At 63.6% G+C, this 57,671-nt stretch carries 51 protein-coding genes (2 of these 51 only partly in view); 31 read left to right on the forward strand and 20 right to left on the reverse strand.

Features of this window, described 5'->3' with window-relative positions:
• Positions 1–819 carry the 3' portion of a sensor domain-containing diguanylate cyclase gene (locus NFH97_RS13480; protein WP_083970241.1) on the forward strand. It extends 258 nt beyond the left edge of the window, so only the last 819 of its 1,077 coding nucleotides appear in the window; its start codon lies off the left edge, out of view; its stop codon occupies positions 817–819.
• A gap of 16 nt (positions 820–835) precedes the next feature.
• On the opposite strand, the gene NFH97_RS13485 is transcribed toward NFH97_RS13480, so the two are convergent.
• From NFH97_RS13485 to glcD, 10 genes are all read right to left on the reverse strand, one after another.
• A complete protein-coding gene (locus NFH97_RS13485; RefSeq protein ID WP_108132413.1) occupies positions 836–1,543 on the reverse strand; it encodes a TVP38/TMEM64 family protein in 708 nt (235 codons plus the stop codon).
• A complete protein-coding gene (locus tag NFH97_RS13490) occupies positions 1,540–2,385 on the reverse strand; it encodes a M90 family metallopeptidase (protein ID WP_349622931.1) in 846 nt (281 codons plus the stop codon). Before NFH97_RS13490 ends, NFH97_RS13485 begins: the two co-directional genes overlap by 4 nt.
• 3 nt (positions 2,386–2,388) lie before the next feature.
• A complete protein-coding gene (locus NFH97_RS13495) occupies positions 2,389–3,963 on the reverse strand; it encodes a bifunctional GNAT family N-acetyltransferase/carbon-nitrogen hydrolase family protein (protein ID WP_045991713.1) in 1,575 nt (524 codons plus the stop codon).
• 275 nt (positions 3,964–4,238) lie between these two features.
• Entirely contained in the window at positions 4,239–4,589 is a 351-nt protein-coding gene (locus tag NFH97_RS13500) for a hypothetical protein (protein WP_108132416.1), read from the reverse strand.
• A gap of 533 nt (positions 4,590–5,122) precedes the next feature.
• Positions 5,123–5,437 (reverse strand): hypothetical protein, encoded by a 315-nt coding sequence (locus tag NFH97_RS13505; protein WP_045991716.1) that lies wholly within the window; start codon positions 5,435–5,437, stop codon positions 5,123–5,125.
• Positions 5,438–5,619: 182 nt separating this feature from the next.
• Positions 5,620–6,516: a DMT family transporter gene (locus tag NFH97_RS13510; RefSeq protein WP_045991717.1), complete on the reverse strand. Its 897-nt coding sequence runs from the start codon at positions 6,514–6,516 to the stop codon at positions 5,620–5,622.
• 141 nt (positions 6,517–6,657) lie between these two features.
• Positions 6,658–7,059 (reverse strand): GlcG/HbpS family heme-binding protein, encoded by a 402-nt coding sequence (locus NFH97_RS13515; RefSeq protein WP_045991718.1) that lies wholly within the window; start codon positions 7,057–7,059, stop codon positions 6,658–6,660.
• Between the two features lie 57 nt (positions 7,060–7,116).
• On the reverse strand, positions 7,117–8,367 hold the full coding sequence (gene glcF, locus NFH97_RS13520; protein ID WP_349622930.1) for a glycolate oxidase subunit GlcF: 1,251 nt from the start codon (positions 8,365–8,367) through the stop codon (positions 7,117–7,119).
• Positions 8,368–8,495: 128 nt separating this feature from the next.
• A complete protein-coding gene (gene glcE / locus NFH97_RS13525) occupies positions 8,496–9,581 on the reverse strand; it encodes a glycolate oxidase subunit GlcE (protein WP_213229109.1) in 1,086 nt (361 codons plus the stop codon).
• Between the two features lie 281 nt (positions 9,582–9,862).
• Positions 9,863–11,362 (reverse strand): glycolate oxidase subunit GlcD, encoded by a 1,500-nt coding sequence (gene glcD / locus NFH97_RS13530; RefSeq protein WP_108448248.1) that lies wholly within the window; start codon positions 11,360–11,362, stop codon positions 9,863–9,865.
• 186 nt (positions 11,363–11,548) lie between these two features.
• On the opposite strand from glcD, the gene glcC reads away from it, so the two are divergent.
• The gene (gene glcC / locus NFH97_RS13535; RefSeq protein ID WP_045991722.1) at positions 11,549–12,322 is read left to right on the forward strand and encodes a transcriptional regulator GlcC; all 774 of its coding nucleotides are present in this window, start codon (positions 11,549–11,551) and stop codon (positions 12,320–12,322) included.
• A 46-nt stretch (positions 12,323–12,368) separates the two neighbouring features.
• Here glcC and NFH97_RS13540 read toward each other — a convergent pair whose 3' ends face one another.
• Positions 12,369–13,028 (reverse strand): GntR family transcriptional regulator, encoded by a 660-nt coding sequence (locus NFH97_RS13540; protein ID WP_349622928.1) that lies wholly within the window; start codon positions 13,026–13,028, stop codon positions 12,369–12,371.
• Between the two features lie 234 nt (positions 13,029–13,262).
• Between NFH97_RS13540 and NFH97_RS13545 the strand changes: the two genes are divergently transcribed.
• The 10 genes from NFH97_RS13545 to NFH97_RS13590 all read left to right on the forward strand — a co-directional run bounded on the left by NFH97_RS13545 (position 13,263) and on the right by NFH97_RS13590 (position 25,334).
• Positions 13,263–13,739 (forward strand): GlcG/HbpS family heme-binding protein, encoded by a 477-nt coding sequence (locus NFH97_RS13545; protein WP_045991724.1) that lies wholly within the window; start codon positions 13,263–13,265, stop codon positions 13,737–13,739.
• Between the two features lie 436 nt (positions 13,740–14,175).
• The gene (locus tag NFH97_RS13550; RefSeq protein ID WP_045991725.1) at positions 14,176–15,150 is read left to right on the forward strand and encodes a TRAP transporter substrate-binding protein; all 975 of its coding nucleotides are present in this window, start codon (positions 14,176–14,178) and stop codon (positions 15,148–15,150) included.
• A 62-nt stretch (positions 15,151–15,212) separates the two neighbouring features.
• Positions 15,213–15,779, forward strand: coding sequence for a TRAP transporter small permease (locus NFH97_RS13555; RefSeq protein ID WP_071211091.1), 567 nt, complete (start codon positions 15,213–15,215; stop codon positions 15,777–15,779).
• Between the two features lie 13 nt (positions 15,780–15,792).
• The gene (locus NFH97_RS13560) at positions 15,793–17,079 is read left to right on the forward strand and encodes a TRAP transporter large permease (RefSeq protein ID WP_045991726.1); all 1,287 of its coding nucleotides are present in this window, start codon (positions 15,793–15,795) and stop codon (positions 17,077–17,079) included.
• Positions 17,080–17,107: 28 nt separating this feature from the next.
• Positions 17,108–17,902: an enoyl-CoA hydratase gene (locus tag NFH97_RS13565; protein WP_108132423.1), complete on the forward strand. Its 795-nt coding sequence runs from the start codon at positions 17,108–17,110 to the stop codon at positions 17,900–17,902.
• 25 nt (positions 17,903–17,927) lie between these two features.
• Positions 17,928–19,115 (forward strand): CaiB/BaiF CoA transferase family protein, encoded by a 1,188-nt coding sequence (locus NFH97_RS13570; protein WP_108132424.1) that lies wholly within the window; start codon positions 17,928–17,930, stop codon positions 19,113–19,115.
• Positions 19,116–19,293: 178 nt separating this feature from the next.
• Positions 19,294–20,517, forward strand: coding sequence for a pyridoxal-phosphate-dependent aminotransferase family protein (locus NFH97_RS13575; protein ID WP_213229115.1), 1,224 nt, complete (start codon positions 19,294–19,296; stop codon positions 20,515–20,517).
• 65 nt (positions 20,518–20,582) lie between these two features.
• Entirely contained in the window at positions 20,583–23,591 is a 3,009-nt protein-coding gene (locus tag NFH97_RS13580) for an FAD-binding and (Fe-S)-binding domain-containing protein (protein ID WP_349622927.1), read from the forward strand.
• 101 nt (positions 23,592–23,692) lie between these two features.
• A complete protein-coding gene (gene ltaE, locus NFH97_RS13585) occupies positions 23,693–24,721 on the forward strand; it encodes a low-specificity L-threonine aldolase (RefSeq protein WP_045991731.1) in 1,029 nt (342 codons plus the stop codon).
• Between the two features lie 88 nt (positions 24,722–24,809).
• Positions 24,810–25,334, forward strand: coding sequence for a gamma carbonic anhydrase family protein (locus NFH97_RS13590; protein ID WP_045991732.1), 525 nt, complete (start codon positions 24,810–24,812; stop codon positions 25,332–25,334).
• 617 nt (positions 25,335–25,951) lie between these two features.
• Here NFH97_RS13590 and NFH97_RS13595 read toward each other — a convergent pair.
• The gene (locus NFH97_RS13595; protein ID WP_108132428.1) at positions 25,952–27,655 is read right to left on the reverse strand and encodes an L-lactate permease; all 1,704 of its coding nucleotides are present in this window, start codon (positions 27,653–27,655) and stop codon (positions 25,952–25,954) included.
• Between the two features lie 357 nt (positions 27,656–28,012).
• Between NFH97_RS13595 and NFH97_RS13600 the strand changes: the two genes are divergently transcribed.
• The 3 genes from NFH97_RS13600 to NFH97_RS13610 all read left to right on the forward strand — a co-directional run bounded on the left by NFH97_RS13600 (position 28,013) and on the right by NFH97_RS13610 (position 29,874).
• Entirely contained in the window at positions 28,013–28,726 is a 714-nt protein-coding gene (locus tag NFH97_RS13600; protein WP_108132429.1) for a glutathione S-transferase N-terminal domain-containing protein, read from the forward strand.
• 357 nt (positions 28,727–29,083) lie between these two features.
• Complete coding sequence (locus NFH97_RS13605; protein WP_348826990.1) at positions 29,084–29,290, forward strand: hypothetical protein; 207 nt, start codon at positions 29,084–29,086, stop codon at positions 29,288–29,290.
• Positions 29,291–29,517: 227 nt separating this feature from the next.
• Positions 29,518–29,874, forward strand: a complete 357-nt coding sequence (locus tag NFH97_RS13610) for a hypothetical protein (protein ID WP_045991735.1) — start codon at positions 29,518–29,520, stop codon at positions 29,872–29,874.
• Positions 29,875–30,584: 710 nt separating this feature from the next.
• Here NFH97_RS13610 and uraD read toward each other — a convergent pair.
• Positions 30,585–31,103 (reverse strand): 2-oxo-4-hydroxy-4-carboxy-5-ureidoimidazoline decarboxylase, encoded by a 519-nt coding sequence (gene uraD / locus NFH97_RS13615; RefSeq protein ID WP_253553131.1) that lies wholly within the window; start codon positions 31,101–31,103, stop codon positions 30,585–30,587.
• A 438-nt stretch (positions 31,104–31,541) separates the two neighbouring features.
• On the opposite strand from uraD, the gene uraH reads away from it, so the two are divergent.
• The 3 genes from uraH to NFH97_RS13630 all read left to right on the forward strand — a co-directional run bounded on the left by uraH (position 31,542) and on the right by NFH97_RS13630 (position 34,050).
• Positions 31,542–31,895, forward strand: a complete 354-nt coding sequence (gene uraH / locus NFH97_RS13620) for a hydroxyisourate hydrolase (RefSeq protein ID WP_349624949.1) — start codon at positions 31,542–31,544, stop codon at positions 31,893–31,895.
• 77 nt (positions 31,896–31,972) lie between these two features.
• Positions 31,973–33,205 (forward strand): urate hydroxylase PuuD, encoded by a 1,233-nt coding sequence (locus NFH97_RS13625; protein ID WP_045991738.1) that lies wholly within the window; start codon positions 31,973–31,975, stop codon positions 33,203–33,205.
• A 110-nt stretch (positions 33,206–33,315) separates the two neighbouring features.
• Entirely contained in the window at positions 33,316–34,050 is a 735-nt protein-coding gene (locus NFH97_RS13630) for a GntR family transcriptional regulator (protein WP_349624950.1), read from the forward strand.
• A 125-nt stretch (positions 34,051–34,175) separates the two neighbouring features.
• Here the strand turns inward: NFH97_RS13630 and NFH97_RS13635 are convergent, their stop codons facing one another.
• From NFH97_RS13635 to NFH97_RS13650, 4 genes are all read right to left on the reverse strand, one after another.
• Positions 34,176–35,630 (reverse strand): NCS1 family nucleobase:cation symporter-1, encoded by a 1,455-nt coding sequence (locus NFH97_RS13635; RefSeq protein WP_349624951.1) that lies wholly within the window; start codon positions 35,628–35,630, stop codon positions 34,176–34,178.
• Between the two features lie 66 nt (positions 35,631–35,696).
• Positions 35,697–36,470, reverse strand: a complete 774-nt coding sequence (locus tag NFH97_RS13640; protein WP_349624952.1) for an aspartate/glutamate racemase family protein — start codon at positions 36,468–36,470, stop codon at positions 35,697–35,699.
• 66 nt (positions 36,471–36,536) lie between these two features.
• Entirely contained in the window at positions 36,537–37,898 is a 1,362-nt protein-coding gene (locus tag NFH97_RS13645; RefSeq protein ID WP_108132433.1) for an NCS1 family transporter, read from the reverse strand.
• 70 nt (positions 37,899–37,968) lie between these two features.
• Positions 37,969–38,727: an aspartate/glutamate racemase family protein gene (locus NFH97_RS13650; RefSeq protein ID WP_108132434.1), complete on the reverse strand. Its 759-nt coding sequence runs from the start codon at positions 38,725–38,727 to the stop codon at positions 37,969–37,971.
• 770 nt (positions 38,728–39,497) lie between these two features.
• Here NFH97_RS13650 and puuE point away from each other — a divergent pair.
• A complete protein-coding gene (gene puuE / locus NFH97_RS13655) occupies positions 39,498–40,439 on the forward strand; it encodes an allantoinase PuuE (protein WP_045995184.1) in 942 nt (313 codons plus the stop codon).
• 52 nt (positions 40,440–40,491) lie between these two features.
• Here the strand turns inward: puuE and NFH97_RS13660 are convergent, their stop codons facing one another.
• Positions 40,492–41,928: a YfcC family protein gene (locus NFH97_RS13660; RefSeq protein ID WP_349624953.1), complete on the reverse strand. Its 1,437-nt coding sequence runs from the start codon at positions 41,926–41,928 to the stop codon at positions 40,492–40,494.
• A gap of 203 nt (positions 41,929–42,131) precedes the next feature.
• On the opposite strand from NFH97_RS13660, the gene NFH97_RS13665 reads away from it, so the two are divergent.
• Together NFH97_RS13665 and NFH97_RS13670 are read left to right on the forward strand one after the other, a co-directional pair.
• Positions 42,132–42,623 carry an ureidoglycolate lyase gene (locus NFH97_RS13665; protein ID WP_349624954.1) on the forward strand — a complete coding sequence of 164 codons (492 nt, stop codon included), beginning with the start codon at positions 42,132–42,134 and terminating at the stop codon, positions 42,621–42,623.
• Positions 42,624–42,702: 79 nt separating this feature from the next.
• Entirely contained in the window at positions 42,703–43,545 is an 843-nt protein-coding gene (locus NFH97_RS13670; RefSeq protein ID WP_213229131.1) for a bifunctional allantoicase/(S)-ureidoglycine aminohydrolase, read from the forward strand.
• A 67-nt stretch (positions 43,546–43,612) separates the two neighbouring features.
• On the opposite strand, the gene NFH97_RS13675 is transcribed toward NFH97_RS13670, so the two are convergent.
• The gene (locus tag NFH97_RS13675; RefSeq protein ID WP_349624955.1) at positions 43,613–45,667 is read right to left on the reverse strand and encodes an EAL domain-containing protein; all 2,055 of its coding nucleotides are present in this window, start codon (positions 45,665–45,667) and stop codon (positions 43,613–43,615) included.
• Between the two features lie 574 nt (positions 45,668–46,241).
• On the opposite strand from NFH97_RS13675, the gene gcl reads away from it, so the two are divergent.
• The 9 genes from gcl (at position 46,242) to NFH97_RS13720 (ending at position 55,976) form a co-directional block, all read left to right on the forward strand.
• A complete protein-coding gene (gene gcl, locus NFH97_RS13680; RefSeq protein WP_349624956.1) occupies positions 46,242–48,017 on the forward strand; it encodes a glyoxylate carboligase in 1,776 nt (591 codons plus the stop codon).
• A gap of 98 nt (positions 48,018–48,115) precedes the next feature.
• Entirely contained in the window at positions 48,116–48,895 is a 780-nt protein-coding gene (gene hyi, locus NFH97_RS13685) for a hydroxypyruvate isomerase (RefSeq protein WP_349624957.1), read from the forward strand.
• Between the two features lie 46 nt (positions 48,896–48,941).
• On the forward strand, positions 48,942–49,826 hold the full coding sequence (locus tag NFH97_RS13690) for a 2-hydroxy-3-oxopropionate reductase (RefSeq protein WP_349624958.1): 885 nt from the start codon (positions 48,942–48,944) through the stop codon (positions 49,824–49,826).
• Positions 49,827–50,407: 581 nt separating this feature from the next.
• Entirely contained in the window at positions 50,408–51,883 is a 1,476-nt protein-coding gene (pyk, locus tag NFH97_RS13695) for a pyruvate kinase (protein WP_045994096.1), read from the forward strand.
• A gap of 162 nt (positions 51,884–52,045) precedes the next feature.
• The gene (locus tag NFH97_RS13700) at positions 52,046–52,768 is read left to right on the forward strand and encodes a GntR family transcriptional regulator (protein ID WP_045994095.1); all 723 of its coding nucleotides are present in this window, start codon (positions 52,046–52,048) and stop codon (positions 52,766–52,768) included.
• A gap of 46 nt (positions 52,769–52,814) precedes the next feature.
• A complete protein-coding gene (gene modA, locus NFH97_RS13705; RefSeq protein ID WP_348814740.1) occupies positions 52,815–53,630 on the forward strand; it encodes a molybdate ABC transporter substrate-binding protein in 816 nt (271 codons plus the stop codon).
• A gap of 7 nt (positions 53,631–53,637) precedes the next feature.
• A complete protein-coding gene (gene modB, locus NFH97_RS13710) occupies positions 53,638–54,306 on the forward strand; it encodes a molybdate ABC transporter permease subunit (RefSeq protein ID WP_045994094.1) in 669 nt (222 codons plus the stop codon).
• 2 nt (positions 54,307–54,308) lie between these two features.
• Positions 54,309–55,457 (forward strand): ABC transporter ATP-binding protein, encoded by a 1,149-nt coding sequence (locus tag NFH97_RS13715; RefSeq protein WP_108448254.1) that lies wholly within the window; start codon positions 54,309–54,311, stop codon positions 55,455–55,457.
• Positions 55,458–55,466: 9 nt separating this feature from the next.
• Positions 55,467–55,976, forward strand: coding sequence for a DUF192 domain-containing protein (locus NFH97_RS13720; RefSeq protein WP_045994092.1), 510 nt, complete (start codon positions 55,467–55,469; stop codon positions 55,974–55,976).
• Here NFH97_RS13720 and NFH97_RS13725 read toward each other — a convergent pair.
• Positions 55,973–56,869: a DMT family transporter gene (locus NFH97_RS13725; protein ID WP_348814739.1), complete on the reverse strand. Its 897-nt coding sequence runs from the start codon at positions 56,867–56,869 to the stop codon at positions 55,973–55,975. The two genes, NFH97_RS13720 and NFH97_RS13725, sit on opposite strands and share 4 nt — an antisense overlap.
• A 414-nt stretch (positions 56,870–57,283) precedes the next feature.
• Between NFH97_RS13725 and NFH97_RS13730 the strand changes: the two genes are divergently transcribed.
• Positions 57,284–57,671 carry the start of a DctP family TRAP transporter solute-binding subunit gene (locus NFH97_RS13730; protein WP_375037969.1) on the forward strand. It continues 644 nt past the right edge of the window, so only the first 388 of its 1,032 coding nucleotides appear in the window; its start codon is at positions 57,284–57,286; its stop codon lies beyond the right edge, outside the window.

The following is a 57,671-nucleotide window of genomic DNA, read 5'->3' on the forward strand; positions in this document are numbered from 1 at the left end:
AACGCCATCCCGATGGATCAGCCTGTGCCGATCTACGGCACCATGGTCGGACGTGTCTATCGCACTCGCCAGGCGGAGTACGCCGAGCGTTTTGACGGGAGTCCCGATCTCGACTGCCAGATGCTCAGTGCCAAGGGGCTAGGGTGCTGTCTCGATGTCCCGATGATCAGCGGCAGTCGCTGCGTGGGCACCATGAACATCGCCCACGAAAGCCCGAATGCCTTCACCGATGAAGATCGTGAGCGCCTGCAGGCCATGGCCCACTGGGTCGCCGCCAGCATACGCATCCATCATCAGATCGAAGAGATGGAAGTGCTGTCCGAGACCGACCCCCTGACCGGGGTGTGCAATCGTCGCGCCTTTGCTACCCGTTTTGCCACCCTGGCCAAGCGCTGGCAGCGCGGCAAGGGAGCGCTGGGTGTCGCGCTGGTCGATCTCGATCACTTCAAGTCGATCAACGATACCTACGGCCATGAATCCGGGGACAGGGTGCTGGTCGCCGTGGCCAAGGCGCTCGACGCAAGCTTTCGCAAGTCGGACCTTATCGCCCGCATGGGGGGAGAGGAGTTCTGCGTGGTCATGGCGGACGTCGACAAGCCTGCCTTGATGTCCGCCCTCGAGCGTTTCAACCTTGCCCTGTCCGAGCTGGAGATACCCGTCGCCGATAGCGTGATACGCGTCACCGCCAGTATCGGTGCGTTGCTGATCGACAGTGACAGCGCTGACCTCGACAGCCTGGTCAATCAGGCCGATCAGGCGATGTACAAGGCCAAGACCAATGGTCGAAACCGAGTCGAGTTCGTGCACGTGACGCAGTAGGTCAGCCGTGGCGGTGCTACTTGCTTTCCACTTGTCTGGATGATCCCCGATCGGCCTTTCTCCCGTCGGCCCAGCGCTTGAGTCCGACCAGCAGGCCGACACCCAGCGCCAGGCCACCCAGCGCATAGAAGATCTCGCTGCGACTGTCGGCGGTGATCAACTCGCCCAACTGGCTGCCGAGCAGGGTGACCCCGGCCAGGCCCGGGGCGATGCCCAGGGTGGAACCGATCAGGTAGTCGCGAAAGCGCAGATGGAAGGCTCCGGCCATCATGTTGGTCAGGGTAAAGGGGGCCAGCGGCAGCAGGTTGACCAGCGTCATGGTGCGGATGCCGCGTCCCGACAGGTAGCGTGACAGGCCGTTCAAGCGCTTTCCCCCGTAGCGCAACAGCGCATCGCGGCCAAGCTTGCGACCGACCCACCAGGTCAGGCAGGAGGCCGACAGGGTACCGATCAGGGCGTAGCCGAAGCCCCACCAGGGGCCAAATACCAGCCCGGTCGCTGCCACCAGCAGACTCAGCGGAAACATCACAAGCGATAGCCCTGCATAGACAGCAGCCACCACGACGATGGCCCAGGGGCTGTCGCGCCACGCCGTGCCACCCTGGGAAAGCTTCATCAGGGTGTCGACGGTAAGCAGGTCATGCATGGCCAGCCACTGCCAGGTCAGTCCCAGCGCTGCCAGCACGGTGATGGCCAGGGTCGGCAGTAGCCAGCGCCGCGTCATCGGGGGGATTCCTGAGTGGCGGGTGAGGGTGCGGGATGGTCGTTATCGGCAGTCAGCGGCCATTTGAGGGGCTGCTGCTGAAAGTAGCGACAGAGCAGATCGTAGAGTCCCGGGTAGGCCTCCATCAGACGGTCGGGGGCGCTGAAGAAGGTCTCGCAGCAGACGGCAAAGCACTCGCCGGGATGGCTCGCGGCGTAGTCGTCGATCGGCGTGGGGTCGCCTGCTTCGAGGCGCTTTTGCAGGTCCTGCCAGACCGCCGTGAACTCGCGATGCCACTCCCTGGAGGCGATGGCGACCGGCAGTGGTGGAAACCCGTCGACGTCCTGGGAATTGCCCATATCGAGCTTGTGGGCGAATTCATGGATGACCACGTTGAAGCCATCCAGGCCACCGCTCTCGACCAGATCGGGAAAGGCGATCACCACCGGCCCCTGGTAGAAGGTCTCGCCGGCGCGCTCGTCCTCGTAGACGTGCATCACCCCGGCCTCGTCCATCTCTTCGACCTGGCGACGAAAGGCGTCGGGCAACACCAGTACTTCGTGCACGTTGGCAAAGGCTTCCTGGTGCTCGTGCTCGCTCCAGCCGAGCGTCAGCAGACAGGCCTGGGCCGCCAGGGCCAGGCGTTCCTCGCTATCCAGTGCCGCAGGGTCCAGGTCCGGGTGCAGACTCAGACGCTTGTCATGAAGAAACCGCCAGGCGCGCTGACCCAGGCGCTGGGCCGAAGCCTCGGGCACCCGGGCCAGCAAGGGCAGCCGCGCCCGCGCGCCTGCCCAGGTGTCGGCGGGGAAGGGATGGCGGGCATCGAAGCGGGCTGCCCGCCAGCGCTTGAGTCGTGACAACACAGCCTAGCTGTCGTCCTGGTCCCTGGCGCCGGACTTCCACGACCAGTCGCGCAGGCGCAGGTCGAACAGGTCCTTGCGGCGGTCCTTGAGGTTGGTCACCGAGCCCTCGGCACGCACCACGGTCAACCGCGACAGATCCAGGTCAGAGAACATGATCATCTCGGTGTTGGGGGTGGTCTCTGCCATCACTGCGTCGTGGGGGAAGGCGAAGTCGGAAGGCGAGAACACCGATGACTGGGCGTACTGGATGTCCAGGTTCTCGATGGACGGCACATTGCCGACGCTACCGCACAGCACCACGTAGCATTCGTTCTCGATGGCTCGGGCCTGGGCGCAGTGACGAACCCGCAGATAGCCGTTCTTGGTGTCGGTCCAGAAGGGCACGAACAGCAGGTCCATGTCCTGATCGGCGAGCAGTCGGCCCAGCTCCGGGAACTCCACGTCATAGCAGATCAGGATGCCGATGCGTCCGGCATCCGTCTGGAATACGCACAGATCCTCGCCGCCCTCGATCACCCAGTCGCGGCGCTCCTGGGGGGTGATATGCAGCTTGGCCTGGCGCTCGATGGAGCCGTCGCGGTGGCACAGGTAGGCCACGTTGTAGAGGCGTCCGTCGTCACCTTCCTCGATCATCGATCCGGCGATGATGTTGATGTTGTAGGCCACCGCCATGCGTGACATTTCGGTCTTGAAGCGCTCGGTGAAGCCAGCCAGAAAGCGGATGGCCGCCATCTGGTCCTGCTGGGCGGCGCGGTCCTGAAGGCCCATCAGCGGTGCATTGAACAACTCCGGGAAGACCGCAAAGTCGCTCTGGTAGTCGGACAAGGCATCGACGAAGTACTCGACCTGCTGCAGCACCGCCTCCACCGAGGCGAACTCGCGCATCTGCCACTGCACTGCGCCGACCCGAACCTGGGTCGGACGACTTTCCAGCATGCGTTCGGCCGGCTCGAACAGGATGTTGTTCCACTCGAGCAGGGTCGCGTAGCCCTGGGACTTCTCGTCTTCCGGCAGATACTTGCGCAGCAGGCGCTTGACCTGGAAGTCGTTGGACAACTGGAACGACAGGATCGGGTCATGCAGCTCCTTGCGCGAGACCTTGTCGATGTACTCGCTCGCCGACATGCTGTCGGCCACCCGGTGATACTCGGGGATGCGTCCGCCGGCCAGGATGGCCTTGAGGTTGAGCTGGCGACAGACCTCCTTGCGCGCCTCGTAGAGGCGACGGCCAAGGCGATAGCCGCGGTAGTCGGGGTCGATCAGCACGTCGATGCCGTACATGGCATCGCCGTCCTTGGCGTTCTGGATCGTCTCGCGCTTGCCGATCAGGTCGTCGTACTTGTGCGGGTTGGAGAACTCCTCGTAGTCGACCAGGGCGGTAAGCGCCACGCCGATGACCCGGCCGTCGTCCTCGATGACGATCTGGCCGTCAGGAAACTCCGCCACCAGCCTGTCGATGGTGATCCTGGGCCAGGCTCCGCCGATGTCGTGGTAGACCTTGTCCATCAGCCCCTTGAGCTGAGGGTAGTCGTCACAGGTGAGGTTACGGAGATTGAGCTGAAGATCATCGAGGGACATGAAGCGTTCCTCCGGAAATGGACCGCATAGTCTAACATGCCGCCCAGGGCAAGGCGGAACGAGGTGTGCAGCATAGCGCAAAAGCATAAGCGTTATGCATCTAAAGCTCGGGGGGCAGTAGTGCACATCAAGGGAAGCATGAAGCGCTGGAGAGAGCGCTGGAAAGAACGCGTCCAACAAACAGCGGGCCTTGCCACGACAAAGGCCCCGCCGTAGCGGAGCCTTGGGATGCTGCGTGCAAGCTCTGCAGCGCAGGTGTCCTGCAATCTGGAGGCTTAGACGTCGTTTTCCGGCTCGTTGGCCGAATCGACACCGCTGTCTTCCACCAGGTCGCCCTCGTCCAGCGCCGACTGGCTGTCGCTGGCGGAAGCGTCGTCGCTGGGCGCGTGGTTGGAGTCGACACCGCCATCCTTGACGATCTCGCCTCCGGGAATGGCGCCATCTTCGCCCTCGGCCTTCGCTGAATCGTTGGAGGAGTCGACGCCGCTATCTTCAGGCATGACTTGCTCCTGCTTCATCTCTTCGTCTCCCTCGGCGTGGTGATCGGCCAGGGCGGCGCTGGAGAACAGGCCGATCAAGCCGGCCAGGGCGAGGCGCTTCAGCAGTGTGGTCTGGTAGGTGTTCATCGTAGTACCTCCGGGTTGTAGCTGTTGATGATGCTCTGATGACGGCCCAACGGCATTCCCGTCGTCGACCTTTCATTGTCCGTCGCTTCATGCGGGGACTGAAGGGTGGGGGGCGGGATGTGGGGCGGGTCGTGAGCAGGCCTGCTCGCGACATATTGCGTCACCTTCCTGGTGACGCCATCGAGTGGGTGGCCTGAGCCCTTCCGTGGGCCCTGTGTTCTTCCCTGTCGGTGTCGGGCACTGAGCCTGTCCGCTGGCTCTGTTGGGCTTCCTGCCCAGCGGTTCCTTCCTGGAACCTCTTGCGGCCATCCTGGCCGCTATCACGCGGCGATGACTGCCACGCGGCTGTTCGGGTCAAGGCCTGGGCCCTTCCGTGGGCCCCGAGATCGTCCATGGGGATATCGGGCGCGAGCCTGTCCATCGCTCAGTCGTGGGCGTCCTGCCCTGCGGTTCCTTCCTGGAACCACCAGCGGCCATCCTGGCCGCCATGCCGTGGCGAGTCCCTGCCACTGTGACCATCCGTGGCCTGGCGATTATTCGGTGTCGTTGGCGGAGTCGACGCCGCTATCCTCTGCCAGCTCACCCTTCGGCTGGGTCTCGGACATGCTGTCGTCGGCTTGCTCGGCGCTGTTGGAAGAGTCGACGCCACCGTCTTCGACGAGGGGCTTGTCGGCATTCATGGCGCTGTCATCGGCCATGCTGGAAGAGTCTTGCTGTTCGGTCACATTGTTTGAGGTATCGACGCCGCTTTCCTGGGCTTCGTTTTCCTCATGGTGAGCGGCCATGGCCATGCTGGAGAACAGTGCCATCGTGCTCATGAGTGCTGCGGCCTTGACGATGTGTTTCATGCGGAACCTCTCGTCGCTGGATTTGCAGAGGCCGTTGGCGTCCTGTGCTCAACGGTTGTACTAAACCTATACAACGCATGGTGGTTTTGCAAATACGGACGTTATTCTTGTCTAATTATGGTTAGCCGTTTCAGCGACATCTTGACGTCCTCGGCCCTTGTGACGGGGCCGCGGGACGAAAGTCAGCGGGCCTCGCCGTGACGGCGGATCGGCTGCCGGAAGGTCTGGGCCGTCAGCACGCCGGCAAGCACCAGAGCGCCGCCGCTGAGGTGGTACCAGCCAAGCCGTTCGCCGAGCCAGAGCATGGCGATCAGGGCGCTGAACAGCGGCATCAGGTTGATGAAGATGCTGGCGCGGCTGGCGCCGATGTGGCGAATCGCGAACATCCACAGATAGGTGGTGATGATAGAGGCGGGGATGCCGGCGTACAGGATCAGGCCGGCGTTGCTTGTGTCGATCGGTGTCATTGGGCCCAGCAGGTAGGCCGGCAGCAACAGCAGGACGGCGAACACCGCTTGAACGTAGAGCATGACCCAGGGCGATATGGCAAGCGGCCAACGCTTGAGCATGACCCCGTAAAGGGCGTAGCAGGTCGCGGCCACCACCATCAGCGCATCGCCAGGGGCCACTTCCAGATTGGCCAGGACGGCGATGTCACCTCGGCCGAGTAGCCACAGCACGCCAGCGAGAGCCATCACGCCGCCCAGGCAGCCGCCCCAGCTAGGTGGCTCACGCAGCACCAGGGCGCTGAGCAGAATCGTCAACAGCGGCACCATGGCTGCCAGAATGCCCATGTTGGTGGCGCTGGTAGAGGCCGCCGCGACGTAGGCCAATCCTTGCCACAGGGCCATGCCCAGCAGTCCCAGAAGCGCAAGCTTGGGCCAATGCGTGGCGATGGCGTGTCGCTCGCGCCAGCTCTGGCGCCAGACGAAGGGCGTCAACACGGCCACCGCCAGTAACCAGCGCAGGAAGGCGATGCTGCTGGGGGCGATGGTGCCGACGGTCAGCTGGTTGATGGTCATGTTGCCGGACCAGATCAAGACGGCGCCCAGGGGGGCCAGAAAGGGCAGGAGGGGCATCGGGACGGGTCCATGTCATCGAGAAGGTCTGGCGGAAAAGGCACCGCCGCCTATCAAGGCGGCGGTCGATAACGCAATACCAGTTGTACAGCAGGCTTGTACAGGATTCGAGTGACGTATCACTGTGTCCTGCCCAGGCGTTTAGCCGATAGCGGCGGCTCCGGCCTTGGCGACCTGGATGTCCTGGTCCGGCTTGACGCCGGAGATGCCAACGGCACCGGCCACCTGGCCGTCGATGATCACCGGTACGCCACCGGACATCAGGCCCTCCATGGGCGCCGACAGGAAGGCGTTGCGGCCGCCGTTGATCATGTCTTCGAAGACCTGGGTCTCCTTGCGACCGATGGCGGCGGAGCGGGCCTTGGCCATCGCGACGTCGGCACTGAACGGTGCAGCGCCGTCGAGGCGGCGCAGGCCCAGCGGGTAGCCGCCATCATCGCTGACGACGATGGTCACGGCGAAGCCATTGGCCTCGGCTTCCTTCTGGGCAGCGTCGAGGATGGCGTTGACCTGGGACTGGTCGAGGTAAGGCTTGGTCGGCATGGGGAGTCCTTGTGATTGAGGGTTGTGGTTAATATGGAAAATATTTTCGTTTTTAGTCTAGGCGCTCTGGGCCTGTCTGACCAGAGCCTCGTCGACGATCTCGATCCAGTGGCGCACCGGGGTGCGGTTGGTGGCGGCGAGATGGGTCTGGCAGCCAATGTTCGCGGTGACAACCACCTCCGGCTTGCCTTCCTCCAGCGCGTCCATCTTGTTGTCACGCAACTGGCGTGACAGTTCGGGCTGGGTGATCGAGTAGGTGCCGGCGGAGCCACAACAAAGGTGACCATCTCGCACCGGCGTCAGGGTGAAGCCCATCCTGGTCAGTACCGTTTCCACCGCGCCGTTGAGCTTCTGAGCGTGCTGCAGGGTGCAGGGGCAATGGAAGGCCAGGCGCTGGTCGGCGCGCACGTCGAGGGTTGTCAGGTCTTCCTGCCCCAGCACCTCGACCAGGTCCTTGGCGGCCTCGCTGACCCGGCGCGCCTTCTCGGCATAGTCGGGGTCGCCGGCCAGCACTTCGACATACTCCTTGACGAAGGCGCCGCAGCCGCTGGCGGTCTGGATGATGGCCTCGCAACCGGCGTCCAGGTGAGGCAGCCAGGCGTCGATGTTGCGTCTGGCTCGCTCGCGTCCGGCTTCCTGGGCGTTCAGGTGGAAGTCGATGGCGCCGCAGCAGCCGACCTCGGGGGCGGGCGTCAGGCCGATCCCCAGGCGGTCCAGCACGCGAGCAGTGGCGGCATTGGTGTTGGGCGACAGGCCGGGCTGCACGCAGCCTTCGAGAATCAGCATCTGGCGCGGATGACGCTTGCCGTCGGGGCGCTTGCCAGCGTCGACCGGGGCCGGGGGCATCTTGCTCTTGAGCGCCCCGGGGACCAGCGGCTTGAAGGTCTGGCCCAGCGCCAGCAGGGCCTTGAACCGGCCGGGCTCGACCAGTGCCTTGCGCAGGCCGAAGCGAAGCGCCTTGTCGGAGGTGCTGCGCGGCACACGCCGCTCGATCTCGGCGCGGCCGATATCCAGAAGCTTGTGGTACTCGACGCCTGAGGGGCAGGTCGTCTCGCAGTTGCGACAAGTAAGGCAGCGGTCGAGGTGAAGACGGGTTTCCTCGGTGATCTGGTCATCGTCTTCAGGGCTTTCGAGCATCTCCTTCATCAGGTAGATGCGGCCGCGCGGACCGTCGCGCTCATCGCCAAGCAACTGGTACGTCGGGCAGGTGGCATTGCAGAAGCCGCAGTGAACGCAGCTTCTCAGGACTCTGTCGGCCTCGCGAATGTGCGGCTTCTCGAGGTCTTTTTCGCTGAAATGGGTCTGCATGTTGTTATCCGCTAGTCATGGTCGAGGCCCGGACCGTCGCCGGGGCCAAACGGGGGATCAGGTCGTCTGTCGATGGCTGTCCGATCATGCCGCCTTCGCCGGGCGGCTGTGATCGTTCAGCGCCCGGTCTACCAGTCCGGATACAGTCGGCGCGGATTGAAGATGCCGTCGGGATCGAGCTTGCGTTTCACCCGCTCGTGGTACTTGGCGACCACCGGCTGCAGTGGCGTGAAGGGCTCGGCGGCGCCCGGTGTGAAGCAGGTGGCGTGGCCACCGGCCTGGGCGACGGCGTCGCGCAGCGACTCGGCGTCGACCTGCCCCTTGAGCCAGCGCTGATTACCGGCCCAGTCGAGCAGCAGTTGATGTGGCTCGACGCCGGCGATGTCCAGGCTCGGGGTGTTGGTCGGCAGGCTGATCCGCCACAGCGGCGTGCTGGTGTCGCTGAAGAAGGGCAGCGACAGCTCTCGGAGCTCGCGCCAGAAGTCGGCCTCGAGGGTGTCCCCGCCGATCGCCTCGCGGGTGGCGGCCACCGAGCTTGCACCGCCTTCGAGACGCAGATGCAGGGCGCCACTGTGCCAGGCCGCTGCGCTCAAGGGGAGCGGCTTGCGTCCCCATTCGGCCAGACGACTCAGAGCCTCTGACTGGGACATTTCCAGACGCAGGCTGGCGCTGGCGGTAGGTAGCGGCAGCACCTTGAGGGTGACTTCGGTGATCAGTCCCAGGGTGCCCTGGGCGCCGACCATCAAGCGTGACAGGTCGTAACCTGCCACGTTCTTCATGACTTCGCCGCCGAAGCGCTGTTCACGCCCCTGGTGATCGAGTACCCGCAGGCCCAGCACGAAGTCTCGCACCGAGCCGGCCCAGGGGCGGCGGGGCCCGGACAGTCCGGCGGCGATGGTGCCGCCGACGGTGGCCTCGGCACCAAAGTGTGGGGGTTCGAAGGGCAGCATCTGGCCCTGGTCGGCCAGCGCCTCCTCGAGTTCGGAGAGAAGGGTGCCGGCACGCACCGAGACGATAAGCTCGACTGGATCGTAGCTGGTGATACCGCGGTGTTCGCGGGTGGATACCGGCGTACCTTCCACCGGGCGGCCATAGAAGGCCTTGGTGTTGCCGCCGACGATGCGAAGCGGACGTTCGGCACTTGCCGACTGGATCGCTTCGGACAGAGCCGCCAGGCCGTCGAAGGCGGAAGGGGAAACGTCATTGTTGGACATGGTGGTACCTGAATTCCGACAAAGAGGGACAAACGTCGACAAGGCGCGACACACGGAGCACGGCAGCGCTGCAAGGGCGTCACGGTCGATGGCAGGAGACGAGGCTTGCCGCCTTCCTGTCTGAACCGTGCCCCTTTCCTGCGGCGCCTGGAAGCGTGGCGGCTCCGGCTAGAACCTTGGCAGTTCCGGGTGCGGCAGCTCGTTGTTGTGCACCATGCATGGCACTGAACCTTGATCGCGCGCAGCGCGCCAGCGTCGGGACGCTCTCGTGGCTGTCATGGCTAGAACCTTGGCAGTTCCGGGTGCGGCAGCTCGTTGTTGTGCACGTGCATCGCGCCGAACTCGGCGCACCGGGCCAACGTCGGGATGTTCTTGCCTGGGTTGAGCAGTCCCTCCGGGTCGAAGGCGGCCTTGACCGCGTGGAAGGCGGTGATCTCCAGGCTGTCGAACTGGGCACACATCTGGTTGATCTTCTCGCGGCCGACGCCGTGTTCACCGGTGATCGAACCGCCGGCTTCCACGCATAGCTCGAGAATCTTGCCGCCCAGTGCCTCGGCGGTTTCGAGTTCCCCTTCGCGGTTGGCATCGAACAGGATCAAGGGGTGCATGTTGCCGTCGCCGGCGTGGAAGACGTTGGCCACCTTGAGCCCGTACTGCTCTGACAGATCGCTGATGCCCTTGAGCACCCTCGGCAGCTCGCGGCGAGGAATGGTGCCGTCCATGCAGTAGTAGTCCGGCGACATGCGGCCGACCGCAGGGAAGGCGTTCTTGCGACCGGCCCAGAACTTGGCGCGTTCGGCCTCGTCGCGGGCGAGCTGAACGTCGCTGGCGCCAGCCTTGGCCAGCACCTCACGCACGGTCTCGATATCGTCGTCCACGTCGGCCTCGACGCCGTCGAGCTCGCACAGCAGGATCGCCTCGGCGTCCACCGGGTAGCCGGCTCGGATGAAGTCTTCGGCGGCGCGGATGGCCAGGTTGTCCATCATCTCGAGGCCACCTGGGATGATACCGGCGGCGATGATGTCACCGACCGCGGCGCCGGCCTTTTCCACGTCATCGAAACTGGCCATCAGCACCTTGGCGGTCTCGGGCTTGGGCAGCAGCTTGACGGTGATCTCGGTGACCACGCCGAGCATGCCCTCGGAGCCCATCATCAGCGCCAGCAGGTCGAAACCGGGGCTGTCGAGCGCCTCGGAACCGATGGTCATGCGCTCGCCCTCGATGGTCATCACCTCGAGCCTCAGTACGTTGTGTACGGTGAGGCCGTACTTGAGGCAGTGCACGCCGCCGGCGTTCTCGGCCACGTTGCCGCCGATCGAGCAGGCGATCTGGGAGGAGGGGTCCGGCGCATAGTAGAGCCCGTAGGGCGACGCCGCCTCGGAAATGGCCAGGTTGCGCACCCCTGGCTGGACCCGGGCGATGCGGGCGTCGGCGTCGATGTCGAGAATCCGATTGAAGCGCGACATGACCAGCAGCACGCCTTGTTCCAGCGGCAGGGCACCGCCGGAAAGGCCGGTGCCAGCGCCGCGGGTGACCACCGGCACGCCGAGTTCACGACACTGCTTGAGCAGCGCCTCGACCTGGTCCAGGCGCTCTGGCAGGGCCACCAGCATGGGCAGTACGCGGTAGGCCGACAGGCCGTCGCATTCGAAGGGGCGCAGGTCTTCCTCGCGGTGCAGCAGGGTGAGGTCGGGGACCACGCGGGTGAGTTCGGCGAGCACCTCGTTCTTGTCGCGCCGTGGCAAGGCGCCGTCCAGGCGTTCGTCATAGAGGATGTTCATGACGCTTCCTCGGTTGAGCTAGCACGGTCGTGCGGCTAATGATGGTTATTGTCTGCACTACAATCTGCGTTGTCTTGACCTCGGTGTCCAGATTTTGGTTTGCTGGTCTGACCAGTTATTGGCAGATGTGCTCGGTTCAGGGCATCAATACGGACGATGAACCACGCACGCTGCGGGAGGCAGGACATGTGGGACAACGAAGAACGACTGGCACCGAGCAGCACCTCCCAGGCCATCGCCTCGAAGCTGGAGACGCTGATCCTTGACGGTGTCTTTCGCCCGGGGCAGCTGTTGCCCTCGGAACGGCGGCTGTGCGAGCGGCTGGGGGTGGGGCGTTCCTCGCTGCGCGAGGCGCTTGGCAGCCTGCGAAGCAAAGGGGTGATCGTGACTCGCCAGGGGCGTGGCTCCGAGGTGGCGCCGCTGGTGGAGGCGCCCCATGCCACGCCCTTGATGCATCTGTTTCGCGAGCACCCACGCACCCTGTATGACCTGCTCGAGGTGCGTGCGCTGCTGGAAGGGGAGTCGGCGAGCCTGGCCGCGAGCCGCGGCACCGCCTCGGACAGGGTGTTGATCACCCGTCGCTACCGCGAGATGGCGGACTACGTGGACAAGGCGGACCCCCTCGAGGTGGAGCGTCTGGCGCGACTCGACCACGCCTTCCACCTGGCGATCTGTCAGGCGTCGCATAACCCGGTGCTGGCGCATACGCTGCAGAGCCTCACCGACCTGCTGCTGAGTTCGGTGTTCGCCTCGGTCAAGCACCTCTATCATCGCCCTGACGCCAGGGACATGATCAACCGCCAGCACGCCCGCCTGCACCGAGCGGTGGTAGAGGGCAAACCACAACTGGCGCGGCGGGTGGCGCTGGAGCACCTGTCCACCATCGGTGACATGCTGCGCGAGATCGAGGCCGAGGATCAGCGTCTGGAGCGCTCGGCCATGCGCCTGGAAGAGTGGTAAGTGCCGGGACGACGGCAGAGACTTCTGCGCGCCGTCCCGGGGCCTGCTATTCCTCGTCGATGATGCCGCTGACGGCGGCTACCTCGAGCTTGTGGCCGAGGTGCGCGCGCAGGATGTCGCCCAGGCGCTTGCCATCGCGGGCCTCGATCGCCTCCAGCATGGCCTCGTGGTCGGCGACGGCCTTGGCCCAGTTGGCCGAGCCCATCTCGACGCTGTAGCGAATGCGCTTCACCCTTTGGCTCAGGTTGTTGTACATCTCGATCAGCACGTCGTTGTTCGACGCGGCCAGGATGCACTCGTGGATCTGCTGGTTGACCTCGAAGTAGGGGGCCAGTTCCTGGCGCTGGTAATGGCCCACCATCAGCTGATGCAGACGACGGATCTCCTCGATGTCGGCGTCTGTCAGGTGCTGACAGGCCAGCTCACCGGACAGGCCTTCCAGGGCGCCCATGACGTCGTAGGTGTTCTTGACCCCACGCCGGGTCAATCGCACCACGCGGGAACCTCGATTGGGCAGGTTCTCGACCAGCCCTTCGGACGTCAGCACCTTGAGGGCTTCTCGCAGTGGGGTGCGTGACACACCAAAGGTTTCACACAGGGCCTTTTCGGCGATCTTCTCGCCGGGCAGCAGGCTGCCTTGCTCGATCAGGTCGCGGATCCTGTCGGCCACTTCCAGGTACAGGCTACGCGGCTGAATCTTTTCCATAGCGGATTTCCCGGGCTCATCATCGTTTGACGGTCGAACGCTTGACGGTTCAACTTTTCCGTATTATGAATTCATTATTCAAATTATGCGAGTGTTGGCGAGCGTATTTGGCCAGGCACTCGGGTAACCCTGTGAGGCAGCGGAGGGTGGGGCCGAATGGCATCGATCGGATTCCGGCCGTTGTCTTGCTGCCTGCCTTTTCTGTCTTCTCTCATATCTTGCGCTGGAGTTGCTATGGCCGGAAACGTATTTCTTGCACAGGTACAATTGTCGCGTCAGTCGGCGCGGCAATTGCTCGACGCCGCCTTCGCCTTTGCCCGCAAGGGCGAACTGCCTCCTCTGACCGCGGTGGTGCTGGACGCCGGCGGCAATCCGGTGGCGGCCGAGCGTGAAGACGGCTGCAGCCCGCTGCGCTGGCCGGTGGCCAACGGCAAGGCCTACGCCGCGCTGGGTATCGGGGTATCCAGTGGTACCACCGGCGAGCGTAACCGCGAGCGTCCCGCCTTCCTGGCGGCGGTGGCCGAGGCCTCCGGGGGCCGCTTCGTGCCGGTGGCGGGGGGGGTGCTGATCCTGGATGACGACCAGCGCATTCTGGGCGCGGTCGGTATCAGTGGTGCTTCCTCGGCCGATGATCAGGCCGCCGCCATCGCTGGCATCGAGGCGGCAGGCTGGCAAGCCGGGCTGGAGCCCGAGACGGTCTCAGATCCCTGATTCCGGTCTGGCAACTGTCTGGCGACAGGGACGGATGCCAAACCCGTCAGCAAGCGACAGAGCGAGCCTTCGAGCTCGCTTTTTTTGTGTATGTCTGCAGGGATGCAGCAAGGGAGCGAGTGGCTTGGATGACTCGTTGTTTCGAAATAAGACATTGAAATTTAATCAATAAATATTCTCTAAGGCGAGTTTGCGAAAGACAAAAGTATAATACCTAATTTTGAATTATGTATCCATATTGACCCTGACCCAGCGGGAAGCGACTCCTGTCCCCAGGCCCTGAACGCCCTGGAAACGGAAAGCTCAAGTGACGGAATCCGCGACTGACGGAACCGTTACGTGAAGAGCACGCCAGCTCCCGTTGAGGCTTCCTCCAGGGTGCCAGTCGGCGCCCACCGCCAGACCACGATGGACAACAACAATCGGAGTGAGGGTTATGAAACTGCTGAAGACCGTACTGGCCGCATCCGTACTGGCGCTTGGCGTCGGTGCCGCTCAGGCCGACGAGGTGCAGATCAAGTTCGGCCACGTCGGTGGCCCGGGATCGCTGTTCGAGAAGACCGCCAACGAGTTCGCCCGTCTGGCCAACGAGCGCCTGGAAGGCGAGGCCGAGGTGGTGACCTATGGCTCCAGCCAGCTGGGTTCCGACGAGCAGATGCTCAACAAGCTCAAGCTCGGCACCATCGATCTGTCGCTGCCGTCGTCGATCATGAGCAGCGTGGCGCCGGAATTCTCGCTGTTCGAGATGCCCTACCTGATCGAGGACCGGGAGCACCTCGCCCGAGTCCGCGACGAGGTACTGCGCGATGTCCTGTATCCGGTCGCCGAAGACAAGCGCTACCGCATCATCGGCATCTGGGAGAACGGCTTCCGCCAGATCACCAACAACGTCCGCCCGATCGTGGTCCCTGAGGATCTGGACGGCATCAAGCTGCGTACCCCCAACGGTGTGTGGCGGGTCGAGATGTTCAAGAGCTACGGCGCATCGCCGGCGCCCATGGCGCTGTCCGAGGCGTTCGTCGCGCTGCAGACCGGCGCCATGGACGGTCAGGAAAACCCGCTGGTACAGATCTATTCCCAGCGCTTCCAGGAGGTTCAGGACTACCTGTCGCTGTCCAATCACGTCTATTCCCCGGCCTATGTGCTGGCAGGTGCCAGTTGGACCCGCCTGCCCGAGCACGTCCGCGAGGTGCTGATCGAGACCGCCGAAGAGGTCGAGGCCTTCGCACTGGAGCAGGGCGCCTCGCTTGACGAAAGCCTGGTCAGCACCATGGAAGAGGAAGGCATGGAGGTGAACGAGGTCGACACCGACGCCTTCGTCGAGGGTTCCCGCGGGATCTACGAGAAGTTCGCCGCCGAGGTGGAAGGTGGTGAGGAACTGTTGTCGCGGGTGGAAGCACTGCGCGAATAACGCCTGTCCACTGCGGCCTCTCCACTTTCGGTGAGGCCGCATCCACCTTCGGAGGATGCTCTGTGCTTACCACCATTTCCGCGGCCTACCAGAAGATTCTGGAGGTCATCGTCTTTCTCAATGTGCTGGCGCTGACCCTGGTGGTGACCATCGGGTTCGCGTCACGCCTGTTGGGCTCTCCTTTCAGCTGGTACGACGAGGTCGCCTCGATCGGACTGGCCTGGCTGACCTACTATGGCGCCGCCCTGGCCGCCCTCAAGGGCGCCCATATCGCCTGTCCCAGCGTGATCAACATGGTTTCGCCGTCCATTCGCCTGCCCATCGCGCTGCTCGCCGAGGCGATCACCATCGGCTTCTTCGTGCTGCTCGGCGTCACTGGTTTTCAGGTGGTGCAGATTCTTGAAGGCTCCACCCTGGTGAGCCTGCCCAGCATCTCGGTGCAGTTCACCCAGTCGGTGATTCCGATCGGTGCCGCGATGTTCATTCTCGCCCAGCTGCTCAGGCTCCCCGAGGTCATCCGGGCGGCCAAGGGAGCCGGCTTCGTCGATCACGAGCTCGAAGAGGCCGGTGTGCTGGCCGACGACGTGCGTACCGACGATTCACCCACCGGTCCGCAGCGCGCCAGCTGACGAGGAGAACCCCATGATCATTGCTTCCATGTTCTTCGGCCTGATCGGGCTGATACTGATCAACGTGCCGGTGGCCATCGCCCTCGGCCTCGTCGGCGCCCTGGCCACCGTGGCCAGCTACGGCACCCTGGCCCTGCCCAATGTCGGCATGGTGATGTTCGACGGTGCTACCAAGTTCCCGCTGATCGCGATACCGCTGTTCATCCTGGCCGGCGCCATCATGAACGCCTCGAGCATCTCGCGCCGTCTGATCGATCTGGCCTCGGCCATGGTCGGCTTCATCAAGGGCGGTCTCGCCATGGTGACCATCGGCGCCTCGATCTTCTTTGCCGAGATCTCTGGCTCCGCCGTCGCCGGTGTCTCGGCGATCGGCTCGATCCTGATTCCGGCCATGCGCAAGAAGGGCTACTCCAAGGAGTTCGCCGCAGCCATCTCGTCCTCGGCGGCGAGCCTGGCGATCATCCTGCCGCCGTCGATCCCGATGATCCTCTACGCGGTCATGTCCGGCGAATCGGTGGTCAAGATGTTCGTCGCCGGCATCTTCCCAGGGCTGCTCGGCGCCCTGGGGCTGGCGGCCATGTGCTACTTCCTGGCGCGTCGTCACAACCTGCCGGCGGAGCAGAGCTTCCAGGCCTCGCGTCTGTGGGAGGCCTTCAAGGGCGCCATCTGGGCGCTGCTGATTCCGGTGATCATCCTCGGCGGCATCTTCGGCGGCATCGTCACCGCCACCGAGGGCGCGGCGCTGGCGGTGGTCGTGGCGATCTTCATCAGCGCGGTGATCTATCGCGAGTTCAGCCTCAAGATCTTCTACAAGGCCTGTCTCGATGCTGGCGTGCAGACGGCGGTGGTGATGCTGCTGGTGGCTTCCTCTGCAGTGGTCGGTCTGTATCTGACCGAGACCCAGATTCCCCAGCAGCTGGCCAACTCGATCGCCGAGATGACCGACAACAAGTACGTGGTACTGGCGCTTCTGAACGTCATCTTCCTGGTGCTGGGCATCTTCCTGCACTCGGCGGCGGCGATCATCCTGGTGGTGCCCATCGTGCTGCCGCTGGTGACCGCGGTGGGCATCGATCCGCTGCACTTCGGTCTGATCGTGACGCTGAACCTGGCCATCGGCCAGCAGACCCCGCCGGTGGCCAGCGTACTGATCGCTTCCTGCTCCATCGCCAAGGCCGACATCTGGGCCACCACGCGCACCAATCTTTGGTTCCTGGCGGTGCTGTTCGTGATCCTGCTGATCAACACCTACGTGCCCGCCGTGGCCCTGGCGCTGGTCAACCTGATCTACGGCGTGTGATCGCGACCACCACAAGGAGAACAACGACATGAGCGACAACGATCAGGGCCAGGTGCACTACCACAGCGAAGATGGCGTCGCCTGGCTGACCTTCGATCGCACCGCCAGCCGCAACGCCATGACCTGGCAGATGTACGACCAGCTCGAGGCCCACTGCGAGACCATCGAGAACGACCCGGAGCTGGTCGCGGTAGTCATGCGTGGCGCCGGCGGAGAAGCCTTCGTCGCCGGCACTGACATCAAGCAGTTCGCTGCCTTCGACAAGGGCGAAGACGCCATCGCCTACGAGCGTCGCATCGACCGGGTGGTCGGGCGGGTGGAGACCCTGCCGCTGCCGACGCTGGCGCTGCTGGAAGGCTTCTGTGTCGGCGGTGGCGCGGCCATCGCTCTGGCCTGCGACTTCCGCCTGGCGACACCGAGTCTCAAGTTCGGTATCCCCATCGCCAGGACGCTGGGCAACTGCCTGTCGATCACCAACGTCTCGCGGCTGGTCGAGCACGCCGGTATCGCCCGGGCCAAGCAGGTACTGATGGCGGGCGAACTGGTACGTGCCGAGGAGGCCCTGGCCCTGGGGCTGGTCGGCGAGATCGTCGACGCCGAGGCCATCGAGGCGACGGTGGCCGAGCGGGCGCAGGCGTTCAAGGAGCGTGCCCCCTTGACCGTGCGGGCGGCCAAGGAGGTGATCCAGCGGGTCATCGAACAGCGCCGCCCGGCCTTCGACGCCAGCGACGACTGGATCGCCACCTGCTACACCAGCCGCGACTTCAAGGCCGCGGTGGACAAGTTCGTCAACAAGACACCCTTCCGCTGGCAGGGCCGATAAAGGCCCTGAGGCAAGGAGAACCACAATGCTGCCACTCGATGGGATCAAGGTACTCGACGTTTCGCAGATCATGGCCGGCCCCTACTGCACCATGGTGCTGGGAGATATGGGCGCCGAGGTGATCAAGGTCGAGAAGGCCAACGGCGGCGACGACAGCCGCCAGATGGGCCCCTACGTCGAGGATGAATCGACCTGTTTCGCCCAGATCAACCGCAACAAGAAGAGCATTTCGCTCAACCTGAAAGAAGAGAAGGGCCGCGAGGTGTTCTATCGCCTCGCCAGGGAAGCCGACGTGGTGGTCGAGAACTATCGACCCGGCGTCACCCAGTCGCTGAAGATCGACTACGACAGCCTCAAGGCGATCAACCCGGGGCTGATCTACTGCTCGATCTCGGGCTACGGCCAGACCGGTCCGTCGCGTCACAAGGGCGGCTTCGACCTGGTGGCCCAGGGCATGAGCGGGCTGATGTCGATGACCGGCGAGCCGGGCCGGCGTCCGCTCAAGACCGGGGTCGCCGTCTACGATATCGGCGCCGGCCTGACCGCCATCTACTCGATCCTGGCGGCCTATATCCACCGTCAGCGCAGTGGCGAAGGCCAGCACCTGGACATCGCCATCGCCGAGTGTGGCCTGCCCTGGTTCACCTGGGAGGCGGGCGCCTACTTCTCCGAAGGCCGAGTGCCCGAGGCCACCGGCTGGCGCCATCGGGTGTCCGCGCCCTACCAGGCGATGCGGGTACGCGATGGTTACATGATGCTCGGCTGCGCCAACCAGCGTACCTGGGAGCGCTTCTGCGAGGACGTCATCGAGCGCCCCGAGCTGATGGTCGACGAGCGCTTCAAGACCAACCTCGACCGCGGGGCCAACGTCGAGGCGCTGGAAGCCATCCTCGAGGACATCCTCGGGCAACAGGATCGCGCCTACTGGCTCGATCGCTGTGACGCCGCCGGGGTGCCGGCAGGGCCGATCAACGACTTCGACCAGGCCATGCATGACGAACACTACCTGGCCCGCGAGATGGTGCTGGAGGTCGATCATCCGACCATGGGGCGGATGAAGACCCTGGGCTTTCCCAGCAAGTTCTCGGCGACCCCGTTGGCGATTCGCCAGCCGGCGCCGCTGTTCGCCCAGCACACCGACGAGGTGCTTGGGGAGATCGGGCTGGCAGCGGACGAGATCGACGCGCTGCGTCAGCAGGGTGCCGTGCGCTGACACCGGCACCACCGTGATCGGCAGCTAGCGTCTGGCATGTCGCCGAATCGCTGGGGCGGTGCCACCATAAAAATTGCATTCATTATTACAGATTATTACAAGAGGGGCGCGGCAGCGCTTGGCGCCCGAACAGCTATCCAGGCGTCGCCCAGTGCGACGCCTGGCCAGGAGGCCTTACATGCTGAATCTCGACTTTCATCCCACCGGACGTCACTTCCTCCAGATCCCCGGCCCCTCGCCGGTGCCGGATCGTATCCTGCGGGCCATGAGCCTGCCGACCATCGATCACCGTGGCCCGGAGTTCGGCGCCCTCGGACGTGAATTGCTCGGCAAGGTCGGCAAGATCTTCAAGACCGACAAGCCGGTGATCATCTATCCGGCTTCCGGTACCGGGGCCTGGGAGGCCGCCCTGGCCAATACCCTGTCGCCGGGGGATCAGGTGCTGATGTTCGAGACCGGCCACTTCGCCTCGCTGTGGCATCGTCTGGCCCTGCGTCTTGGACTCGAGCCCGAGTTTCTGGGCCTGCCGGGGGCCGAGGGCTGGCGCCACGGTGTCCAGGCCGACATGATCGAGGCACGCCTCAAGCAAGACACCGAACAGCGGATCAAGGCGGTGTGCGTGGTCCACAACGAGACCTCCACCGGTGTTACCAGCGACATCGCCGCGGTGCGCCGCGCGATCGACGCCGCCGGTCATCCGGCGCTGTTGCTGGTCGATACCATCTCGGGGCTTGCCAGCGCCGACTATCGCCACGACGAGTGGGGTGTCGACGTCACTATTTCCGGCTCCCAGAAGGGACTGATGCTGCCGCCGGGGATCAGCTTCAACGCGATCTCCGACAAGGCCCTGGCCGCCAGTCGCGAGTCGCGGCTGCCCAAGAGCTTCTGGGCCTGGGACGAGATCCTCGAGGCCAACCAGGGCGGCTACTGGCCCTATACCCCCAATACCAATCTGCTCTACGGCCTCAACGAGGCCATCGACATGCTGCTGGACGAGGGGATGGATAACGTCCTGGCCCGTCATCAGCGCTGGGCGGCGGGCGTGCGCGCGGCGGTGAACGCCTGGGGACTCGAGATCCAGTGCCAGGACCCCGAGGTCTACTCGCCGGTGCTGACCGGCGTGGTGATGCCGGAGGGCGTCGACGCCGATGCCGTGCGCAAGCTGATCTACGAGCGCTTCGACCTGTCGCTCGGCACCGGGCTTGGCAAGGCCAAGGGACGCATGTTCCGTATCGGCCACCTGGGCGACTGCAACGACCTGACGCTGATGGCGACCCTGGCCGGCTGCGAGATGGGGCTGAAGCTTTCCGGGGTGAGCCTTGCCGGCAGCGGCGTCGAGGCTGCCATGGCGTACTTCTCCGAGAACCCGGCGCCCCACGTGGCCCGCCTTGCTCGCGATTGAACCACCGCCCGCCCGTCGGCGGCGCTGTCGCCGACGGTCTACCCAGGGTTATCAAGGAGAGGGTGATGAACTCGTTGACGTCTGCCGCCAAGGGGCGGGATGCACGGATCCAGCCGCTGCCGGACTTTGCCGCGCGCCTGGCCAGGGAAATCCAGGGCGAGGTGCTGTTCGACGCCGCCAGTCGCGGCCGTTATTCCACCGACGCCTCGATCTATCAGATCACCCCGGTGGGCGTGGTGATCCCGCGCCATCAGGATGATCTGGCCACGGCCCTGGAGATCGCTCGTGGGGAAGGCATTCCGGTGCTGCCTCGGGGTGGCGGCACCAGCCAGTGCGGCCAGACGGTGGGAGAGGCGCTGGTGATCGACGCCAGCCGCCATCTGAACGGTGTGGTGTCCTTCGACAAGGAGGCGCGCACGGTGGTGGTCGAGCCCGGCATCGTGCTCGATCACCTCAACGCCTGGCTCAAGCCCCATGGCCTGTGGTTCCCGGTGGATGTTTCCACCAGCGCCCAGTGCACCCTGGGCGGCATGGCCGGCAACAACTCCTGCGGCTCGCGCTCGATCCACTACGGCAACATGGTGCATAACGTCCAGGCACTGGACGTCCTGCTGGCCGACGGCGAGAAGGTGCACCTCGGTCTGGTCGGCGAGCTGGCCGCCGGTTCCCGGGCGGCGCGGCTGGCCGAGCAGGTCGAGGCCATCGCCCGGCGTGAAGGCGAGCGCATCCGCGAGCACTATCCCAAGGTGCTCAGGCGGGTGGCGGGCTACAACCTCGATCTGTTCGACTGTCAGAACCCGCTGCCCTATGAGGCCGACGGTCGCGCCAACCTGGCCCATCTGCTGGTGGGGTCCGAGGGCACCCTGGCGCTGACCCGCCAGTTGACCCTGAAGCTGTCACCTCTGCCGCAGCACAAGGTGCTGGGGGTGGTGAACTTCCCCACCTTCTATCAGGCCATGGACCTGACCCAGCACATCGTGACCCTGTCACCGACGGCGGTGGAGCTGGTCGATCAGACCATGATCGCGCTGTCGCTGGAGAATCCGTCCTTCCGTCCGGTGATCGAGAAGGCCCTGATCGGCAAGCCCGAGGCGGTGCTGCTGGTGGAATTCGCCGGCGAGAATCGCGACGAGCTGCTGGCGAGCCTGGCCCGGTTGAACGAGCTGATGGCCGACCTGGGGTTGCCGGACTGTGTCGTCGACATGCCCGAACCCAAGGCCCAGAAGGCGCTGTGGGACGTGCGCAAGGCGGGACTCAACATCATGATGAGCATGAAGGGCGACGGCAAGCCGGTGTCCTTCATCGAGGACTGTGCGGTGCCGCTCGAGCATCTGGCCGAGTACACCGACAAGCTTACCGAGGTGTTCCATCGTCACGGCACCGAGGGCACCTGGTACGCCCACGCCAGCGTCGGCACCCTGCACGTGCGCCCGATTCTCGACATGCGCCGGGACGGCGCCGAGAAGATGCGCGCCATCGCCGAGGAGGCCTCGGCACTGGTCAAGGCCTACAAGGGCGCCTACTCCGGTGAGCACGGCGACGGCATCTGTCGCGGCGAGTGGGTGGCCTGGCAGTTTGGCGAGACACTCAACGACGCCTTCCGCGAGGTCAAGGGGCTGTTCGATCCGGACAACCTGCTCAACCCCGGCAAGATCGTCGATACCCCGAAGATGGACGACTCGCGGCTTTTCCGCTTTCCCGGGGAGTACCAGCGCATCGAACTGACGCCGGTGCTGGACTGGTCGCCCTGGAACGTCGAGCGAGATCCCTTGAACGGCGAGCAGACCCCACCGGGTAGCGGCCGCGATGTCACCGGCGGCCTCGCCAGCGCAGTGGAGATGTGCAACAACAACGGCCACTGCCGCAAGTTCGACGCCGGCACCATGTGTCCTAGCTATCGCATCACCCGCGACGAGAAGCACCTGACCCGCGGCCGCGCCAATACCCTGCGTCTGGTGTTGTCCGGCCAGCTCGGTCGCGACGGCCTGGCCAGCGACGAGGTCAAGGAGGCGCTCGACCTGTGCGTTTCCTGCAAGGGCTGCAAACGTGACTGTCCCACCGGCGTCGATATGGCGCGGATCAAGATCGAGGCCCGGGCGGCACGGGTCGCCAAGGAAGGTGTGTCGCTGCGCGAGCGACTGATCGGTGACCTGCCCAGGCGCGCACCGGTGCTGCGACGCCTGTCACCCTTGGTGAAGGCCATCGACGGCACGCCCTGGTTGGCCTCACCGTTGAAGCGGGCGCTGGGGCTGGCCGAGGAGCGCGCGCTGCCACGCGTCACCGACGACTACCTGGGGCGGGCCCGACAGGGCGAGCGACCGGCCGTTGCCGACCAGGCGATGAAGGAGGTGGTGCTGTTCGTCGACACCTTCAACAACTATATGGAAGCCGACAACGCCGAGGCCGCCATGCGCGTGCTTCAAGCCGCGGGTTACCGGGTGATCCTGGCGAGCGCTGCGGATCGTCGTCCGCTGTGCTGTGGGCGTACCTACCTGGCCAGCGGTCAGGTCGATCGGGCCCGGGCGGAGGCCGAGCGGACCCTGGCGGCGCTGACCCCCCACGTGGAGAAAGGGCTTGCCGTGGTCGGGCTCGAGCCATCCTGCCTGCTGACCCTGCGCGACGAGTTCCTGGGCTTCGGCCTGGGCGAGCCCGCCAAGCGACTGGCCGAGGCGAGCCTGTTGTTCGAGGAATTTCTGGTGCGCGAGAAAGATGCCGGCAGGCTGGAGCTTTCGCTCGAGGCGCTACCGGTGTCGCGGGCGCTGCTCCACGGCCACTGTCACCAGAAGGCGTTCGATGCCCTGACGCCGGTGCAGCAGGTGCTGTCCTGGATTCCCGAGCTCGAGGTGGAGACCATCCAGTCGTCGTGCTGCGGCATGGCCGGTAGTTTCGGCTACGAGCGTGAGCACTATGAGGCCTCCATGCAGATGGCGGAACTCTCGTTGCTGCCGGCGGTGCGCGACGCCGAGGATGCGCTGATCGTGGCCGACGGCACCAGCTGTCGTCACCAGATTCGTGACGGTGCCGCACGTGAGGCGCGTCATGTCGCCAGGGTGCTGGCCGAGGCGCTGGCCTGAGTCGTCGGGAGGGCAGGGGGCCAATGCGCGTGAGGGCAGTCCTCAGGTGAAGGCCGAACTGGCATACTCGGGGAAAGGGCAGCGCGAACAAGGAGAGCGCCATGATCGACCTACGCAGCGATACCGTGACCCAACCGACCGAGGCCATGCGTGATGCCATGGCCATCGCTCCGGTGGGCGATGACGTCTGGGGTGATGACCCCAGCGTCGCCGCCTTCGAGGCTGAGGTGGCCGATCGCGCGGGCTTCGCCGCGGCGGCCTTCTTTCCCTCCGGCACCCAGAGCAATCTGACCGCCATGCTGGTCCACTGCGCGCGTGGCGACGAAGTGATCGCCGGGCAACGCTCGCACATCTATCGCGATGAAGGCGGCGGTGCCGCTGTCCTTGGCGGCATCCAGCCCCAGCCCCTGGCCCAGCAGGCAGATGGACGCATGGCGCTGGAGGATATCGCCGAGGCCATCAAGGGAGACGATATCCATCATGCGCGAACCCGACTGATCGCACTGGAAAATACCTTTCAGGGCCGGGTATTGCCCCAGGACTATGTGCAGGAGGTGACCGGCCTTGCCGCCGAGAGAGGCCTGGCCTGTCACCTCGATGGCGCCCGCCTGTTCAACGCCAGCGTCGCCACCGGCAAGTCGCTGGCGGAGCTGTGTGCCGGTTTCGATTCTGTATCGCTGTGCTTTTCCAAGGGGCTGGGCGCGCCGGTGGGCTCGTTGCTGGTCGGCGGCGAGCGCTTTATCGCCGCGGCCCGTCGCTGGCGCAAGACGCTGGGAGGCGGCATGCGCCAGTCGGGGCTGCTGGCGGCGGCCTGCCGGCATGCCTTGCATCACCATGTGGAGCGACTGGCCGACGACCACCGTCATGCCCGCCAGCTCGCCGAGTGGCTGGGTGGTATTGAAGGCATCGGGGTGGCAGGTCAGGCCACCAACATGGTCTTTCTCGACGTGCCGGCTCCTCACTGCGCCGCACTGGAGGGCTTTCTTGCCGAGCGTGGCATCTTGATCGCGGTGAGGCCGCGCACCCGCCTGGTGACCCATCTGGGGGTCAGCGAGTCGGATGTACGCCGAGTGGCGACGGAGATCGCAGCGTACTTTGCCTCTCTCGCACAGGAACCGATAACGGAGTAGGCAGAGTTTGGAAACAGCGTCCACTATATAGGCAGGGTGGGCGCCCAGCGCCCCCCATCCACAAGGATAACCTCGTCAGGAGCGGGCCATGGCCATCTATCGTCTGGGTAACCATTCCCCCCATATTCATCGCACCGTCTTCGTCGCCGAGAGCGCCGAGGTCATCGGCCAGGTGAAAATCCATGAAGACGCCAGCATCTGGTACCAGGCGGTACTCAGGGGCGACACCGAATCACTTGAAGTGCGTGAAGGCAGTAATATCCAGGATGGCGCCGTGCTGCATGCCGACCCCGGCTACCCGCTGTCGGTGGGACCGGGCGTCACGGTGGGGCACCAGGCGATGTTGCATGGCTGCACCGTGGGCGAGGGCTCGTTGATCGGCATCCAGGCGGTGGTGCTCAACGGCGCGGTGATCGGCAAGAACTGCCTGATCGGGGCAGGGGCGCTGGTCAAGGAAGGCGCCGAGATCCCCGACAACAGCCTTGTCGTCGGCTCGCCGGGCAAGGTGATCCGGCAACTGGACGACAAGGCCATCGCCGCACTCAAGACCAATGCCGAGGGCTACGTGACCAAGGCGCGGCTACATCGTACCCGGCTGGCTCGCATCGGCTAGGTCATCAGAGCCTGCGCTCTTCGACGTTTCGGACAGCGCCTGGCCCCCCTTCGCAAGAGGCCACGGACACTTCGCCGCGCTGTCTGTGGTCTGTGGGCAACTCGTCATCACCCTGGAGGGAGCAGCGTCCCCGGCCTAGAGATGTCGTCGGGTCGGCCTTCTGTGCCGCTTGACCCTGTGTGGACCGGGAGCCTTGTGCCTCAGCAACAGCATGGATTCCGAGGATCTCGCGCCGTTGGTAATCACCACGACGGCGATCACGGTGATCATGGCAAGCAGCAGATAGGACATCTGAATTTCCCCTGGTCGAGAGTCGTGGCCCTTGTCGAGGCCATGCGTGCGTGGGCGCTCACGAAGAGCCATCCCCTGGTCAGTACGCAGACAACGCGCCTTGCCTGTGAACCTGAAAGCAAGAATGCTGCACGTGCGTACTGCACTGAATTAACTCTAGGCGCAGGGTATAAGGGTCGCCATATCGGCACAGAGGTAGTCGAACTGTGCTTAGAGTGGCGCAGTTCTCGAGCAAAGGTGGCGCCTGTCGCCAACAAGAAGGGGGTGTCATCGTCGATGACACCCCCTTGTCGGTCAGCCAGGTGGCGCCTGGCTTGGCGTAGTGCCTACTGCAACAGCCCCATCAGCGGGTCGGAGATACCGACGACCTGCATCGCCACCAGCCCGATCAGCCCCGCCGCGAGCACATAGTAGATGGTCGGCAGGATAGTCTTGCGAATGGTGATGCCCTCGCGTCCCAGCAGGCCCACGGTGGCCGAGGCGGCTACCACGTTGTGGATGGCGATCATGTTGCCGGCGGCGGCGCCGACGGCCTGAAGCGCCACCATCAGCGCGGTGGACACACCGAGTTGCTGGGCCACGTTGAACTGGAAGTCTGCCAGCATCAGGTTGGACACGGTGTTGGAGCCGGCGATGAAGGCACCCAGCGCGCCGACGGCAGGAGCGAACAGCGGATAGATGTCGCCGACACCGTTGGCCACCGCGGTGGCCATGGCCACCGGCATGGAGGCCAGATCCGCGCCGTTGACGCCGGAGTTGATCAGAATGCGCACCATGGGGATGGTGAACACCAGCACGAAGCCGGCGCCCAGCAGGGTACGGCTGGATTCACTGAAGGCCGCCTTGAGCTGATTGCCGTTCATGCGATGCATCAGAGCGGTGATCAGCACCACCATCAGCAGGATTCCGCCGGGCAGGTAGAGTGGCTGCAGGCTGCCGGAGATACCGGCCTCACCCAGGATGTCGCTGAAGCCCAGGCTTACCGAGGTCAGTGCCTGCTTGAACGGCTCGATGGTACGTGACGCCACCAGCAGTACCGCCAGCAGCACGTAGGGCAGCCAGCCCATGAAGGTGCTCATCGGTGCGCGGCCCACGACCTCGTCGGCCTTGATGCTGAGCTTGCCGATCCAGTGGGCAGGCCAGCTGTCACTTTCCGGGAAGTCCCAGCTCTTTTCGGGAATCAGGAAACCGCGACGGGCGGCCGGGACCACGATGGCAAGGCCTACCATGGCGCCGATCATCGACGGGAATTCGGGGCCCAGGAAGACTCCAGCCAGGGCGTAGGGCACCACGAAGGCGACGCCTGCGAAGATCGCGAAGGGAGCAATCGCCAGGCCTTCCTTCCAGGAGCGGTTGGCACCGAAGAAGCGCACCATGACGCTGACCATGATCAGCGGCATCAGCACACCGACCACGGCATGCACCAGCGCGACTTCTCCGGCAATCAGGCGGAAGTACTCCATCCAGGTGGAGCCACCGGCTTCCAGCGTCTCGGTGATGCCGACCCTGTCCAGGCCACCGGCGACACCGACCACGATGGGGGTGCCGACAGCGCCGAAGGACACCGGAGTGGACTGGATCATCATGCCCACCACCACAGCGGCAAGTGCCGGGAAGCCCAGCGCGACCATCAGCGGGGCGGCCACCGCCGCCGGCGTGCCGAAGCCCGAGGCGCCCTCGATGAAGCAGCCGAACAGCCAGGCCACGATGATCGCCTGGACGCGGCGGTCCGGGCTGATGCCGGAGAAGCCATTGCGAATGGCGGCGATACCGCCGGAGTGCTTCAGGGTGTTGAGCAGCAGGATGGCGCCGAAGATGATCCACAGGATCGCCACGGTCAGGATCAATCCTTGCAGGGTCGAGGCCAGGACCCGTGTGAAGGTCATGTCCCAGGCCACCAGGGCAATCAGCGCGGTGACCAGAAAGACGATGGGCATGGCGACCTTGGCGGCCATGCGCATGCCGATCAGCAGGATGCCGGCCAGTATGAGCGGCACAAAGGCTATCAAGGCTAGAGTGGTGTCGGTCATGGTGTTGGGGTCTCTTGTCGTGTCCTTGTTTGTAATATCCGTTGTGTCGAAGTTGGCGGTCTCACGCCGGGGTAAGGCTCGGACAAGGCGGCACGATAAGCCGACTAGCGAAATCGTTCTAGACTGGGATATTGGTCAGACCAATACAGCGCTGATGACTCCTCGTCCGATCATTCTTCAAATTTATTGTTTAACAGTAGGTTAGAGTCGACAAAGACGCTGGAGGCGGGTGCGAACGAGGCTAGTTTCTTAGACTAATGGACAGGTTTGTCTCCATCCCTCAGGAAATCATGGCGTTGGCGAGGTGGGCGGTTGATGGCACTATCGGCAGACATTCCCCTTCTAGAGGTATCTGGCATGGCCCTGGTGATGTACGACCTGTGTGGCATCGATGAGTCACTGCGTTTTTCTCCCTTCTGCTGGCGAGCCAAGCTGGCCATCGCCCACAAGGGGCTCGAGGTGGAGGCGCGGCCCTGGTGCTTTACCGAAAAGGAAAAGCTCGAATTCACGGACCATGACAAGGTCCCGGTGCTGATCGATGGCGACGAAGTGATCACCGACAGTTTCGAGATCCTGCGTTACCTGGATCGTGCCTACCCTGAGGCCCCGACGCTGCTTGGCGGTCCCTTGGCCGAATCCCGCGCCCGCTTTTTCAAGCACTACAGCGAGCGCGCCCTGCAGTTGCCGATCCTGCGCACCATCGTGATGGACCTGATGAACGCCATCCATCCCAAGGACCGCGACTACTTCCGCACCACTCGTGAAAAACGCCTGGGCATGACGCTGGAGCAGTTCCATTCTCCGGCCAAGGGGCTCAGCCAGCTCGATAGCGCCCTGGAGCCCCTGCGTGGCCAGCTGTCGGGAAGCGACTTCATCGATGGCGATGCGCCCGGTGCGGCGGACTACCTGGTGTTTGCCAACTTCATGTGGGCGCGTTCGGTGTCCACAGCGGATCTGGTGTCCAATGCCGATCCGGTCTACGCCTGGATCGAGCGGATGCTTGATGCCAATGGCGGTGTCGGCCGCAACGCCGTGCGCATCTGTGATATCGAAGGCGCCTATCGCGCCTGATCCTTGCTGCCGAGCGAGGCGACGCCCTGATATCGTCGTCTCGCTCTTTGCTCTTTGCTCTTTGCTCTCTGCTCTCTGCTCTCTGCTCTCTGCTCTCGACTCCTCGATGCGCCTCCCTCCTCAGTTTCCTTCGGTAAGCCTTCGCCTTTAGTCTGCTGCGATCATGACCCCACGGTTATTACCGCATGTCGATCATGGCTTTAGAGGATCGCCGGCAAGGGCCCTCGTCTTGGCTAATCTTCCAGATATCTTTTGGAAGGGCATCGGACAACGCTGCGGTAGCTGTACCGAGCTGGTGAATCTGCGTGCAAGTTGCCCCGGTGGTCCGTCGGAAATGGCGAAACAGCGGTTCTGTGCTTGATGACGAAGCTGTCGATTGTCGCTGCTGTCGATTGTCTCTATCGGCAACCGTCGTTATTGGCGATTGTATTTGTCGTTATTTCTTACAAAAGCGTGTTTATTGTGCTTCTGGAGCTGGCGCCGCTGCTGTCATCAGAGCGTCAATCATCTACTGCTATGGTGCGAATGGTGCGCCGCTGGGTAGATGCTGAGAATGCTGGGTGACTATACCCGCGTTAGTGTAATTAGTGGCTCGTATATGCCTTATATGATGTTGCGGTGCAGCAAGGTGCGTTCTAGTCTTCACATGCGAGACGATTCTGTGCTCGTTTGAAGACGATATGTAACCGGTGCAGCACAAGATACTGCCAGGCTGCCTCGTCTCGTCGTTGTTACGGCGATCAGGCTGCCCGTGGGCCGAGCGTGCTGGCATACCTATAGGGAGTACCAACATGAGCGAGAACAAGGCAATGCCGACAATGGAAAACATGATCCCCTCCATGGACAAATTGTTGAGTCCGTGGCGTGAGGGGAGCCTGCTGACGCTGGAATATTCCCAGAAGATGCTGGATGTGCGTTTCAAGACTATGGACTCCGCCATGAAGGCAGGTATCGCACAGGCCCGGTCCTGGTGCGAAGTGCGCGATGCCGAAAGTCTGAAGAACGCCAGCCAGTCCCAGCAGGAAACCCTGTCGGTGATCGGAGAGAGCCTGCGCGAGGAGAGCGAGACGTTGCTCAAGTTGAGCAAGGAGTACCAGGAAAAGTGTCAGGGAGTGGCCAAGGAAGCGCTGGATTCGGCCAAGGAGTAGTGGCGAAGCTGGTACGTTCTGGACGCCAGGGGCGTCGGTCGGAGACATCGGCTAGCGTCATCGGTGAGAAATTTGCCCGGAGACATGGCTCGGAGACACGGCCCGGATACATGGCCGGATTCATGGCTCGGCGATATGGTCCGGAGAAACCGACGTCGACAGTCGATGATGACACCGGCAGGCTCAAGCAGAGATATCAAAAAAGAAGAATGGAGCCAGCAGGAACGTCACCAGCAAGCGTTTAGCTAGCAGGAAATTAGCTAAAACGAAATTAGCTAAAAAGAGATTAGTCAGAAATAAAGCAGTAAAAAAGGGTGCCAGGCCCCGAGCGACAGGCGCTGCGCAAGTCGCGGAAAGGTGGGCACGAGCGTAATGGTCCCGCCTTGGGTGCAGTTTCAGCATGGTCATGAGATGAGGTAGTGCAACTCAAGCGAGAGCGACGAGCCCCATAAGTGAGGTAGCGCAACTCTACTGTCGTGCAGCTGGCAGGGTCCAGAGCATGACTCGGTGGTTCGCTGAACGTGGCCGATGGGCACCACGTGAAAGGGTCTGGTAGGCCGCCATCCACATGGGGCCGTTCGTCCACAACCAGCCCGGACGCGAAAAGCGTGACGATTTCAGGATGACGAGAGCGCCAAGGCCTCTGGTCATCGACGTAGGGTTTGGCGGCCGGTCACCAGGTGACCGGCCGTTTTTGTGTGCTTGCAGCTTCAGCTTGCGCGATCTTCCAGTCGGAACCGAGCGATCCGATTGATCTGCACCACGGCTTCCTGCCTTTCCTGCTCGGCTGAGTTGTTCAGGCGCTGTTCGAAGGCGGCGAGGATGGTGTGCCGATTGCCGCCCTTGACCGCCATGATGAAGGGAATACCAAAACGCGCCTTGTAGCTATCGTTGAGGCGGGTGAAGCGCTCCAGCTCCTCCGGGGTGCACTGGTCCAGCCCGGCCCCGGCCTGCTCGCGGGTGGAGTCGTTGGTCAACTCGCCTGCGGCGGCAGCCTTGCCGGCAAGATCAGGGTGCGCCCGGATGACCTGCAGCTGTTCCTCCGGGGAGGCGTCGCTGAGGACCTGGCCCATGTGCTCGGCAAGACGTACCGGGTCGTCATGCTGCTCGTTCAGGCCACGATCGAAGGCACGCTCCGCCACCCAGGGTGAGTGCTCGAAGACATCTCCGTAGGTGGTCACGAATTGGGTCTTGTCCATCTGGCTGGGGCGTTGGGTGAGGCTAGGCATGGGGAGTGGCTCCTGTCATGACGGCAAGGTAGATGGGGACGAGCATAGCTCTGATGACTCATTGGTGTCGGTCACACCTTGTTGGCAGCGGGCGTAGGCGCAGACGGCAAGAGGTCGGTCGAGCCTTTGTTGCTGTCGGCAAACACCAGGCAGCTATGCATGCTCAAACTGTATACAAAAAATAGTTTGAAATGTACTCTTAATTCGGTCAATGATGTATGTTGTCATGGTTCCACACCACCATGCACTGGTTCCGCCATGCCGGCATCGCTGAAGTCATCTTCGTGTTGCTGCAAGCCACGACCGGCGAAAGCCTCTGGCCAGGTGTGACGAGAGACGATGATGCTCCATATCAGTGATTCACTTTAGCCAGTCCAGGACTGGATACATTGACCCGCTGATCGACCCGCTGATGACCCGCGAGAGGGGAGGACACTTATGGGACGCCTGACCACCCATGTACTGGATACCGCGCTTGGCCGCCCAGGCCAGGGGATTCGTATTGAGCTCTTTCGCATCCTTGGCGACGAACGTCAGCGCCTCGGGGAGACGAAGACCAACGATGACGGTCGCTGCGATAGCCCGATCCTCGAAGGCGACGACTTCGTCGAAGGAGAGTACGAACTGCTGTTTCACGCCGGTGACTATCTGCGCGCCCTGGGTGTCGAGGCCTCGGAGCCGCGTTTCCTCGATCGGATTCCCCTGAGATTCGGCGTGGCGGATGCCAGTGAGCACTACCATGTGCCGCTCTTGCTGTCGCCTTATAGCTACTCCACCTACCGCGGAAGCTGAGCGTCATCGAGCACGATCAACCAGGCAGCCATCGATACTGACTGCCTTCCAACAACAACTGAAGTCGAGATAGGGCCATGTCATCGTACCTGTTGGACGTGAGCAATTTTCTGCTGCGCTGGCTGCATGTCATCGCGGCCATCGCCTGGATAGGCGAGTCGATCTACTTTGTCATGCTGGACAACTCGTTGAAGACCCCCAAGGACGAAGAAGACCGCGGCAAGGGTGTGTTCGGCGAAATGTGGGCGGTCCACGGGGGCGGCTTCTACCACAATCAGAAATACGCCACGGCGCCGGCCAAGCTGCCGGACGATCTGCACTGGTCCTTCTGGAAGGCCTATACCACCTGGCTGTCCGGTTTTGCGCTGTTCGTGATTCTGTACATGGCCAACCCCAGTTTCTACCTGGTCAACCCCCAGAGTCCCTGGGAGTGGGCCGCCAATCTGTCCGGCTGGCAGGCCAATGTGGTGGCTCTGCTGTTCCTGCTCGGTGGCTGGGTCGTCTACAACGAGATGTGCAAGCGTGTCAGTCCCAACATGGAGCGCGATGGCCTCTTGAGCCTGGGTGTCGCCGTCATGATGGTGGTGGTGGCCTACCTCAGCGTGCATATCTTCGCCGGACGTGCCGCCTTCCTGCTGACCGGTGCCGTCATGGCCACCGCCATGTCCGCCAACGTCTTCTTCTGGATCATTCCGGGTCAGCGCCGCATGGTGAAGGCGATGAAGGCGGGCGAGACGCCCAACCCCCTGGATGGCAAGCGCGGCAAGCAGCGCTCCGTGCACAACACCTACTTCACCCTGCCGGTGGTGCTGCTGATGATCAGCAACCACTATTCCTTCGCCTATACCAGCGACTGGGCCTGGGTGATCATGGCGCTCTTGATCTTTGCCGGCGCCCTGATTCGCCAGTACTTCGTGCTGATGCACAGCGGTCAGCACAAGCCGAGCTACCCGGCAGCCGGGGTGGCGCTGATTCTGGTGGCCTTCGCGGTGGGGGCTCCGAGCCTGACGACCAGTCCGGCCGCCGACAACGCCAACAGCGGCAGCAGTGCACCGGTTGCATCCGACGCTTCCCCGTTGGCCCAGGTGCATGCTGTCATGCAGGAGCGCTGTGTCAGCTGCCACGCCGCCCAGCCCGCCCACGCCGGATTCACCGCTCCGCCCGCCGGTGTGGCGCTTGAAACCGAGGCGCAGGTCGAACAGCAGAAGGCCGCGATCCAGCAGGTGGTCGCCAGCGGCTATATGCCGCTTGGCAACCTGACCCAGATGACCGACGAGGAGCGTGCTCTGGTCGCCAACTGGGGCGAATAGAGGACCAGGATGAGCCGCAGTTGCCCCGGCGGGATGCGGGGAACTGCGGTTCTTTCTTGTCGGTATATCTCGTATACAATGGGGATATATTGCATCCGAGGACAGTGTCGATGAATCAGCGCGTGAAGCCTTCGCCCCCCGCCTCACCGGCCCCCAGACAGGGCAAGAACGGTGACGGCGCCGAGCGTCACGAGGCCATTCATCGCTCGATCAGCGACGCCATCATCGAGCACCGGCTCAAGCCGGGCGCACGTTTGCGCGAGGATGCCCTGTCCGAGGTGTTCGGGGTCAGTCGTACCGGCATTCGCAAGATCCTGCAGCGCCTGGCGCTGGAGCAGCTCGTCACCCTGACGCCACGCCGTGGCGCCAGCGTGACGCGTCCTACCGCTGACGAAGCCAAGGATGTGTTCGACGCCCGCCAGATGGTCGAGTGCGGGCTGATGTCGGATATTGCCAGGCGCATCACCCAGGATGACATCGTCACGCTCAAGGACATGGCTCAGCGTGAGCGGGAAGCATTGCGAAGTGGTGAGCAGAGCGTCGCGATTCGTCTATCCGCCGACTTCCACACCTACCTGGCCCGGGTCTCCGGCAACCGCACCCTGGCGGATTTCGTCGAGCGCCTGTGTTCGCGCAGTTCGCTGATTCTGGCCGTCTACGGCAACGCCGGGCACCTGGGCTGCGAGTCACACGACCATCAGGATCTGATCCAGTACCTGGACGACGGCAAGGGCGAGCGCGCCGCCGCCTTCATGGGCCGCCACCTCAAGGCCATCGAGGCCTCGTTGTCGATCGTCGAGGAAGAGGACGAGGCGCCCAACCTGTTCGATATCTTTGCGCCCTGACGCTCACCGCGTCTCTAGAATGCCTGGCTCCGAAACGACAAGGCTCCCGGCGATCGCCGGGAGTCTTGTTGCTGGTTGCTGGTTGCTGAGAGCTGCTCGAGGACGCTCGGCTGTCGGGCCTGGCCTCAGCTGGCCGTCACCGCCTGCTTGTGCTGGCGCATCAGCGCGTAGTAGATAGCGCCACCTAGTGCTGCCCCCATCATCCAGCCGAAGCCGGCCAGTCCTTGCAGGGCCGGCACCACTACCGTCGCCAGCGAAAAGATCGCGGCCAGCGCAAAGGCCACCACGGCGCGCAGGTTCCAGCCGTTGGTGTAGGTGTAGGCGTCGCCTTCACGGGACGAGAACAACGCCTGGACGTCGAGTCGGCGGCCCTTGATCAGGTAGAAGTCGACCACGATGATGCCGTAGAACGGAGCGACGATGGCACCCACGGCGTTGACGAAGCCGGGCACGCCGATCTGGCTGATCACCGAGACCCACAGCGCGCCGACGAAGAACGCCACGCAGGCGGTGATCAGGCCGCCGACCTTGAAGCTGATCGCCCGGGGAAAGAGGTTGGCCAGGTCGTAGGCCGGGGGAATGAAGTTGGCCACCAGGTTGATGCCGACGGTGGCGGCGAAGAAGGTGACCGCCGCCAGCAGCGTCAACGGCAAGGCGTCGACCCGTTCGACGATATCGGTGGGGTTGGTCAGGGCCTCGCCGAACAGCACCAGGGTACCGGCGGTGATGATCAGCGCGATAAAGGAGAAGAAGGCGACGTTGAGGGGAAGCCCCAGCAGGTTGCCAAGCTTCATCTGACGTTCGGTTCTGACGAAGCGGGTGAAGTCGCCGAAGTTGATCACCACGGCGGCGAAGTAGGCCACCATGGTACCGACGACGGCAGCGAAGGCGCCGATGCCACCACCGCCTTCCCCGCTGGCCGAGAAGATGGTGCCCACCGCCGGCAGCAGCTCGCTGCCGGCCTGCCACCAGACCACCACCATCAGCGCCACCATGACCACGTAGACCAGTGGCCCCGCCCAGTTGAGGAAGTGCTTGATGCGCTCGATCCCCGACCAGAAGATCGCGATCTGAAACAGCCACACCAGCACGAAGGACAGCCAGGCGACCGGTGACAGACCGAGTATGCCGGCCCCGCCGTCGGTACCGATCAGGGCGGTGATCATCAGGGTGACGGCGGTGGAGGCGAAGTAGGTCTGGACGCCGTACCAGAAGATCCCGACCAGGGCTCGCAACAGCGCCGGCAGGTTGGAGCCGCGCACGCCCAGGCTCGCCCGCACCATGACCGGGAAGGGGATGCCGTAGCGCACGCTGGGGGCACCGGTCAGATTGACCAGAAACATCACGATCACCCCGGCCAGGATGATCGCCGCCATCACCGCCCAGCCGCTCAGGTTGTAGGACAGAAACAGCGAGGCGGCCAGGGTGTAGCCGAACAGGCTCTGGATGTCGTTGGACCAGACGTTGAAGATCTCGAAGGCGCCCCAGTTTCGCCGAGCGTGGGGCAGCGGGGCCAGGTCCTCGTTGTACAGGCCCGGATCGACCCGGGAGGTATCGAGGCTTAGATCGTCATGGGACATAAAGGTGTCTCTTTCTTGTTTCTGTTGTTGTTTCAGCCGTCGTGACTATTGATGCAAAGGACGCGCTCAGTCGCGGCCCAGGGCCGCGACCGCCGCCCTGGCCGCCGCACTGACGGCTATCACCAAGGGCACTTCGGTGCTGTCCTGAAGGCGAATGGCGGCATCTGACAAGGGCCCCCCGCCCATGATCACGGCTTCGGCGCCGTCTTCGCCGACCGAGGCCTCGATGGCGTCAGCCAGGGCGGTATCGAGTGCCTGCGGCGAGTCGAGCAAGGCAACCGGATCGCCGGGGGTGACGCGGGTGCCTCTGTACTGATCCTGATAGCCCAGAGCCTCGGCCTTGGCGGCAAAGGACTCGATCAGTGCCGGGTCCGGGGTGATGGTGGCGATACCGAAGGGGCGGCCATCGCGCGCTGCCTCGTGGAAGACCTCTTCGCCGATGCCGAATACTGGAATGTCGACGGCTTCGCGCAGTTGATCAAGTCCGGGATCGCTGAAGGCCGAAACGATAATGGCGCCGGTGGATGGGGCTTCGGCGGCCTGGCGGCCCAGTTCGACTACGCCTTGGCTCGCCGCGACCATATCCTCGGGGGTGGTCAAGAGGCGAGGCGCCGAGGTATTGCTGACCCCGACGACCCGCGCCTTTCCCTGGGTTTCCCGCTCGGCCAGCGCTGCCATGGCTTGGGTGGCGGTATCGCTGGAGTTGGGGTTGATGAGCACGATGGTGCTCAGGGGTGCCGATGCTGGTTTTTCGGCGTTGGCCATCGGCGCAACGGCCATCATCAGGGCGAGCCCGGGAACGGCGACAGCCTGGAGCAGGGAAGGAAGAGAGAGTGTCATCTTGTTGTCCTCGGAATTCGACGAGTGCGAGGCGCCCGACCAACTGGGGTCGGGGCCTCGCCTTGTTCACTGGGTAAAGCGCTGGCAGCCCTTCCAGTAGCGCATCAGCAGCAGGTAGGTGAGGCCCGCCGGGATCAGGCTTGCGTACCAGGACACCGTGGGCATGCTGAAGGCGGCGACGACGCCCACTGCGGTGGCGATGAAGGCGGCCAGATTGACGCCACGGTAAGGGCCGTTCTCGTCGTACAGCTTGTCCAGATCCAGGGTGCGGCGGCGAATCAGGTAATAGTCCACCACCAGTACCGCGAAGATCGGGCCGAGGAAGGAGGAGTAGGTCTGCACGAACACCTGCAGGCCGGCGGCAGACTCGTCCTTGACCAGCTCCCAGGGAAAGGTCGCGAAGGCCAGCAGGCCGACGACCACCGTCGCCTTGCGGAAGCTCATCTTGAAGGTGTCCATCAGCACGTAGGTGGGCGGCACCACGTTGTTGAGCACGTTGGTGGTGACCTGGGCGAAGGCGATGAACAACAGGGTCGTCATCAGCAGCGGAGTATTGTCCACGGCGTTGGCGAAGACCTTGATCGGGTCAGCCACGCCGGTGGCCTCGGACACCATGTAGCCGATCAACCCCATGAACAGCGTGCAGGGCAGGATCGACATGGCGTAGATGGTGGTCAACAGACCCGGCCCGGTGCCCTTGACGTGCTCGCGGGAGTAGTCGCTGACATTGAGCATCATGGTCGAGTAGATGCCCAGAAACAGCATGGTGGCACCCCAGAAAGGCAGCCCCCAGGAGCCTTCCATGGTCAACAGGTTGGCCGAGAGGGCATCGCCGTAGCGGACCACGGTGCTATAGAACATGTAGACCAGCGAGGCCAGGATGAAGGCGCTACCCACGTTCTCCAGCCACTTGATGCCCTGGAAGCCGAGCACCGACAGGCCGATCTGCAGAAACTGAAAGCCGATGAAGAACACGATCAGGTTGTCGTAGCCGAACAGGGTGGCCGACACCAGGTTCAGGGCGCCCGCTCCGATCCAGCTCTGAAAGCCGTACCAGACGATGGCCGGCACCGCCCTGACCAGTCCTGGCAGACGAGTGCCCTGGAAACCGAAGGCGCTGCGCGCCTGGACCATGAAGGGAATGCCGTACTTGTAGCCCGCGGCGCCATTGATGGCCAGGGCGATGCCGATGACGAAACAGCCGATGGCGATGGCCACCGTGGCCTGGATCAGGTTGAGGGTGCCGACCACGCTGGAGCCCATGGTGAAGGTGCCGATCGAGACGCAGCCACCGAACCAGGCCAGCAGGTAGGAGGTGCGCCCCATGATACGGGTCTTCTGGGGGGCCAGCGATTCGTCGCCGACGCTCTTGGTGGTGGCCTCGGCGACGCCCTGGGGCTCGCCTGGCCGGGAAGTGGAAGTGGTCATCTTGGACCTCGCTCGTTGTGGATTGTTATGGGTCAAGCCTTGTCATGCGGTCAGGGGCAGAGGGAAGGGGTCAGCGGCCGGTGGTCTCCAGATCCAGATGGGACAGATGCTGGAAGGTGCCGCTGAAAGCCTTGGGTCGGGGAAAGGCCAGGTCACCGGTCTTGCAGGTGCCAAGGCCCAGCCCTACCAGTGCCTCGCTCAGCTTCACCGCCGCCGTCACCCCTTCCACCACCGGCAGGCCCACCTCGCGGCTGATGGTTTCGGTCAGGTCGGCCATGCCGCCGCAGCCCAGCACGATGGCGCCGATGCCGTCCTCGTCCCTGGCACGACGGCTCTCCTCGATGATCTTGTCGAGCGCGCAGTCGCTATCGTCTTCAAGGTCCAGCACCGGGATCTCGGCGGCACGCACTCGGCGACACTGGTGACGGAAACCGTACTGGTCGAGCAGGTGCTCGGCGATGATCACGGTGCGTCCCAGGGTGGTCACCACCGAGAAGCGCGTGCTGATCAGGCTGGCCATATGGAAGGCCGCTTCGGCGATGCCGATCACCGGTGCACGGGTGGCTTCTCGCGCCGCCAACAAGCCCGGGTCGCCGAAGCAGGCCACCACGTAGGCATCGACCTGGGCTTCCCTGTCCATGCGCAGGACCTCCTCGACCACGCCCACGGCGCTGATCGCCTCGTCGAAATGGCCCTCGATGGAAACCGGGCCACTGACCGGCTGGGAGGCGGTGATGCGCGTGCCTGGCGCGGCGATGGCACTGCCGGCGAGGCGAATCGTCTCGGTCATGCCGGCGGTGGTGTTGGGGTTGATCAGGTGGAGATGCATGCCTGTCTTCCTTCATGGACGAGGAATTAATATCTTTGTACACAAAATAGATCGATATCGGATACGCATCAAGGGCTGAATTGGTCGAGCGCGGTTGGCGGGGAAACGCCTTAAAAAACAGTGCAGTGAGTGTTTTTATGGTGCGACGGTCACGATCATGAGGAGTGTGAACTGTAAATGAATACTAGATTATCGATATGGTCAGTACAATTTCATGGTAATTATTGTATACAGTATGTCGTGTCTGGACTTCATGCGGCCTGTCGTCATGAACGGTATGGGCAGTGAGGGGAGGGGCGTGGGCGAGTTCTGCGGCGAAGTACGATGTGCCTTTTCCCCTGGTAGGGGATCGATGAAGGTGTTGCCAAGAAAGTGAGTACAGTCTATTTTTAGTTTGTATACATAATGGCGTGCGGTGACGTCACGCACGGCGCGCGAAGGCAGGCGCAAGGGAGGAGCGAAGGCAGGCGCAAACGCTGCGCCCGGAGGGTAGCGTTCAGCGGAAGTGTCTCGTTGAAACGATCAGCCCAAGCGCGCCATTCAGGGAGCCCCAGGCGTCGTTGCTCATGTGTCTGGCTAAAAGCGCCTGGTCCCGTGTGCCTGCCACCACGACCTGAGCACCAGGTTCCAGAAACCGTGTTTCAGCTGACCATTCAACCGCAGGCGCCCGGGACCGCAGGTACGCCACCTTGCTCTGTCGCCTATGTACTTGCACGCTCGCACGGCAGTGGTGGCCCCGGCCATCGCCCGACTTTCAGGAGAAGCTACCCATGACAACAACATCCTATCCGCGTGATCTGATCGGCTATGGTCGCACGCCTCCCCATGCCAACTGGCCAGGCAAGGCCAGGATCGCCGTGCAGTTCGTGCTCAACTACGAAGAGGGCGGCGAGAACTGTGTACTCCATGGTGATGCGGGCTCCGAGCAGTTTCTGTCCGAGATCATCGGTGCCGACAGCTATCCCGATCGCCATCTGAGCATGGAGTCGATCTACGAGTACGGCTCCCGTGCCGGGGTCTGGCGAGTGCTGCGGGAATTCGAGCGGCGGGGGCTGCCGTTGACGGTATTCGGAGTCGCCATGGCGCTGGAACGCCACCCTGAACTGGCCCACGCCTTCAAGGAGCTGGGGCACGAGATCGCCTGTCATGGCTATCGCTGGATCCACTACCAGCAGGTCTCGGAGAAGGTCGAGCGGGAGCACATGCGCAAGGCCATCGAGATCTTCGAGCGGCTCTACGGCGAGCGTCCTCAGGGTTGGTACACCGGCCGCGACAGCCCCAACACGCGGCGGCTGATACTCGATGAAGGCGGTTTCCTCTACGACAGCGACTACTACGGCGACGACCTGCCGTTCTGGACCTGCGAGGCCGACAGCCAGGGCCAGCACCATCCGCATCTGGTGGTGCCCTATACCCTGGACAGCAATGACATGCGCTTCGCCGCGCCCCAGGGCTTCAACACTGCCGATCACTTCTTCACCTATCTGCGTGATGCCTTCGATGTGCTCTACGCCGAGGGCGAGGACTCTCCCAAGATGCTGTCGGTGGGCCTGCACTGCCGCTTGATTGGCCGTCCGGGACGTTTTCGCGCCTTGCAGCGCTTTCTCGACCATATCGAGGCCCACGATCGGGTCTGGGTCACCCGGCGGATCGATATTGCCCGCCACTGGGCGGAGCAGTTTCCCGCGCCGACGCCGGCGCCGATCGGCTAGAAGGAAAGACGCCGGTCGAGATGACCGGCGTCAGTTTCGGTGAGAGGCTCGGTCAGCCAACCCATTGGATGGCCTGAGCCAGCAGCAGGAAAGCGAGGGAAATCACGACCCAAACGCAAAACAGGGGCAAGAAAAACCTGACCCACTTTTGCCATGGGACACCCGCCAAGGCCAGGGTAGCCATGAAATAGCCTGACGTGGGGTAAAGGATATTGCCGATTCCGTCCCCCAGTTGATAGGCGAGAACAGCCGTCTGACGAGTAACGCCGACAATGTCCGCCAGCGGTGCCATGATCGGCATGGTAACCAGTGCCTGGCCGCTGCCTGATGGAACCACAAAGTTGAAGGCCAATTGGGAGAAGTACATGCCGGCGGCAGAAAGCAGTGAGGGAAGCTCGCCCACAAGATTACCGAGTCCGAAGACCAGGGTATCCATGATCTGTCCATCTTCGAGCACCACGGCGACGCCGCGAGCGATACCGGCGATCATGGCTCCGACCAGCACATCACGAAACCCCTGGTTGAAGCCTTCGCAGATATCTTCGGTAGAGAGACCGGCGATCATGCCGACGACGACACCCATAATGATGAAGAGTCCCGCCATTTCCATCATGAACCAGCCGAGGGAAAGAACGCCGTAGACCAGCAATGCCATGAAGGCAAAAGTGGCAAGAGCCGCCAGGCGTTGGCGGTGAGACGCCTTGAGTTCACCGTCATCCGAGGCATGCTGATAGGCGAGGCGTTTGTCCGCCTCAGCGGGGTCTTCTGCCATCAGGCTAAGGGCGGGGTCGTCAGCCACGCGACGTGCATAGCGCATGACAAAGAAGATGGCGGCACCAAGAATGATTACGAAGATCAGCGCGCGCAGCAAAAAACCTGAATACAGAGGCAGACCGGAGAGCTGCTGTGCGAGGCCGGTGTTAATGGGGTTGAGGGCCCCGGTGGTAAAGCCTGCTGTGGTCGCGCAGAGCGCGACGGCTGCTGCTGTCATCGAGTCGAAGCGCAGGGCGATCATGAGGGGAAGGATCACCGGCACGTAGACGAGAGATAGCTCTTGTGTGCCGATGATGGTAGCGACGAGTGCAAAGACGGTCATCAACACGGGAATCATCATCAAACGACGGTTGGTGAAGCGTCGACTCAGTTTGTCTACACCGATTTCGATGATGCCGGTACGGCGCAGGACCATAAACATGCCGCCGATCATGAAGGTAAAGAACACGACCTGCCCGGCGCTCATCAATCCATTGGGGATGGCGAGCATGAAGTCGGTGAAGCCAACGGGGCTAGGGTCAACGAATCGAAAGGACTCTGCATCGATGGTGATTCGCCCATTCGGACCTGGAATACGTTCGTACTCACCGGCCGGGACGAAGTGGGTTGCCAGTGCAGCCAACCCGATGAAAATGAAAAGGATGACGTAAATGTGTGGCATGCGAAATGGACTGCTACGTGTCACTGGGCTGGAATCGGGGGTTGTCTGTGACATGTGGTTCTCATCGTTTGTTGATGTATTTGTAGGAAATGGCGAGCGCTTTTTGTCATGACTCATGGCGCAAGAATTGCGCCAGCATGACAGTCAATATTATTATGAAATTTAATTCCACAAGAAAATCTGGTGCAGTGTTTTCGGGGCCTGATCACGGGGTTTTAACGGATTGCATCGCATCAGCCACAACTGAAGAGACGTGTATGCTCGAATTGACCGCACATCCCCTGACGGCGGAGGCCTTCGCCCCCTTTGGCGAGGTCATCGACGCGCGCAGCTCCGCCTCCTTTCCGATCAATGCTGGCCGCACCCAGCGCCACCATGATCTGGTGCCGATCGAGACCCTGGGCGACAACGCGCGGCCGATGATCAGCCTGTTCGTCAGCCAGCCCATCGAGTTGCCGCTGACGCTGTCCTTTCTGGAGCGCCATCCTCTCGGCAGCCAGGCCTTCATGCCGCTGCATGAGGAACGCTTCATCATCGTGGTGGCTCCGGCCGGCGATAGCATCGACCCTGCTGAGGCGCGTGCCTTCGTCACCGACGGCCGTCAGGGCGTCAACTACCGCGCCGGTACCTGGCACGCCATCCAGTCCGTGCTGGAGCGTGAAGGCGAGTTTCTCGTCGTCGATCGCGGTGGTGACGGCAACAATTGCGACGAATACCCCCTCGAGATTCGCGTCACCCTGGGTGAGTGACGAGCCCCGTCGACCGGGCGAAAGACACGGCTGAGCGATACTGCTGCATGGCATACGGGCCAACAACAAGGATTTTTCAATGAGCACTTCTCAACCGACACGACACTACTATGCGCCCCGCGGTGGGCATCCGGACCAGAAGGTGATGACCACCGACAGGGCGATGTTCACCGAGGCCTTCGCGGTGATCCCCAAGGGCGTCTATCGGGACATCGTCACCAGCAAGCTGCCCCATTGGCACAACACCCGGCTGTGGGTGCTGTCACGGCCGCTGTCGGGGTTCGCCGAAACCTTCTCCCAGTACATCATGGAAGTCGGCCCGGAGGGCGGCAGTGAACGTCCGGAGCCCAACCCTCAGGCGGAAGGCGTGCTGTTTGTTGTCGAGGGTGAGCTTGAGCTGACCCTGGCGGGCCAGGTGCACGTGATGGTGCCCGGCGGCTACGCCTTTATCCCTCCCGGCAGCGACTGGCAGGTGCACAATCGCAGCAAGGAAGCCGTGCGTTTCCACTGGATACGCAAGGCCTACGAACGCGTCGACGGTATCGATCTGCCCGAGCCCATCGTCACCAACGAGAACGATATCGCGCCGACGGTGATGCCGGATTGCAACGAGGTGTGGGCGACCACCCGCTTCGTCGATCCCGACGACATGCGTCACGATATGCATGTGACGGTGGTGACCTTCCAGCCCGGCGGAGTGATTCCCTTCGACGAGACCCATGTCATGGAGCACGGCCTCTATGTGCTCGAGGGCAAGGCGGTGTACCACCTCAACCAGCAGTGGGTCGAGGTCGAGGCGGGAGACTACATGTGGCTGCGCGCCTTCTGCCCGCAGGCATGCTACGCCGGTGGTCCCGGTCCGTTCCGCTACCTGCTGTACAAGGACGTCAATCGGCACATGAAGCTGCCGACGCTGGACTGAGCGACCAGGGCCTCGACCCGGAAAGCGAGCTCGATCGAGGCCCCTGACCCCGCCCCCCTCTCGCCCCTTATAGGGAACCTGCTGCGTGCTTCTCCTGGCGCAGCAGGGTTTCCAGCGCGGGGGCCTCCATCGGGCGGTAGAGCAGGAAGCCCTGCATCAGGGTGACGCCGATTCGTTCGAGGCGAGCCTCCTTGGCGTCCTTGTCCACGCCCTCACAGATGACCTGCAGGCTCAAGTGCCGGCACAACTGGTACACCGATTCGACGACACTGGCCTGGCGGGGCAGGTGGATATTGTCGATCAGCGTCTTGTCCAGCTTGATGAAGTCCACGCCAAGCTGGCTCAGGTAGTTGAAGGAGGAGTATCCGCTGCCGAAGTCATCCAGTGCGAACTGGACGTCCATGGATTGAAACAGCTTGATATCGGAAAGCGTTCGGGGAAGGTCCTCGAGCAGGGCCTGTTCGGTGATCTCGATGCCCAGCGAGTTGACCGGGCAATCGTTGAGCGCATTGAAGAAGCATCGCCGGACGTTGCCGCTGGAAAAGAACAGCGGCGTCACGTTGATGAACAGACGCTTGGACAACCCCGCCTCATTCCACTGCCGCACATGGTGAGCGGCAGTCCTTATCACCCAGCATTCGATGCCTTCCATGACGCCGGGGTGGTGGCGCAGCACGTCCAGAAACTGTGGGGGATGCAGCAGGCCCTGGGCATCGCGATAGCGCAGCAGGGCCTCGATGTGCTTGATGCGGTGAGTGCTGACGTCGACGATGGGCTGGAAGACCAGTTCGAGCTGGCCTTCGTTCAGCCATTTCAGGGTTCGGTCTGCCTGCTTGATACGACTCCAGCGGCTGACGTTCTCTTCCATCAGCACAATATCCAGGGCGTCATCGCCAAACGCCGAGTCGTTTGCATTGCGCGAGGGAAAGACCGGGTATTCGTCCTTGCTGGAGCGCTCGCGGTGAACATAGCGGCGCCACGCCACGCTGTATATCAGCACCCCGCAGCCGATACAGGTCAGTTGCAGCAGCATCGATGGCAGGTAGACGCCGTCGAAAGCCAGGTAGCTCGAGATCAGATAAGGCACCGCCCAGTGGACGCTGTTGGGTGGCGGCGCTACCCAGCCCATGGACATGGCGGCGTAGGCCAGGCTGGCATTGATCGTCGGCACCGAGATAAAGGCCCAGGCCATGCGCAGGTTGAACACCAGCGGTATGCCAAAGACCAGGGTCTCGCTGATGTTGAACAAGGTCAGCGGGGCGGAGATGCGCGCCAGCGACTTGTACTCCCGGCGCGAACTCACCACCAGCATCACCAGCATCAGGCACAACACCGAGCCCGCCCCTCCCGGGGTGGCGTAGAGGGTGAAGAATTCCGGCGAGGGCAGCCCCAGCACGTCGCTCTTGTTCTGCAGGTATTCGAACACCCCCAGCATGGTGGCGTAGCCGTGGATGGCGAACAGCGACAGCACCTGCAGAAACATCACGAACAGGATGACCTCCAGGTGATAGGGAATACGGTCCACCAGCAGCGCATAGATGTCCTGGGCGTAGCGATCGGCGAGGGCGACGAAGACAAAGCGCAGCACGATGGCCAGCATGACTGCCATGACGCCAGGCAGCACGTAGCGCAGGTTGAAGGTGATCATCTGGCTCATGACCACTCGCTGGGGATGGCTCCGGGTGTTCTCCCGGGCGAATAGCTTGAAGGTGGTGTGGGTCAGCAGGATGGCGGGGTAGATGGCGATGGTCGACCCCAGGCTGCGGGTCTGCTGGCCGACTTCGGAGTAGAGCTGATCCCAGCCGCACAGGATCCAGAACACCGGCAGTGACACCAGCATGACGGCCGGTGCACGGATGCGGTTGTGGCTGTTCAGTGACCAGCTCAACGACAGCAGGATCACTTCGGGAAACAGCTCTCCGAGATAGCGGGCCAGGTGGCTGACATAGACGGCGATGCCGGTGTCGATGCCAGCGAAGTGAAACAGATTGGCGGCCACGGTCACCGCTGCCATCACGATGACGTAGGGCAGGATCGACAGATAGGCGTTGCGAATGGCCAGCAGGGTGCGATGCGCCGACAGGCTGGACAAGCGCTCATCGATATCGCGAAAGTTGGCCATCGTGTCGATCACCGTGGCAGTCGATCTCGAGCGCCCGGTGACGCTTGCGCGCAGGAGAGCGGGGCAAGAGCAAGAGCAAGAGCGTCATTGGCTGGCGCACCATGAAACGCTGGGCAAGGTTGCCTTCCCGTCTGGTCATCAGAGGTGATTGCGGCGGGTGCCCGCCAATCCGACGGCCTGTCGTGCTTTAAACCGCACAGTTTATCGAGTATAGCCCGTTGCTGTGCGGGTGAGTGTTCCTGTTCCGCTCACTCTTCTTGACGTTTTCTCTGGTTCATCCGCACGGCGCCGTGCTTTCGAATCTTTCCTTGTCCGCGCGACCGCCAGTTGTCGCGCGATTCGCCCGGATGGGCGATGCCCGTTACGGCACATCTCACCGATCACTCGTTGTATCAGGGACTTGTCGACGCAAGTTGGCTGACGCCAATGGGCTAATGGAAAAAATTTCCAAAAATGTTTGCGGGGCGCTTGTCCGGCTGCTAGAAATAATGGAAAGAGATTCCAAAAAAACAGTTTCGTATGATGTTGCGCTGCAAAAAATGTATACAATAATAGACGATTCAGGAGATGCATCATGACTCGCATGACTGCTGCCGACGCCGCTGTTCACGTACTCATCAAGGAAGGTATCGAGGTGGCCTTCGGCGTGCCCGGGGCCGCGATCAACCCCTTCTATTCGTCGATGCGACGCGTCGGCGGGATTGACCATGTGCTGGCGCGCCATGTCGAGGGCGCCTCCCACATGGCCGAGGGCTATACCCGCACGAAGGCCGGCAATATCGGGGTCTGCATCGGCACCTCCGGGCCTGCCGGGACCGACATGATCACCGGGCTCTACTCCGCCAGCGCCGACTCCATACCGATCCTCTGCATCACCGGTCAGGCCCCGGTCAGCAAGCTGCACAAGGAAGACTTCCAGGCGGTGGATATCCAGGCCATCGCCGGGCCCGTGACCAAGTGGGCGATCACCGTGCGGGAGGCGGCCCAGGTGCCGCACGCCTTCCAGCAGGCCTTCCAGATCATGCGTTCCTCGCGTCCGGGGCCGGTGCTGATCGATCTGCCCATCGACGTCCAGTTGACCGAGATCGAGTTCGATGTAGACGCCTATGAGCCCCTGGCGGCCTACAAGCCGCGGGCCAGCCGTGCCCAGTGCGAAAAGGCCCTGGGTATGCTCAATGAGGCAGAGCGCCCCTTGCTGGTGGCGGGAGGAGGCATCATCAACGCCGACGCCGCCGGCGAGCTTCAGACCCTGGCCGAGCTGCTCGGAGTGCCGGTGATTCCGACCCTGATGGGCTGGGGCGCGGTGCCGGACGATCACCCGCTGATGGCGGGCATGGTGGGGCTGCAGACCTCCCATCGTTATGGCAACGCGACCCTGCTTGAGTCGGACTTCGTGATGGGGATCGGCAACCGCTGGGCCAACCGTCATACCGGCAATCTCGAGACCTACACCGAAGGCCGCACCTTCGTGCATATCGATATCGAACCGACCCAGATCGGCCGCATCTTTGGCCCCGACTACGGCATCGTTTCCGACGCCAAGGCGGCGCTCGAGACGATGGTCGAGGTGGCCCGCGAGTGGCGTGAACAGGGGCGGCTCAAGGATCGCAGCGGCTGGGTGGCGTCCTGCCAGGAGCGCAAGCGCACCATGCTGCGCAAGACCCACTTCGACGATGTGCCGGTGAAGCCCCAGCGGGTCTACGAGGAGATGAACAAGGTCTTCGGCCGCAACGCCCGCTACATCAGCACCATCGGCCTTTCACAGATCGCCGGTGCCCAGTTCCTGCACGTCTATCGGCCACGCCACTGGATCAACTGCGGTCAGGCTGGCCCCCTGGGCTGGACCATTCCTGCCGCCCTAGGTGTCTGCCGGGCGGATCCCGAGGCCGAAGTGGTGGCGCTGTCGGGAGACTATGACTTCCAGTTCATGATCGAGGAGCTGGCGGTGGGCGCCCAGTTCAAACTGCCCTACGTCCACGTGCTGGTGAACAACGCCTATCTCGGCCTGATTCGCCAGGCCCAGCGCGGCTTCGACATGGACTACTGCGTGCAGCTCGCCTTCGAGAACATCAACTGCGAGGAGATCGACGGCTACGGCGTCGACCATGTGTCGGTGGTGGAGGGCCTGGGCTGCAAGGCGCTCAGGGTCAGCCGGCCCGATGACATTGCGCCGGCGCTGGAGCAGGCCCGCGAGATGGCCCGCCAGCACCGCGTGCCGGTGGTGGTCGAGGTCATCCTCGAGCGGGTCACCAATATCGCCATGGGCACCGACCTGACCGGTATCAACGAGTTCGAGGCGCTGGCCGAGAACCTCGAGGATGCACCGAGTTCCATCGCTGCTCTGACCTGATTCAGCTTGAACTGATTCAGCTTGAACTGAGAGCGACGGCCGCAATGGTCTGGCGGTCGTCGATCGACGAAGTGTCCTACGCGCAACAGGAGATTTTCATGGCCAAGTTTGCCGCCAACCTGAGCATGCTGTTCACCGAAGTGGACTTTCTCGATCGCTTCGAGGCCGCCGCCAAGGCCGGCTTCCAGGGTGTCGAGTACCTTTTTCCCTATGACCATCCCGCCGAGGAGATCAAGGCGCGGCTCGACGCCCATGGCCTGACCCAGGTGCTGCACAACCTGCCGGCCGGCGACTGGGCCGCCGGAGAGCGCGGTATCGCCTGCCACCCGGATCGCGTCGAGGAGTTTCGTGCTGGCATCGACACCGCGATTGAGTACGCCACCACCCTGGGCTGCGGTCAGGTCAACTGTCTGGCCGGTATCGTGCCCCAAGGCGTCAGTCAGGACGAGGCTCGCCGTACGCTGGTCGAGAACCTGCGCTACGCCGCCAAACGCCTGGCCGACGCCGGTATCGTGCTGTTGGCCGAGCCGATCAATACCCGTGACATCCCGGGCTTCTTTCTCCATCGCACCGAACAGGCGCTGGCGCTATTCGATGAGGTGGGCAGCGACAATCTGAAGCTGCAGTACGACATCTATCACATGCAGATCATGGAAGGTGACCTGGCGCCGACGATGGAGCGTCATCTCGCACGCATCGCCCACGTGCAGCTGGCGGACAACCCCGGACGTCACGAGCCGGGCAGTGGCGAGATCCACTATCCCTTCCTGTTCGCCCACCTCGACCGGATCGGCTATCAGGGCTGGATCGGCTGCGAGTACAAGCCGGCCACGACCACCCAGGAAGGTCTGGGCTGGTTCGACCAGGCCAGGGCGTGATCCCGATATTCGTAACCCCCTGAAAGATCAGGCAAGGAGAATCACAATGAGCAAGATCGGTTTTATCGGACTGGGCATCATGGGGCGTCCCATGGCGGGACATCTGCTGGATGCCGGGCATGAGCTGGTCAGCGTCAAGCGCGGCAAGCTCGACGCGACCCTGGCCGACCAGGGGCTCAGTGAGGTCGCAAGCCCCAGGGCCGTGGCCGAGGCCAGCGAGGTGATCATCACCATGGTCCCCGACACCCCGGATGTCGAAGACGTGCTGTTCGGCGAAGACGGCGTGATCGAAGGGCTCAAGCCCGGCACCCTGGTGATCGACATGAGCTCGATCGCCCCGCTGGCGACCCAGGAGTTCGCTCGCCGTATCCATGAGGCCGGGGGCGAGTATGTCGACGCGCCGGTATCCGGCGGCGAGGGGGGCGCCATCAATGCCGCCCTGACGATCATGGTGGGCGCAACAGAAGAAGGCTTCAAGCGTGCCTTGCCGCTGTTGGAGGTGATGGGCAAGACCATCACGCATATCGGCGGTCACGGGGCCGGGCAGACCTGCAAGGTGGCCAACCAGATCGTGGTGGCGTTGACCATCGAGGCGGTATCCGAGGGATTGCTGTTCGCCTCCAAGGCCGGTGCCGACGTGGCCAAGGTGCGTGAGTCGCTGCTGGGTGGTCTGGCCCAGTCGAAGATCCTCGACGTGCACGGTGAGCGGATGATCCAGCGGACCTTCGATCCTGGCTTTCGTATTCGCCTGCATCAGAAGGATCTCAATCTGGCACTGGAAGGAGCGCGAGGGCTCAATCTGGCGCTGCCGGGTACCGCCAACGCTCAGCAACTGTTCCAGTCCTGTGCCGCCCTGGGTGGCAGCGACTGGGATCACGCCGGTATTGTGCGTGCCCTCGAGGCCCTGGCCGATCACGAAATCGGTCAGTAGACGGGTTCGAGCCCTCGGGCCGGCAAGGTCCGGGGGCCGGGCAGGGAGATGACTGCTCCCTGAACGGCGGGTGTGAGGTCGTCACTCGTCGGGATCGCGCAGGCGATCCTTGCTCGCCGATGGGCCCCCCCATTTTTCCCATCGGTGAGCTCTTTTTGCTGTCAGGCGACGCTTGATGCCAGGCGATGCTGACCTGAGCCCTGGTTGTCCTTCTTCCTGGGCATCTCTCTCGTATCGACGGAAAGAGGGATTGCGATAGCCTCTTGAGCAAGGCAGCCTTGAACAGGTATCACTGCTGGCGAGCCCCGCTATCACGAAAGTTTTGTAGTTTAATTACAGGCCGCGATCAAATTTTCCTGCGCTGGAATTGGCGTGCTCGAATTCCGTGATGATCCTTGTCTATCATCAGGTTGCGCCTAACCTTGGCGCATCGTAGAGGTGGTGGCACCAGCATCTTGGCCTTTAGTGGTGGTCGCTACAGCGATCATTTTGTAGTAAAATTACAGGATTCGGATCTGGATGCCATCGAAGTGGCTTCCACCTATCCTGCTTGCGTCATTTTCGAACCAGTCGAGGACAGCATGAGCCAACTCCCGCATACCCCCGTACGTCGTACCAAGATCGTTGCCACCCTCGGGCCCGCCAGTGATCGTGAAGGGGTCCTGGAGGAGATGCTGCGTGCCGGCGTTGACGTGGTTCGCCTCAATTTTTCCCATGGCAGCGCCGACGACCATCGCCGCCGCCTGAACGAGGTCCGGACCATCGCCGATCGACTCGGTCGCAGTGTGGCCGCGCTGGGGGATCTTCAGGGACCCAAGATCCGCATCGCCCGCTTCGCCGAGGGGGCGGTCAATCTGGAAGAAGGCGCTGACTTCGTCATCGATGTGTCGATGGATTCCCAGGCTGGCGACGCCACCCGGGTCGGCTGCGACTACAAGGAACTGGCCGACGACGTGGCCGGTGGCGACCGTCTGTTGCTGGACGATGGCCGCGTGGTGCTGGACGTGGACCGCGTCGACGGCAGCCAGATCCATACCCGTGTGGTGGTCGGCGGCAAGCTGTCCAACAACAAGGGCATCAACAAGCAGGGCGGTGGCCTGTCGGCGCCGGCACTGACCGACAAGGACAAGGAAGACCTCAAGACCGCCATCGATATCGGCGTCGACTATCTGGCCGTGTCCTTTCCGCGCACCGCCGAGGACATGCTGGAGGCGCGTCGCCTGCTGGGCGAGGCCGGCGCCGAGATCGGCCTGGTCGCCAAGCTCGAGCGCGCCGAGGCGGTGGCCTCCGATGAAACCCTGGATGGCATCATCGAGGCCAGTGAGGCGGTGATGGTGGCGCGTGGTGACCTGGGCGTCGAGATCGGTGACGAGAAGCTGATCGGTACCCAGAAGCGCATCATCAAGCATGCCCGCAGCCATAACCGCGCGGTGATCACCGCCACCCAGATGATGGAGTCGATGATCGAGTCGCCGCTGCCCACCCGGGCCGAGGTGTTCGACGTGGCCAACGCGGTGCTGGACGCTACCGACGCGGTGATGCTGTCGGCCGAGACCGCCGCCGGCGACTACCCGGTGGAAACCATCGAAGCCATGGATCGCGTCTGTCTGGGCGCCGAGCGCGAGCGTATCGCCCAGGAGTCCGGGCACCGCATCCACGAAGGCTTCGAGCGCATCGACGAGACCATCGCGCTGTCGGCGATGTACGCCGCCAACCATCTGGAGGGGGTGGCCGCCATCGCCTGCATGACCTCCACCGGTTATACGCCGCTGATCGCCTCGCGCATCCGCTCGGGCCTGCCGATCGTCGGGCTGGCCCACAACCCAATCGCCCAGCGGCGCATGGCGCTGTATCGCGGGGTCATCTCGCTGCCCTTCGACACCAGCGAAATGTCCGCCTCCGAGCTCAACGACCGCGCCCTGGAGCGTCTGGTTAACCACGGCGTGGCCGTGCCGGGGGACCACGTCATCCTGACCCGCGGCGACCACATGAACGCCCACGGCGGCACCAATACCCTGAAGATCCTGGACGTCAACGACGGTCACGTCGCTGGCTGAACCTTCACTCAGCCCGATGCACAGGTTCCGCGCCCGATCCAATGGATCGGGCGCGGTCGTTGTGGGGTGCCACCACTGGTGTATACATATGATGCGCTGAATGTGGTGCAATGGCAGAAAACGTGAGAAGGTCAAGCTTTCCAAGATGATGGGTAGGCAGCAATGAGCAACGCCTGGCAGCAAGAGGTGCTGGCCGAGATCAAGGCCGGGGGACGCATCAGCGATGGGGATATCGTACGCCAGGTTCGCCGAGCCGTGTTGGCCCAGCGGCTGCCGCCGGGCACTCGACTGCCCGAGGTGACGCTGGGCGAGGTGTTCGGCGTGAGTCGTTCGGTGGTGCGCAAGGCGCTGACGCGTCTGGCCTCCGAGTACGTGGTCGACCAGCGTCCCAATCAGGTGGCGCGGGTGCGCTCACCGGACGTGGACGAAACCCGCCAGACCTTTGCCGCCCGGCGTCTGGTGGAAGGTGAGCTGGCGGCGCTGACCGCCGGCACGCTGCCATCGACGGTACTGCTGCAGATCGAGGATCGTGCCGACCGTGAGCGTCAGGCCTTTCTCGCCAATGATGAGCCTTCGCGCATCGAACATTCCCTGGCGATCCACCACCTGCTGGCGGAGCATTCTCCCAACCGGGTGCTGGGCACCATGCTCACTGACCTGATCCTGCGCACCTCGATCGTTATCGCGCTGTACAAGCGCCAGGGGCTCGGTAGCTGCTATCTCGAGGGCGATCACCACCGTCTGCTCGAGCACCTGCGCAGTGGCGACGCCGCAGCCAGTCGCAACGACATCGAGCATCACCTCGACAGCCTGATGGGCCTTCTCGACCTGGGACCACGGGACAGCCGTATCGACCTCAAGTCGATCCTGGGCGGCGAGGGTTGAGGCGAGACTCCTTTCTTCCTGATTGCCGCCGCGAGCCGTGTTGATCATGCGTTTTCCCTTGTCGATCCTTCTCCTTGGCCTGTCTCTCGGACTTGCACCGATGTCCGCCGTGGCCGACCGGGTTCACGTCGCGGCGGCGTCTTCGCTACAGCTCGCGATGCCCTCCTTGATCGAGCGCTTCAAGACGAGCGACAGCGACGCCAGCAAGGATGGCGACATCGACCTCAGCGTCACCTTCGGCGCCTCGGGCAATCTTCAGCGCCAGATCGAACAGGGGGCGCCCTTCGCGTTGTTTCTGTCGGCGGACGAGCGCCGCGCCCGGGACCTCGAGCAGGCCGGGCTGACCCAGGGCGAGGGCGTCGACTATGCCCAGGGCCGGCTGGTCTGGCTGCAGCGTGACGGCCGACCGCTGCCGCCGCAGGACGCACCGCTTGAGGCGGTGCGCGAGGCGGTCGCAGGGCTTGAGCAGGGAGGCCCTGCGCGGCGTATCGCCCTGGCCAACCCGCGCCACGCCCCTTATGGCATGGCCGCCCGCGAGGTGCTCGAGCGCCAAGGGCTGTGGCAGGCAAGTGAACCCCTGCAACTGTTGGGTGAAAACGTCGCCCAGGCCGCCCAGTTCGCGCTGTCCGCCGAGGCCTCCGGTGGCCTGGTCGCCTATTCCCTGGTCAAGGCGCCACGCCTGGCCGAGCGCGCTGCCTGGCGGCTGATCCCCGCAGACTGGCATCGACCCCTGGTACAGCGCATGGTGCTGCTCGAAGGGGCGGGCGCCGGCGCCGAGGCCTTCTTTGACTTCTTGCAGACGCCCGAGGCGCAGGAGATTCTGCGGGATTATGGTTTCACTGCGCCCGTGACCGGCGAGTAGCCGCTTTATGGACGCTCTGGCGCTGGTCGTCTCGCTCAAGCTGGCCTTGCTGACCAGTCTCTTGTTGTTGGCACCGGGTATCTGGCTAGGGCGGCGCCTGGCCCACAGCCGGTCACGCTGGCGGCCGCTGGCGGAATCCCTGGTGGCACTGCCGCTGGTGATGCCGCCCACCGTCATGGGCTTCTACCTGATGCTCGCCTTCAGTGCCGACGCCCCGCTGGGCGGCGCCTGGCAGGCGCTGACCGGCACCAGCCTGAATTTCTCCTTCAGCGGCATCCTGCTGGCCTCGCTGGTGGTCAACATCCCCTTCGCGGTACAGCCGATCCAGCGTGCCTTCGAGGCCTTGCCGGACCACCTGCGTGAGGCCGCCTGGTGCAGTGGGCTATCGACCTGGCGCACTTTTATGACCATCGAATTGCCGCTGGTGATGCCTGGCGTCATCTCGGCGCTGGCGTTGACCTTTGCCCACACCCTGGGGGAGTTCGGCGTCATCCTGATGGTCGGCGGGGCCATCGATGGCGAGACCCGCACCCTGGCGATTTCCATCTACGACCACGTCCAGGCCTTCGACGAGGGGGCCGCCGGGGTGATGTCAGCGCTGCTGCTGGTGGTCTCCTTCGTGACCATTGCGGTGGTCTACGGGCTGGCGGCGCGCCGCCGCTGGCGGGGGCGTTGAGCATGCACCATCACCAGGATGTCCATACGGGACTCGACGTCGACCTGGCCCAGCCCGGGCCGATCCCGCTCGAGGCGCAGTTCGCCTGCCGTCCCGGGGAGTTGCTGGCGCTGGTCGGACCTTCGGGCAGCGGCAAGTCGACCCTGCTGCGCGCCATCGCGGGGCTCTATGCTCCCGCCTCGGGGACGGTGCACTGTGGCGGTGAGCGGTGGTTTGACGCCGAACAGGGGGTCGTGTGGTCGCCGCAGCGGCGCAGGGTGGGGCTGGTGTTTCAGGACTATGCGCTGTTTCCTCATCTCGACGCCGCCGACAATATCGCCACCGCCCTGGGCCACCTGCCGCGGCGTGAACGTCGCCTGCGAGCCGCGCACTGGCTAGAGCGAGTCAACCTCGAAGGGCTGGAGCGGCGCCTGCCGCGAGAGCTGTCCGGCGGCCAGCGTCAGCGGGTGGCCTTGGCCAGGGCGCTGGCCAGGGAGCCACAGGTGCTGCTGCTCGACGAACCCTTCTCGGCGGTGGACCAGGTGACGCGCCGTCGGCTTCAGCGTGAGCTGGTGCAGTTGCGCGAACGCCTCAATATCCCCATCGTGCTGGTCACCCACGACCTCAACGAGGCCAGCGCCCTGGCCGATCGCCTGTGCGTGCTGCATGGCGGCCGGACCCTGCAGCAGGGCACCCCGAGCGAGCTGTTCCGGCGCCCCGACAGTCCCGAGGTGGCGCGCCTGCTGGACCGGCCGAACATCTTCAGCGGGCGAGTGGTCGATACCGCCCAGGGACTGCGCCTTGGCTGGGGCGAGTGGTGTCTTGAGGTGGCCGCAGGCCTCGAGGGACTCGGCGAGGGAGCCAGGGTGACCTGGTACCTGCCGGAATCCGATATCGTGCTGCAGCGCCGCGACCGGCCCTCCCGCGGGGTGCGGGAAAACCTGGTCACCGCGCGGGTAGACGAGCTGCTGGTGCTGGGCGGACAGAGTTCCGTGACCCTGAGGGTGCCCCACGAAAGCCAGCCCCTGCGCTTTGATATCTCGACCCACGCCGCCAGGCGCAATGGACTCGAGCAGGGTGCCTGGGTCAATGTCTCGTTGCTGGCTGCTGGCATCCACCTGATGCAAGCGGATAAGCTGCCTGCCTTGCCTGCCGATGACCATCCTGACTGAGAGGCCTCCATGACCCTGACTCGCCGTCGATTCCTCAGCTCCCTGGCGCTCGCGCCGGTGGCGTTTTCTACTCCCTTTCTGGCGACGTCGGCCTTTGCCGCCGCCGACAGGGAAGAGGTAACCCTGGTGGTCCATGGATCCCAGGGGCCGAGTCGTCTGACGGTCGAGGTGGCCGACGAGGCGGCGGAGCGCAACCGTGGGCTGATGGGGCGCGAGCGACTGGCCGATGACGCCGGCATGCTGTTTCTCTACGCCAGTCCCCAGGGGGTGCATAACGGCTTCTGGATGTATCAGACCCTGCTGGCGCTGGATATCGCCTTTATCGGTGCCGACGGACGCATCCAGGAGATTCGTCGCATGGAGCCCTGCCAGGGCGAGGCCCAGGAATGTCCGACCACCCGCCCGGCGTCGCGCTACCACGCTGCCCTGGAGGTCAAGGCCGGGACGTTCGAGGCGCTGGGCGTCGGTCCCGGCGACTGTGTCAGCTGGCCGGGCAGCAGCGAGAGCTGCAGCGGCTAGGGGTCCTTGCTGGGGGCGGTGGGTACCGGCGGGGTGGCGGGAGCACGACGAGGCCCGAAGCGGATGACGATCAGCGCCACCCCGGCGACCACCATGCCACCACCGCCCAGCTTGTAGGCGTTGACGCTGTCACCCAGCAGCACGATGCCGAGGATCACCGCCAGCACCGGCACCAGCAGCGTCAGCGGTACCACCCGGTTGACGTCGTGGCGCCGGATCAAGCCAAACCAGATGCCGTAGGCCAGGATCGAGGACATCAGGGCGGTGTAGAGCACCGCCCCCCATCCCGCAAGGCCGGCGTCGAGCATGGCCTGCCAGTGGTTGTCCTCGAACCACCAGGAGGCCAGCGCCAGTTGGGGAGTGGCGAACAGCGCGATCCAGCCGGCAATCGCCATCGGCGAGACCTTGGGTCCGAGCTTGATCAATAGCTGGGATACCGCCCAGCCCAGTGCGCTGGCCAGCAGCAGTGCGGTAGGCAGCGGCGCCGGCAGGGTCGGCCCGCCGGCCAGCACGCCAATGCCGCCGAACGACAGCAACAGTCCCACCAGGCGTTTTGCGCCGAGCCGCTCCCTGAGAAAGATCACCGCCAGCAGGGTGGCGAAGGGCGTACCCATCTGCACCAGCAAGGCACCGGTACCCGCCTCGGCCTGGCCGAGCCCGATGATCAGCAGGGCGAAGTTCATCACCCCGAAGGTCACCGACAGCAGTGCCAGGAAGGGCAGGTGATGGCGCGCCACCGGATGAAAGGGCACCAGCAGCGCGGCCACCAATGCCAGGCGCAGGGTGGTCAGGAGCAAGGGCGGCATGTCTGACACGCCAAGCTTGATGACGATGATGTTCAACGCCCAGATGACGATGACCAGGAGGCCGAGAAGGAGGTCGCGTAGGGGCACCGGTCGTCCTTGATGGGTAAAACGAGCAGCATAGCAGAGCCCCTGGGCCGGTCCGAGGGGCGCCTTCGTTCGACTGCCTTGTTCACCGCGTCATGCTAGCACCCCCTTCGCAGACGTTTGGTGTCCACGCTCTCACAAGCTCCAGCCGTGCAGCCCTCGCACGAACGACATGGCGAGGACATCTGAGCGTGCGTGTCCGAAGGCCAACGGGCCTTTCGCGCATCGCGCGGCACTTGTCGCGGATTACCGTTTGCAGGCATATTGAAAAGTCGACAAGATCAATACGTTTCTCCCTTAATCACCACACTCGACCCCCAGCCTTCGCCAGGCTAGATCCGGCTTCTGATGCAGCGCTTGTGTCAGGTGCCGGTCAGCGTTGGCCTGGCCAAGGGGGCATCAATGCAAGGACACGTCATGACATCTCTGTTCGGCTCGCGCTCGCCGTCTCGTTTCTCTCTCACCCTGGTCGGTGCGGCCATCGCCCTTGGCTCGCTGGCCGCCTCGGCGGACGTCGCAGCGCGGGAACTCAAGGTCTCCACGGTGCTTTCCGATGCCTTCCCCTGGGGCCAGGCCGCTCAGAAGTGGGCTGACCTGGTCGAGGAGCGTTCCGACGGCGAGCTGACGCTCAGGGTCTTTCCCAATTCCCAGCTGGTCAGCGGTGACCAGACCCGGGAGTTCTCGGCGATGCGCTCGGGGCTGATCGACCTGGCGGTGGGCTCGACCATCAACTGGTCGCCCCAGGTGCCGGAACTCAATCTGTTCTCCTTGCCCTTCCTGATGCCGGACGAGAGCGCGGTGGACG

This window comes from Halomonas sp. SCS19 (assembly GCF_040147015.1).
GTDB classification, from domain to species: Bacteria; Pseudomonadota; Gammaproteobacteria; order Pseudomonadales; family Halomonadaceae; genus Halomonas; species Halomonas litopenaei.

Excerpts from the sequence above, each read along its gene's own strand:
- NFH97_RS13500 (WP_108132416.1), bottom strand. The coding sequence starts at position 4,589 with ATGAACACCTACCAGACCACACTGCTGAAGCGCCTCGCCCTGGCCGGC.
- NFH97_RS13485 (WP_108132413.1), bottom strand. The coding sequence starts at position 1,543 with ATGACGCGGCGCTGGCTACTGCCGACCCTGGCCATCACCGTGCTGGCA.
- puuE (WP_045995184.1), top strand. The coding sequence starts at position 39,498 with ATGACAACAACATCCTATCCGCGTGATCTGATCGGCTATGGTCGCACG.
- modB (WP_045994094.1), top strand. The coding sequence starts at position 53,638 with ATGGACGCTCTGGCGCTGGTCGTCTCGCTCAAGCTGGCCTTGCTGACC.
- NFH97_RS13510 (WP_045991717.1), bottom strand. The coding sequence starts at position 6,516 with ATGCCCCTCCTGCCCTTTCTGGCCCCCCTGGGCGCCGTCTTGATCTGG.
- NFH97_RS13570 (WP_108132424.1), top strand. The coding sequence starts at position 17,928 with ATGCTGCCACTCGATGGGATCAAGGTACTCGACGTTTCGCAGATCATG.
- NFH97_RS13505 (WP_045991716.1), bottom strand. The coding sequence starts at position 5,437 with ATGAAACACATCGTCAAGGCCGCAGCACTCATGAGCACGATGGCACTG.
- NFH97_RS13495 (WP_045991713.1), bottom strand. The coding sequence starts at position 3,963 with ATGTCCCTCGATGATCTTCAGCTCAATCTCCGTAACCTCACCTGTGAC.
- ltaE (WP_045991731.1), top strand. The coding sequence starts at position 23,693 with ATGATCGACCTACGCAGCGATACCGTGACCCAACCGACCGAGGCCATG.
- NFH97_RS13690 (WP_349624958.1), top strand. The coding sequence starts at position 48,942 with ATGAGCAAGATCGGTTTTATCGGACTGGGCATCATGGGGCGTCCCATG.
- glcC (WP_045991722.1), top strand. The coding sequence starts at position 11,549 with ATGTGGGACAACGAAGAACGACTGGCACCGAGCAGCACCTCCCAGGCC.
- uraH (WP_349624949.1), top strand. The coding sequence starts at position 31,542 with ATGGGACGCCTGACCACCCATGTACTGGATACCGCGCTTGGCCGCCCA.
- NFH97_RS13650 (WP_108132434.1), bottom strand. The coding sequence starts at position 38,727 with ATGCATCTCCACCTGATCAACCCCAACACCACCGCCGGCATGACCGAG.
- NFH97_RS13630 (WP_349624950.1), top strand. The coding sequence starts at position 33,316 with ATGAATCAGCGCGTGAAGCCTTCGCCCCCCGCCTCACCGGCCCCCAGA.
- NFH97_RS13595 (WP_108132428.1), bottom strand. The coding sequence starts at position 27,655 with ATGACCGACACCACTCTAGCCTTGATAGCCTTTGTGCCGCTCATACTG.
- pyk (WP_045994096.1), top strand. The coding sequence starts at position 50,408 with ATGAGCCAACTCCCGCATACCCCCGTACGTCGTACCAAGATCGTTGCC.
- glcD (WP_108448248.1), bottom strand. The coding sequence starts at position 11,362 with ATGAACATCCTCTATGACGAACGCCTGGACGGCGCCTTGCCACGGCGC.
- NFH97_RS13670 (WP_213229131.1), top strand. The coding sequence starts at position 42,703 with ATGAGCACTTCTCAACCGACACGACACTACTATGCGCCCCGCGGTGGG.
- NFH97_RS13590 (WP_045991732.1), top strand. The coding sequence starts at position 24,810 with ATGGCCATCTATCGTCTGGGTAACCATTCCCCCCATATTCATCGCACC.
- NFH97_RS13665 (WP_349624954.1), top strand. The coding sequence starts at position 42,132 with ATGCTCGAATTGACCGCACATCCCCTGACGGCGGAGGCCTTCGCCCCC.
- NFH97_RS13700 (WP_045994095.1), top strand. The coding sequence starts at position 52,046 with ATGAGCAACGCCTGGCAGCAAGAGGTGCTGGCCGAGATCAAGGCCGGG.
- NFH97_RS13625 (WP_045991738.1), top strand. The coding sequence starts at position 31,973 with ATGTCATCGTACCTGTTGGACGTGAGCAATTTTCTGCTGCGCTGGCTG.
- gcl (WP_349624956.1), top strand. The coding sequence starts at position 46,242 with ATGACTCGCATGACTGCTGCCGACGCCGCTGTTCACGTACTCATCAAG.
- NFH97_RS13610 (WP_045991735.1), top strand. The coding sequence starts at position 29,518 with ATGAGCGAGAACAAGGCAATGCCGACAATGGAAAACATGATCCCCTCC.
- NFH97_RS13600 (WP_108132429.1), top strand. The coding sequence starts at position 28,013 with ATGGCCCTGGTGATGTACGACCTGTGTGGCATCGATGAGTCACTGCGT.
- NFH97_RS13675 (WP_349624955.1), bottom strand. The coding sequence starts at position 45,667 with ATGGCCAACTTTCGCGATATCGATGAGCGCTTGTCCAGCCTGTCGGCG.
- NFH97_RS13635 (WP_349624951.1), bottom strand. The coding sequence starts at position 35,630 with ATGTCCCATGACGATCTAAGCCTCGATACCTCCCGGGTCGATCCGGGC.
- modA (WP_348814740.1), top strand. The coding sequence starts at position 52,815 with ATGCGTTTTCCCTTGTCGATCCTTCTCCTTGGCCTGTCTCTCGGACTT.
- NFH97_RS13640 (WP_349624952.1), bottom strand. The coding sequence starts at position 36,470 with ATGACACTCTCTCTTCCTTCCCTGCTCCAGGCTGTCGCCGTTCCCGGG.
- uraD (WP_253553131.1), bottom strand. The coding sequence starts at position 31,103 with ATGCCTAGCCTCACCCAACGCCCCAGCCAGATGGACAAGACCCAATTC.
- NFH97_RS13720 (WP_045994092.1), top strand. The coding sequence starts at position 55,467 with ATGACCCTGACTCGCCGTCGATTCCTCAGCTCCCTGGCGCTCGCGCCG.
- NFH97_RS13715 (WP_108448254.1), top strand. The coding sequence starts at position 54,309 with ATGCACCATCACCAGGATGTCCATACGGGACTCGACGTCGACCTGGCC.
- NFH97_RS13660 (WP_349624953.1), bottom strand. The coding sequence starts at position 41,928 with ATGTCACAGACAACCCCCGATTCCAGCCCAGTGACACGTAGCAGTCCA.
- NFH97_RS13580 (WP_349622927.1), top strand. The coding sequence starts at position 20,583 with ATGAACTCGTTGACGTCTGCCGCCAAGGGGCGGGATGCACGGATCCAG.
- NFH97_RS13645 (WP_108132433.1), bottom strand. The coding sequence starts at position 37,898 with ATGACCACTTCCACTTCCCGGCCAGGCGAGCCCCAGGGCGTCGCCGAG.
- NFH97_RS13575 (WP_213229115.1), top strand. The coding sequence starts at position 19,294 with ATGCTGAATCTCGACTTTCATCCCACCGGACGTCACTTCCTCCAGATC.
- glcF (WP_349622930.1), bottom strand. The coding sequence starts at position 8,367 with ATGCAGACCCATTTCAGCGAAAAAGACCTCGAGAAGCCGCACATTCGC.
- NFH97_RS13545 (WP_045991724.1), top strand. The coding sequence starts at position 13,263 with ATGGCCGGAAACGTATTTCTTGCACAGGTACAATTGTCGCGTCAGTCG.
- hyi (WP_349624957.1), top strand. The coding sequence starts at position 48,116 with ATGGCCAAGTTTGCCGCCAACCTGAGCATGCTGTTCACCGAAGTGGAC.
- NFH97_RS13550 (WP_045991725.1), top strand. The coding sequence starts at position 14,176 with ATGAAACTGCTGAAGACCGTACTGGCCGCATCCGTACTGGCGCTTGGC.
- NFH97_RS13540 (WP_349622928.1), bottom strand. The coding sequence starts at position 13,028 with ATGGAAAAGATTCAGCCGCGTAGCCTGTACCTGGAAGTGGCCGACAGG.
- NFH97_RS13560 (WP_045991726.1), top strand. The coding sequence starts at position 15,793 with ATGATCATTGCTTCCATGTTCTTCGGCCTGATCGGGCTGATACTGATC.
- NFH97_RS13565 (WP_108132423.1), top strand. The coding sequence starts at position 17,108 with ATGAGCGACAACGATCAGGGCCAGGTGCACTACCACAGCGAAGATGGC.
- glcE (WP_213229109.1), bottom strand. The coding sequence starts at position 9,581 with ATGTCCAACAATGACGTTTCCCCTTCCGCCTTCGACGGCCTGGCGGCT.
- NFH97_RS13515 (WP_045991718.1), bottom strand. The coding sequence starts at position 7,059 with ATGCCGACCAAGCCTTACCTCGACCAGTCCCAGGTCAACGCCATCCTC.